66 protein-coding genes, 1 tRNA gene and 1 pseudogene (1 of these 68 only partly in view) are annotated in these 54,579 nt (G+C 50.4%); 43 read left to right on the forward strand and 25 right to left on the reverse strand.

Annotated elements, in window-relative coordinates; genetic code table 11:
- Positions 1–325 precede the first annotated feature (325 nt).
- Positions 326–398 (forward strand) — tRNA-Thr (locus DNK57_RS02140).
- On the opposite strand, the gene DNK57_RS02145 is transcribed toward DNK57_RS02140, so the two are convergent.
- The 3 genes from DNK57_RS02145 to DNK57_RS02155 are packed head-to-tail and all read right to left on the reverse strand — an operon-like array spanning position 380 to position 3,405.
- A complete protein-coding gene (locus DNK57_RS02145) occupies positions 380–1,597 on the reverse strand; it encodes a threonine/serine exporter family protein (RefSeq protein WP_192961425.1) in 1,218 nt (405 codons plus the stop codon). The genes DNK57_RS02140 and DNK57_RS02145 overlap by 19 nt on opposite strands.
- Positions 1,578–2,723, reverse strand: a complete 1,146-nt coding sequence (gene aroC, locus DNK57_RS02150) for a chorismate synthase (RefSeq protein WP_192961426.1) — start codon at positions 2,721–2,723, stop codon at positions 1,578–1,580. The genes DNK57_RS02145 and aroC overlap by 20 nt, the downstream gene beginning before the upstream one ends.
- Before the next feature lie 22 nt (positions 2,724–2,745).
- On the reverse strand, positions 2,746–3,405 hold the full coding sequence (locus DNK57_RS02155) for a TIGR00266 family protein (RefSeq protein ID WP_192961427.1): 660 nt from the start codon (positions 3,403–3,405) through the stop codon (positions 2,746–2,748).
- A gap of 176 nt (positions 3,406–3,581) precedes the next feature.
- Between DNK57_RS02155 and DNK57_RS02160 the strand changes: the two genes are divergently transcribed.
- The 6 genes from DNK57_RS02160 (at position 3,582) to pheS (ending at position 8,649) form a co-directional block, all read left to right on the forward strand.
- Positions 3,582–4,265, forward strand: coding sequence for an endonuclease III domain-containing protein (locus DNK57_RS02160; protein ID WP_192961428.1), 684 nt, complete (start codon positions 3,582–3,584; stop codon positions 4,263–4,265).
- The gene (locus DNK57_RS09310; protein WP_320056844.1) at positions 4,258–4,962 is read left to right on the forward strand and encodes a 4Fe-4S binding protein; all 705 of its coding nucleotides are present in this window, start codon (positions 4,258–4,260) and stop codon (positions 4,960–4,962) included. Before DNK57_RS02160 ends, DNK57_RS09310 begins: the two co-directional genes overlap by 8 nt.
- The gene (locus DNK57_RS08980) at positions 4,935–5,078 is read left to right on the forward strand and encodes a 4Fe-4S binding protein (protein WP_320056845.1); all 144 of its coding nucleotides are present in this window, start codon (positions 4,935–4,937) and stop codon (positions 5,076–5,078) included. The genes DNK57_RS09310 and DNK57_RS08980 overlap by 28 nt, the downstream gene beginning before the upstream one ends.
- Positions 5,079–5,206: 128 nt before the next feature.
- Positions 5,207–6,175: a porphobilinogen synthase gene (gene hemB / locus DNK57_RS02170; RefSeq protein WP_192961429.1), complete on the forward strand. Its 969-nt coding sequence runs from the start codon at positions 5,207–5,209 to the stop codon at positions 6,173–6,175.
- The gene (locus DNK57_RS02175) at positions 6,176–7,093 is read left to right on the forward strand and encodes a triphosphoribosyl-dephospho-CoA synthase (RefSeq protein WP_192961430.1); all 918 of its coding nucleotides are present in this window, start codon (positions 6,176–6,178) and stop codon (positions 7,091–7,093) included.
- 20 nt (positions 7,094–7,113) lie between these two features.
- On the forward strand, positions 7,114–8,649 hold the full coding sequence (pheS, locus tag DNK57_RS02180; protein WP_192961431.1) for a phenylalanine--tRNA ligase subunit alpha: 1,536 nt from the start codon (positions 7,114–7,116) through the stop codon (positions 8,647–8,649).
- A 33-nt stretch (positions 8,650–8,682) separates the two neighbouring features.
- On the opposite strand, the gene DNK57_RS02185 is transcribed toward pheS, so the two are convergent.
- Together DNK57_RS02185 and DNK57_RS02190 are read right to left on the reverse strand one after the other, a co-directional pair.
- Positions 8,683–9,165 (reverse strand): hypothetical protein, encoded by a 483-nt coding sequence (locus DNK57_RS02185; protein WP_226890984.1) that lies wholly within the window; start codon positions 9,163–9,165, stop codon positions 8,683–8,685.
- Positions 9,166–9,204: 39 nt separating this feature from the next.
- Complete coding sequence (locus DNK57_RS02190) at positions 9,205–9,609, reverse strand: CBS domain-containing protein (RefSeq protein ID WP_192961434.1); 405 nt, start codon at positions 9,607–9,609, stop codon at positions 9,205–9,207.
- A gap of 230 nt (positions 9,610–9,839) precedes the next feature.
- Here DNK57_RS02190 and nikR point away from each other — a divergent pair, with 230 nt between their 5' ends.
- The 9 genes from nikR to DNK57_RS02235 all read left to right on the forward strand — a co-directional run bounded on the left by nikR (position 9,840) and on the right by DNK57_RS02235 (position 17,476).
- Positions 9,840–10,262 carry a nickel-responsive transcriptional regulator NikR gene (nikR, locus tag DNK57_RS02195; protein WP_010876378.1) on the forward strand — a complete coding sequence of 141 codons (423 nt, stop codon included), beginning with the start codon at positions 9,840–9,842 and terminating at the stop codon, positions 10,260–10,262.
- Positions 10,263–10,281: 19 nt separating this feature from the next.
- Positions 10,282–11,037 (forward strand): methyltransferase domain-containing protein, encoded by a 756-nt coding sequence (locus tag DNK57_RS02200; RefSeq protein WP_192961435.1) that lies wholly within the window; start codon positions 10,282–10,284, stop codon positions 11,035–11,037.
- Positions 11,038–11,053: 16 nt separating this feature from the next.
- Entirely contained in the window at positions 11,054–11,560 is a 507-nt protein-coding gene (gene hycI / locus DNK57_RS02205; protein ID WP_192961436.1) for a hydrogenase maturation peptidase HycI, read from the forward strand.
- Between the two features lie 129 nt (positions 11,561–11,689).
- The gene (locus DNK57_RS02210; protein ID WP_192961437.1) at positions 11,690–12,790 is read left to right on the forward strand and encodes an ATP-grasp domain-containing protein; all 1,101 of its coding nucleotides are present in this window, start codon (positions 11,690–11,692) and stop codon (positions 12,788–12,790) included.
- Positions 12,787–13,842, forward strand: coding sequence for an MraY family glycosyltransferase (locus DNK57_RS02215; protein ID WP_192961438.1), 1,056 nt, complete (start codon positions 12,787–12,789; stop codon positions 13,840–13,842). The genes DNK57_RS02210 and DNK57_RS02215 overlap by 4 nt, the downstream gene beginning before the upstream one ends.
- Positions 13,843–13,854: 12 nt before the next feature.
- A complete protein-coding gene (locus DNK57_RS02220) occupies positions 13,855–15,264 on the forward strand; it encodes a Mur ligase family protein (RefSeq protein ID WP_192961439.1) in 1,410 nt (469 codons plus the stop codon).
- A gap of 158 nt (positions 15,265–15,422) precedes the next feature.
- Complete coding sequence (locus tag DNK57_RS02225) at positions 15,423–15,866, forward strand: hypothetical protein (RefSeq protein ID WP_192961440.1); 444 nt, start codon at positions 15,423–15,425, stop codon at positions 15,864–15,866.
- Complete coding sequence (locus DNK57_RS02230; protein WP_192961488.1) at positions 15,866–17,122, forward strand: hypothetical protein; 1,257 nt, start codon at positions 15,866–15,868, stop codon at positions 17,120–17,122. The genes DNK57_RS02225 and DNK57_RS02230 overlap by 1 nt, the downstream gene beginning before the upstream one ends.
- 3 nt (positions 17,123–17,125) lie before the next feature.
- Complete coding sequence (locus DNK57_RS02235) at positions 17,126–17,476, forward strand: DUF356 domain-containing protein (RefSeq protein ID WP_192961441.1); 351 nt, start codon at positions 17,126–17,128, stop codon at positions 17,474–17,476.
- Positions 17,477–17,553: 77 nt separating this feature from the next.
- Here the strand turns inward: DNK57_RS02235 and DNK57_RS02240 are convergent, their stop codons facing one another.
- Positions 17,554–18,021 carry a multiprotein bridging factor aMBF1 gene (locus DNK57_RS02240; protein ID WP_192961442.1) on the reverse strand — a complete coding sequence of 156 codons (468 nt, stop codon included), beginning with the start codon at positions 18,019–18,021 and terminating at the stop codon, positions 17,554–17,556.
- A 106-nt stretch (positions 18,022–18,127) separates the two neighbouring features.
- Between DNK57_RS02240 and DNK57_RS02245 the strand changes: the two genes are divergently transcribed.
- Entirely contained in the window at positions 18,128–19,360 is a 1,233-nt protein-coding gene (locus DNK57_RS02245; protein ID WP_192961443.1) for a proteasome-activating nucleotidase, read from the forward strand.
- 262 nt (positions 19,361–19,622) lie between these two features.
- Here the strand turns inward: DNK57_RS02245 and DNK57_RS02250 are convergent, their stop codons facing one another.
- Positions 19,623–20,342: a UPF0280 family protein gene (locus DNK57_RS02250; protein WP_192961444.1), complete on the reverse strand. Its 720-nt coding sequence runs from the start codon at positions 20,340–20,342 to the stop codon at positions 19,623–19,625.
- Positions 20,343–20,481: 139 nt separating this feature from the next.
- Between DNK57_RS02250 and DNK57_RS02255 the strand changes: the two genes are divergently transcribed.
- The 5 genes from DNK57_RS02255 to cgi121 all read left to right on the forward strand — a co-directional run bounded on the left by DNK57_RS02255 (position 20,482) and on the right by cgi121 (position 25,517).
- A complete protein-coding gene (locus DNK57_RS02255) occupies positions 20,482–21,249 on the forward strand; it encodes a PH domain-containing protein (RefSeq protein ID WP_192961445.1) in 768 nt (255 codons plus the stop codon).
- A complete protein-coding gene (locus DNK57_RS02260) occupies positions 21,242–22,369 on the forward strand; it encodes a geranylgeranyl reductase family protein (RefSeq protein ID WP_192961446.1) in 1,128 nt (375 codons plus the stop codon). The genes DNK57_RS02255 and DNK57_RS02260 overlap by 8 nt, the downstream gene beginning before the upstream one ends.
- Complete coding sequence (locus tag DNK57_RS02265; RefSeq protein ID WP_192961447.1) at positions 22,360–23,370, forward strand: TIGR01177 family methyltransferase; 1,011 nt, start codon at positions 22,360–22,362, stop codon at positions 23,368–23,370. The genes DNK57_RS02260 and DNK57_RS02265 overlap by 10 nt, the downstream gene beginning before the upstream one ends.
- 175 nt (positions 23,371–23,545) lie before the next feature.
- Complete coding sequence (locus DNK57_RS02270) at positions 23,546–25,036, forward strand: 2-isopropylmalate synthase (RefSeq protein WP_192961448.1); 1,491 nt, start codon at positions 23,546–23,548, stop codon at positions 25,034–25,036.
- Between the two features lie 10 nt (positions 25,037–25,046).
- Positions 25,047–25,517, forward strand: a complete 471-nt coding sequence (cgi121, locus tag DNK57_RS02275) for a KEOPS complex subunit Cgi121 (RefSeq protein ID WP_192961449.1) — start codon at positions 25,047–25,049, stop codon at positions 25,515–25,517.
- On the opposite strand, the gene DNK57_RS02280 is transcribed toward cgi121, so the two are convergent.
- The gene (locus DNK57_RS02280) at positions 25,504–26,466 is read right to left on the reverse strand and encodes a DegT/DnrJ/EryC1/StrS family aminotransferase (RefSeq protein ID WP_192961450.1); all 963 of its coding nucleotides are present in this window, start codon (positions 26,464–26,466) and stop codon (positions 25,504–25,506) included. The two genes, cgi121 and DNK57_RS02280, sit on opposite strands and share 14 nt — an antisense overlap.
- 4 nt (positions 26,467–26,470) lie before the next feature.
- On the reverse strand, positions 26,471–27,634 hold the full coding sequence (locus tag DNK57_RS02285; RefSeq protein ID WP_192961451.1) for an Nre family DNA repair protein: 1,164 nt from the start codon (positions 27,632–27,634) through the stop codon (positions 26,471–26,473).
- A 284-nt stretch (positions 27,635–27,918) separates the two neighbouring features.
- On the opposite strand from DNK57_RS02285, the pseudogene DNK57_RS09230 reads away from it, so the two are divergent.
- From DNK57_RS09230 to DNK57_RS02295, 5 genes and pseudogenes are all read left to right on the forward strand, one after another.
- Positions 27,919–28,103, forward strand: a pseudogene (locus tag DNK57_RS09230) (winged helix-turn-helix domain-containing protein); the annotation flags it as partial.
- 45 nt (positions 28,104–28,148) lie between these two features.
- Positions 28,149–28,433, forward strand: coding sequence for a hypothetical protein (locus DNK57_RS09235; RefSeq protein ID WP_264291545.1), 285 nt, complete (start codon positions 28,149–28,151; stop codon positions 28,431–28,433).
- A gap of 66 nt (positions 28,434–28,499) precedes the next feature.
- Entirely contained in the window at positions 28,500–28,658 is a 159-nt protein-coding gene (locus DNK57_RS09360) for a restriction endonuclease (protein ID WP_394354485.1), read from the forward strand.
- Entirely contained in the window at positions 28,588–28,812 is a 225-nt protein-coding gene (locus DNK57_RS08990; protein WP_264291546.1) for a restriction endonuclease, read from the forward strand. The genes DNK57_RS09360 and DNK57_RS08990 overlap by 71 nt, the downstream gene beginning before the upstream one ends.
- 117 nt (positions 28,813–28,929) lie before the next feature.
- Positions 28,930–29,292, forward strand: coding sequence for a hypothetical protein (locus DNK57_RS02295; protein ID WP_192961452.1), 363 nt, complete (start codon positions 28,930–28,932; stop codon positions 29,290–29,292).
- Here DNK57_RS02295 and DNK57_RS02300 read toward each other — a convergent pair whose 3' ends face one another.
- The 4 genes from DNK57_RS02300 to DNK57_RS02315 form a co-directional block, all read right to left on the reverse strand.
- Positions 29,293–29,526: a hypothetical protein gene (locus tag DNK57_RS02300; RefSeq protein WP_226890987.1), complete on the reverse strand. Its 234-nt coding sequence runs from the start codon at positions 29,524–29,526 to the stop codon at positions 29,293–29,295.
- A gap of 19 nt (positions 29,527–29,545) precedes the next feature.
- Positions 29,546–30,001, reverse strand: a complete 456-nt coding sequence (gene msrB / locus DNK57_RS02305) for a peptide-methionine (R)-S-oxide reductase MsrB (RefSeq protein ID WP_192961454.1) — start codon at positions 29,999–30,001, stop codon at positions 29,546–29,548.
- Between the two features lie 174 nt (positions 30,002–30,175).
- Positions 30,176–31,102 (reverse strand): glutamine-hydrolyzing GMP synthase, encoded by a 927-nt coding sequence (gene guaA, locus DNK57_RS02310; protein WP_192961455.1) that lies wholly within the window; start codon positions 31,100–31,102, stop codon positions 30,176–30,178.
- Between the two features lie 98 nt (positions 31,103–31,200).
- Complete coding sequence (locus DNK57_RS02315; protein ID WP_192961456.1) at positions 31,201–31,758, reverse strand: GMP synthase subunit A; 558 nt, start codon at positions 31,756–31,758, stop codon at positions 31,201–31,203.
- 60 nt (positions 31,759–31,818) lie between these two features.
- On the opposite strand from DNK57_RS02315, the gene DNK57_RS02320 reads away from it, so the two are divergent.
- Positions 31,819–31,971 carry a hypothetical protein gene (locus DNK57_RS02320; protein WP_192961457.1) on the forward strand — a complete coding sequence of 51 codons (153 nt, stop codon included), beginning with the start codon at positions 31,819–31,821 and terminating at the stop codon, positions 31,969–31,971.
- A gap of 404 nt (positions 31,972–32,375) precedes the next feature.
- On the opposite strand, the gene trxB is transcribed toward DNK57_RS02320, so the two are convergent.
- The 8 genes from trxB to DNK57_RS02360 all read right to left on the reverse strand — a co-directional run bounded on the left by trxB (position 32,376) and on the right by DNK57_RS02360 (position 41,575).
- Entirely contained in the window at positions 32,376–33,284 is a 909-nt protein-coding gene (trxB, locus tag DNK57_RS02325) for a thioredoxin-disulfide reductase (RefSeq protein WP_192961458.1), read from the reverse strand.
- Between the two features lie 180 nt (positions 33,285–33,464).
- On the reverse strand, positions 33,465–35,324 hold the full coding sequence (gene gatE, locus DNK57_RS02330) for a Glu-tRNA(Gln) amidotransferase subunit GatE (RefSeq protein ID WP_192961459.1): 1,860 nt from the start codon (positions 35,322–35,324) through the stop codon (positions 33,465–33,467).
- Positions 35,325–35,328: 4 nt separating this feature from the next.
- Entirely contained in the window at positions 35,329–36,636 is a 1,308-nt protein-coding gene (gatD, locus tag DNK57_RS02335; RefSeq protein WP_192961460.1) for a Glu-tRNA(Gln) amidotransferase subunit GatD, read from the reverse strand.
- A complete protein-coding gene (locus DNK57_RS02340) occupies positions 36,636–38,108 on the reverse strand; it encodes a 2-oxoacid:acceptor oxidoreductase family protein (RefSeq protein ID WP_192961461.1) in 1,473 nt (490 codons plus the stop codon). The genes gatD and DNK57_RS02340 overlap by 1 nt, the downstream gene beginning before the upstream one ends.
- Positions 38,062–39,120 (reverse strand): 3-methyl-2-oxobutanoate dehydrogenase subunit VorB, encoded by a 1,059-nt coding sequence (gene vorB, locus DNK57_RS02345; protein ID WP_192961462.1) that lies wholly within the window; start codon positions 39,118–39,120, stop codon positions 38,062–38,064. The genes DNK57_RS02340 and vorB overlap by 47 nt, the downstream gene beginning before the upstream one ends.
- Positions 39,101–39,340 (reverse strand): 3-methyl-2-oxobutanoate dehydrogenase subunit VorC, encoded by a 240-nt coding sequence (vorC, locus tag DNK57_RS02350; RefSeq protein ID WP_192961463.1) that lies wholly within the window; start codon positions 39,338–39,340, stop codon positions 39,101–39,103. The genes vorB and vorC overlap by 20 nt, the downstream gene beginning before the upstream one ends.
- Positions 39,337–41,016, reverse strand: a complete 1,680-nt coding sequence (locus DNK57_RS02355; RefSeq protein WP_192961464.1) for an AMP-binding protein — start codon at positions 41,014–41,016, stop codon at positions 39,337–39,339. Before DNK57_RS02355 ends, vorC begins: the two co-directional genes overlap by 4 nt.
- Positions 41,017–41,026: 10 nt before the next feature.
- Positions 41,027–41,575: a helix-turn-helix domain-containing protein gene (locus tag DNK57_RS02360; protein ID WP_192961465.1), complete on the reverse strand. Its 549-nt coding sequence runs from the start codon at positions 41,573–41,575 to the stop codon at positions 41,027–41,029.
- Between the two features lie 134 nt (positions 41,576–41,709).
- Here DNK57_RS02360 and DNK57_RS02365 point away from each other — a divergent pair, with 134 nt between their 5' ends.
- Both DNK57_RS02365 and DNK57_RS02370 read left to right on the forward strand, forming a co-directional pair.
- Positions 41,710–42,192, forward strand: coding sequence for an adenosine-specific kinase (locus DNK57_RS02365; RefSeq protein WP_192961466.1), 483 nt, complete (start codon positions 41,710–41,712; stop codon positions 42,190–42,192).
- 180 nt (positions 42,193–42,372) lie between these two features.
- Entirely contained in the window at positions 42,373–42,699 is a 327-nt protein-coding gene (locus DNK57_RS02370) for a hypothetical protein (RefSeq protein ID WP_192961467.1), read from the forward strand.
- A gap of 41 nt (positions 42,700–42,740) precedes the next feature.
- On the opposite strand, the gene afpA is transcribed toward DNK57_RS02370, so the two are convergent.
- The 4 genes from afpA to DNK57_RS02390 form a co-directional block, all read right to left on the reverse strand.
- Positions 42,741–43,313 (reverse strand): archaeoflavoprotein AfpA, encoded by a 573-nt coding sequence (gene afpA, locus DNK57_RS02375; RefSeq protein ID WP_192961468.1) that lies wholly within the window; start codon positions 43,311–43,313, stop codon positions 42,741–42,743.
- Between the two features lie 211 nt (positions 43,314–43,524).
- Positions 43,525–44,187 (reverse strand): ABC transporter ATP-binding protein, encoded by a 663-nt coding sequence (locus DNK57_RS02380; RefSeq protein ID WP_192961469.1) that lies wholly within the window; start codon positions 44,185–44,187, stop codon positions 43,525–43,527.
- 8 nt (positions 44,188–44,195) lie between these two features.
- Positions 44,196–45,308, reverse strand: coding sequence for an ABC transporter permease (locus tag DNK57_RS02385; RefSeq protein WP_192961470.1), 1,113 nt, complete (start codon positions 45,306–45,308; stop codon positions 44,196–44,198).
- A gap of 208 nt (positions 45,309–45,516) precedes the next feature.
- Positions 45,517–45,915, reverse strand: coding sequence for a hypothetical protein (locus tag DNK57_RS02390; RefSeq protein ID WP_226890989.1), 399 nt, complete (start codon positions 45,913–45,915; stop codon positions 45,517–45,519).
- Between the two features lie 231 nt (positions 45,916–46,146).
- Here DNK57_RS02390 and DNK57_RS02395 point away from each other — a divergent pair, with 231 nt between their 5' ends.
- The 13 genes from DNK57_RS02395 to rpl37A all read left to right on the forward strand — a co-directional run.
- Positions 46,147–46,569, forward strand: coding sequence for an NfeD family protein (locus DNK57_RS02395; protein WP_192961471.1), 423 nt, complete (start codon positions 46,147–46,149; stop codon positions 46,567–46,569).
- A gap of 2 nt (positions 46,570–46,571) precedes the next feature.
- Entirely contained in the window at positions 46,572–47,528 is a 957-nt protein-coding gene (locus tag DNK57_RS02400; RefSeq protein ID WP_192961472.1) for an SPFH domain-containing protein, read from the forward strand.
- A 127-nt stretch (positions 47,529–47,655) separates the two neighbouring features.
- Complete coding sequence (locus DNK57_RS02405) at positions 47,656–47,979, forward strand: carboxymuconolactone decarboxylase family protein (RefSeq protein ID WP_192961473.1); 324 nt, start codon at positions 47,656–47,658, stop codon at positions 47,977–47,979.
- A 172-nt stretch (positions 47,980–48,151) separates the two neighbouring features.
- Positions 48,152–48,697, forward strand: coding sequence for a 50S ribosomal protein L15e (locus DNK57_RS02410; protein WP_192961474.1), 546 nt, complete (start codon positions 48,152–48,154; stop codon positions 48,695–48,697).
- 35 nt (positions 48,698–48,732) lie between these two features.
- Positions 48,733–49,140, forward strand: coding sequence for an RNA-binding protein (locus DNK57_RS02415; protein WP_192961475.1), 408 nt, complete (start codon positions 48,733–48,735; stop codon positions 49,138–49,140).
- 21 nt (positions 49,141–49,161) lie between these two features.
- The gene (gene rnp3, locus DNK57_RS02420) at positions 49,162–49,878 is read left to right on the forward strand and encodes a ribonuclease P protein component 3 (protein ID WP_394354484.1); all 717 of its coding nucleotides are present in this window, start codon (positions 49,162–49,164) and stop codon (positions 49,876–49,878) included.
- A gap of 15 nt (positions 49,879–49,893) precedes the next feature.
- Positions 49,894–50,268, forward strand: a complete 375-nt coding sequence (gene rnp2 / locus DNK57_RS02425) for a ribonuclease P protein component 2 (protein ID WP_192961491.1) — start codon at positions 49,894–49,896, stop codon at positions 50,266–50,268.
- A 63-nt stretch (positions 50,269–50,331) separates the two neighbouring features.
- Positions 50,332–51,078: an archaeal proteasome endopeptidase complex subunit alpha gene (psmA, locus tag DNK57_RS02430; RefSeq protein ID WP_010876325.1), complete on the forward strand. Its 747-nt coding sequence runs from the start codon at positions 50,332–50,334 to the stop codon at positions 51,076–51,078.
- Positions 51,079–51,081: 3 nt separating this feature from the next.
- A complete protein-coding gene (locus tag DNK57_RS02435) occupies positions 51,082–51,780 on the forward strand; it encodes a ribosome assembly factor SBDS (protein WP_192961476.1) in 699 nt (232 codons plus the stop codon).
- A 43-nt stretch (positions 51,781–51,823) separates the two neighbouring features.
- Positions 51,824–52,789, forward strand: a complete 966-nt coding sequence (rrp4, locus tag DNK57_RS02440; RefSeq protein ID WP_192961477.1) for an exosome complex RNA-binding protein Rrp4 — start codon at positions 51,824–51,826, stop codon at positions 52,787–52,789.
- A complete protein-coding gene (gene rrp41 / locus DNK57_RS02445) occupies positions 52,786–53,508 on the forward strand; it encodes an exosome complex exonuclease Rrp41 (RefSeq protein WP_192961478.1) in 723 nt (240 codons plus the stop codon). Before rrp4 ends, rrp41 begins: the two co-directional genes overlap by 4 nt.
- Complete coding sequence (gene rrp42, locus DNK57_RS02450) at positions 53,498–54,313, forward strand: exosome complex protein Rrp42 (protein WP_192961492.1); 816 nt, start codon at positions 53,498–53,500, stop codon at positions 54,311–54,313. Before rrp41 ends, rrp42 begins: the two co-directional genes overlap by 11 nt.
- A gap of 56 nt (positions 54,314–54,369) precedes the next feature.
- Positions 54,370–54,579, forward strand: the 5' portion of a protein-coding gene (gene rpl37A, locus DNK57_RS02455) for a 50S ribosomal protein L37Ae (protein ID WP_192961479.1). Its footprint extends 60 nt past the window's final position; 210 of the gene's 270 nt are visible here — the first part of the coding sequence; it begins with the start codon at positions 54,370–54,372; its stop codon lies beyond the right edge, outside the window.

The raw sequence follows: 54,579 nt of genomic DNA on the forward strand, positions 1-54,579 counted from the left end.
CAACCTATTACTTGATGGAGAAGAGTGGAAAGTTAGGGACAGAACTTTAAAAAGGACTCCTAAAATGGCCCGAAATTAGAAAAAAGCAATGAAATGTTAACGATGATGATTATTTAGTCAGAGATGAACATCTTTTGAAATTATCATGCAGGACAGGGTTCGATCATAATAGGGCTTCAAAGACATATGAACCTTAGAACCAGGACCAGATAGGAGTTTTCAAACATCAAGGCAGGTTCATGATATACATGCTGACCATTAATTATTTAAGGTGTTAGTTTCAATATCATAAAAAAATTACTATTATCTGCTCAAATTATTTCAGGCCCCGGTAGCTTAGGTGGGAGAGCGCGGGATTCGTAATCCCGAGGTCGCGGGTTCAATCCCCGCTCGGGGCTCTTATTTTATCACTGAATGGTTCTGTGAGCAGTGCGCCAACAAGGAGTCCCAGGGCTATTGCAACCACAGTCATTGCAAAGAGTGTTATCTCAGCTATGGATGTCAGATAGTTCCTTCCAAGGAGATTTGCAAGTCCTATGAAACCTATGGATCCAGGTGCAAGGAACCAGAAGGCAGGGTAGAGGGTGACAAAGTGAGGTGTCTTACCTGCAAGCTCAATCCCCCTGGCAACCAGTGTCATTGACAGGGCCCCCAGGAATGCACCCAGGAGTCCTCCTCCAGCCGCATTCCCGAGCTGCTGTCCCATGAGTGCACTGTAGAGCACAAGGAGTATCCATGGAAAGTCACTCCTGTATACAGAGAGGAAGAGGTATATGCCCACCGCAAATATGAAGGCCCCCAGATAGGGACTGTAACTTATGGCGGATATCTTTATGGCTGCAAATTCCTCCTGGGGGAACCTGTTAAGCTGCATACCCATCAGGACACCAAAAAGGAGGAGAAGAAGAACCATGCACCCATATATTACCCTGCTTGACCCTGAAACCAGTTCCCCGCTTGCAAGTTCATAGATGCCTGTTGTTAGCGTCACACCAGGGATAAAGTATATCAGGGGTGGTACAAGGAGTGTGAGGTTACCGCTAACGGCACCGGTATTGATCAGGAAGAAGGCAACACCCGAAACCGTGAAGGATGCCAGTACAGGCATGATGAGGGAGAGCCTTCTCTTACCGTAACCCAACACTATCAGGGAGCCTGCTATAAGGCTGAGGAATGATGAGTAAATTACAAGATCAGGGTCGGGCTGTATAAGAAGTGCTATGCCCAGTGAGAGAATAAGGTAACCCAGAAGGATCCCGTAGCGCCCGAACCTGTGGGAGCCCCTCAGTATGCTCCTGAGCTCACCCAGTGCCTCACCCAATCCTCTCCTCCCGGATGTCAAATCATCGGTGAGTCTGTATATCTCTGTGACCTGGTGAAGGGGCATCATCCCTGGGGACTGGGCTGCAAGGCCCATCCTCGAGACCTCCCCCTCAGCCTTTATTATGATCATGGTTGGGAGGACCGAGACCTCAACCTCGACACCCTGGGAACCGGCGACACTCCTCAGGATTCTCTCGGTATCTGTAACAGAATTTCCTGAGGCTATGAGGGCGCGGCTCAGCTCCTCAAGGAATTCAAGCAGTTCTGCTGTCATTTCTCTGGTCACAGGGATTCTTTAATTCGTTTCCAATGTATGTGGGGTGGATGAAGCCGGCCCTTATCATATGGTCTGCGAGGACCATTGCAACCGCAGCCTCTGCAACCGGCACAACCCGGGGGCAGATGCAGGGATCATGTCTCCCATGGACCTCAATGGTTGTCTCCTCCATCCTTTCAAGGTCAACAGTCTTCTGGGGCACTGATATGGAGGGTGTGGGCTTTACGGCTATCCTTGCAGTTATCGGCATGCCGCTTGATATCCCTCCAAGTATGCCCCCAGAGGTGTTTGTCGTTGTTCTCACCTTACCATCATCATCCAGGTAGAACTCATCGTTTATCTCACTTGCACGGTGTTCTGCAACATCGAATCCCATCCCGATCTCAACACCCTTCACAGACCCGATACCCATGAGGGCCCTTGCTATATCTGCATCGAGTTTACTGAATACCGGCTCTCCGAGTCCAGCAGGCGCACCGAGGGCAACAACCTCAACAACCCCGCCAACGGAGTCTCCCCTGCTGCGGGCATCAAGTATAACCTCTTCCATACGTTCAGCTGCCCTGGGGTCGGCACATCGGACAGGGTTACTCTCAGAGTACTCACCTATCCTTTTAAGGCTTACCCTGTCTGCCCTAACATCACCCACCTGCACCACATGGGCCTTTACTGTCACACCGTAACCGCTGATGAGCTTCTTTGCAACGGCCCCGCCGATTACGTGCCCAATGGTAACCCTTCCACTCCCACGGCCACCGCCACGGTAGTCATAGTGCCTGAACCTCGCCCTCCATGTGTAGTCGCCGTGTCCCGGCCTTGGTGTATTCTCAATGTTACTGTAACTTTTTGAGTCGGCGTCCAGGTTCCTGACGATTCCAGTTATGGGGGTGCCATCTGTTCTTCCCTCGAATATGCCTGAGAGTATCTCGACCCTGTCGGATTCAGCCCTTGGAGTGGTGAGGGCACCTGTCCCGGGCCTCCTCCTGTTAAGTTCCTGCTGTATGTCCTCTTCACTGAGCTCGAGACCCGCGGGGCAGCCGTCGATAACAGCGCCCACTGCAGGGCCGTGGCTTGATCCGAAGGTCGTGACCCTGAACACTTCACCTGTACTGTTCCCGGCCACCGAATCACCACCCGCTATCAGCCTAACTCCTTGAGGGTAGCATGGGTGTTAACCATCCAACGAAGCTATCAATGCTCCGGCTCTGCATGTAAACGGTTCCTGTACCTTCAAATTCTGCAACCAGACCTTCACCACTAAGAAATGTGCTTTTGAGGCCACCAACCTTTCTCACACTGAAATCAAGCCCCTCTGTGAAGGCCACAATGTGGCCTGTGTCCACTATGAACCTCTCATTTACAAGTTCCCTGCTGTAAATCGCGCCGAAACTTGAAAGAAACACCGGTCCTGAGGATCGTATTTTAAGAAGGAACAATCCTTCCCTTGCAAAGAAGGTCTTGAAACCCCCCAGTTTGGTGTCTATCTCCACATCCTCTGGTCCTGCCATGAATGCACCGCTCTGGGCATAGATGGTCTCTGTTGTCTCAAGGACCTCAACATCACCAGGGTAGGCCGGTGCGAGCTGCACATCCCCCTTACCCTGTGCCCTGAAGGTGTTGAGGAAAAGGCTTTCGCCTCCAATGGATCTCTTAAAGGCCCCAAGAAGACCCCCTGTCTCTGTCTGGAGTTCTATGTTTGAGCTCATGCTCACCATTGCACCTGTCTCAGCCTTTATTGCTTCACCGCTTTCAAGCTCGATGTGAGCCATACTAAAACTTGGTCTGTGTAAAATTTCATATCTCATGGATTTACTGTGTACCTTTTAGTTAATATATCATCAGGGTATTGTTGGTTTACTGACTGTGGTGGTTTTTATGTTCTCTTATCATGAGGATGGCGGTTGATGTGGATTCCTTACAATCAGGTGTTTTCAGGCGGGACCTAAATGTTTAACCGTGGTGTTTCATTTATCTATTAAACATGGAAGTGCTCAGCCATATCTACAAGGTCCTCATGGAACTCTACGGGCCCCAGGGATGGTGGCCACTCATTGATAGGGATACAATGACACTCAGGTACCACCCTGGCGATTACACCCCACCATCAGATGATGGGGAGCTCTTTGAGGTCATTGCAGGGTCCATACTGACACAGAACACGTCCTGGGACTCCGCTGCATCTGCACTCATAAACCTTGCGGTGATGGACGCCCTTAAACCCCACAGGATACTCTCCCTGGATGATGCCGAAATTGAAGCGGCCATACGGTGTGCTGGTTTCTACAGACAGAAGGCATCATACCTCCGCGAAATGGCAGGGTTCTTCCTGTCCCTTGAAGGGTCAACACCATCCCGGAAGGAGCTTCTGAGGGTGAGGGGTGTCGGCCCTGAAACCGCGGATTCAGTGCTGCTATATGCCTACAGAAAACCGGAGTTCGTGGTTGATGCATACACCCGGAGGATGCTGGCCTACCTTGGAATCATCGCTGGTGATGAGAGCTACCACAGAATAAAGGAACTCTTTGAAAAATCCATTGAACCCGATTTCAGGGTCTTCCAGGAGTACCATGCCCTTATAGTCAGGCATGGTAAGTCCTACTACAGGGGAAGGGTCCATGGGGAGGGTGATCCCCTAACTGAAAAACTGGGTGATTCATGTGATTGACTTCACAGATATCAGTGTTGCGATCATAAGGAGGACATTCAGGACCCGGTTTAGACTTGCATCCCTCACAGGGAGGTCTTCGATATTCAGAAAACTCGTAAAGAGACTCTTCTTTGAGGGGGATGATATACAGGTCATACCTAGGAACTCTTCCATAGAGATAAACCGCAGTATCCCGGTGCCTGAGAATCTTGTCCTCCCCTCGGAGGTCCTGAGGCGGATGATACTCAGATCCAGGCACATCTTCCTGATGGACTTCTGCATATGCAGGGTCTCATCGGATTGCAGCAGCTACCCCCATGACCTTGGCTGCCTTTTCCTGGGACCCGGCGCCATGAGGATCTCAGAGAAGGTCGGAAGACTCGTATCTGCTGGGGAGGCACTTGAACACATTGAAAGGTGCCAGGAGGCGGGCCTGGTTCACATAATAGGGAGGAACAGGATAGACTCTGTCTGGCTTAACTCGGGGCCCCATGATGAACTCCTTTCGATCTGTAACTGCTGTGAATGCTGCTGCCTCTGGAAGATGACACCACTCCTATCTGAGGACATAGCATCCTCCATAACACCAATGGAGGGAGTGGAACTGAAAAGGGAGGAGGCCTCCTGTGTTCTATGCGGTCGCTGTGAGGATGTATGCTTCACGGGCGCCATAGGGGGGGGAGTGAGGTGGAGCATGACCCCGGAAGATGCCTAATATGTGGAAGGTGTGCTGAGAGCTGTCCTGAAGGTGCCATTAAGATAATGATGGACCCTGAAGCTGTTGAAGATGCCATAAAACGTGTTGAGGTCCTTGTGGATGTTGAGTCATGATTCCCCAACACCAGCCTTCATGGAGGGTCACCGAATTTCTCCTCTGCACGCATGGTTATGTTTTTTACCGGTGAAGATGTAATAAGGAATTATCACAATGGATCCAATAGTTACCTGTGAGTGATAATATGGAGTTTCCCACAAAAAGGATGCGAAGGTTGCGTAAGAGTCCACAGATAAGGAATATCCTTAGAGAAACACGGCTGCACCCATCAGACCTCATATACCCCCTCTTTGTAAGTGAAAAACTTGAGAGGGGTGAGAGGGAAGCAATAGATACAATGCCGGGCCAGTTCAGGTACTCTGTGGATGACGCGGTTTCCGAGGCATCCAGTCTTGAGGATGAGGGACTATCATCTGTAATCATATTTGGAATGCCATCATCCAAGGATGAGCTCGCATCAGCAGCCCATGACCCCCGGGGTGTTGTGCAGAGGACTGTGAGGCGGCTCAAGGAGGAAACAGACCTTGTGGTCATGACCGATGTCTGCCTGTGCCAGTACACCACCCATGGACACTGCGGTGTGGTGGTTGATGGTGAAATCGTCAACGATGAGACCCTGGAGGTCCTTGCAAGGATAGCCCTGTCCCATGCCGAGGCCGGGGCAGACGTGGTCGCCCCATCTGATATGATGGATGGTAGGGTGGCCGCCATAAGGAGGACCCTTGATGATGCCGGGTTTCAGGACACCCTGATAATGTCCTATGCAGTTAAATATGCTTCATCATTCTACGCACCATTCCGGGACGCAGTATCATCGGCCCCTGCCTTCGGTGACAGGAGATCCTATCAGATGGACCCTGCGAACATTGATGAGGCCATCATTGAGGCTGAACTGGACCTCCGGGAGGGTGCTGATATACTCATGGTGAAACCTGCCCTGGCATACCTTGATGTTATAGGAAGGGTCCGGGAAAGGTTCAGGGTGCCCCTCGCAGCATACAACGTCAGCGGCGAATATTCAATGCTGAAGGCAGCCATAAATAGTGGGTACCTGACTGAGGAGGCCATCTATGAATCCATACTGTCAATAAAACGTGCAGGGGCAGACCTTATCATATCACACTTCACTCCTGACCTCCTGGAGGTGATCTAGATGGACCCACTCCATGTTTCCAGGATAGCGGAGATGGCCTCCGTCCTTGAGGTCAGCGGATACCCGAAGCCAGGCAACGTCCACAGGACCCGTGACTTCGATGATATGGTCTACGAGGACTTCCTTGTGAGTGGGATAGTCATAGGTGATACCATGAGACTGGCAGCAGAGAGGGGGAAAGGGCTGAGGGATTCCCTTGACCTTTCAAGCCTCGGACTGGGGAGTCTCATACTCAGGGCGGTTGAGGACACCAGGAGGTGGGTTTCCACCAACACGAACCTGGGCATCATAATGCTGCTCACACCCCTCTCAGCCGCAGCGGGGATGGTTGACACCGGGGATCTCCAGGGACTGAGGGAGCAGGTAAACCGTCTGATACTTCAGACAACACCAGAGGATGCTGTTAACCTCTACAGGGCTATTTCAACTGCAGAGGCCGGTGGAATGGGTGAACATGACACCCTTGACGTTAATGACCCTGCTTCACAGCAGAGGATAATGGATGAGAACATCACCCTCTTTGACACCCTCAAGATGTCAGCTGCCTGGGACCTCATCGCACGGGAGTTAACGTCCAGCATGCCGGTCACATTCAATGTAGGCTTCCCGGTATTTAAGGGAACCGTGGAGGAGCATGGCATGAACCTGGCCGTAGTCCAGACATTCCTGACCATACTTTCAAGATTTCCTGACACACTGATATCCAGGAAGTATGGCGAGGAGATCGCCCTGGAGGTTTCAGAGGAGGCCTCAGATATCGTTGATAGGGGAGGTGTGCTCACCGCTGCAGGCCTCAGGAGGGTTGAGAAATTTGACCGTAAACTCTACAGGATGGGATGGAACCCGGGGACAACCGCGGATCTCACAGCTTCCTCTGTCATGGTTGGATTGCTGGATTATTACTCAGCACTTGTTTGATCTAAGTGGAGGAGAGTTTTATGATGGATCTTGACAGGATCATTGACCAGCTTCACATTTATGAGAAGAAGGTTCTGAAGGCATTCGAAGGCTCAGATAAACCGTTGAAACCTGAGGAAATAGCAGAATCCCAGAAGATCGATATAAAATCCGTCATGAGTGCAGCAGGCGCCCTTGAATCTAGGGGATTCGTGAAGGTTATAAAGGACGAAGAGGAGGTTGTATCCCTCACAGAGGATGGAGAGTCCTGTGCCAGGGAGGGACTTCCCGAGCGCAGACTCATGGAGGCCCTTGAGGGTGAAGAAGGACTTGAAATGTCAGAACTTTCCAGCAGGGCAGGTCTTGATAAGAAAGAGGCCGGTATTGGTATTGGCTGGCTCATGAGGAAGGGATGGGCAAGGATAAGTAATGGTATCGTCTCAGCGGTGAGTCACGGAACACCTGATAGGGGTGCGGATGAGAGGCTGCTGGAACTCTTACTTGAAAGGGGATCTGTGAAGATCAGGGAACTCCCTGATGAACTCAGGAGTGCACTGAAGGACCTGAAGGGAAGGAAGGGAATCGTGGATATAAGGAAAATTAAGAGGCATACCATTGAACTCACCCCCAAGGGCAGGAAACTCCTTGAAAGGGGAATAGAGATAGTTGAGGAGGCAACCCAGGTCACCCATGAACACCTCAAGAGCGGGGCCTGGAGAAAACTCCACTACAGGGGATACAGTATTGATGCAGAGTACCCTCTTGTTTATCCTGGAAAGATGCACCCACTCAGGCGTATAATCGATGAGATAAGGTCAATATTCCTTAAACTTGGATTCACAGAGTCAAGGGGCCCGATCGTTGAGTCTGCCTTCTGGAACTTTGACTGTCTATTCCAGCCGCAGGACCACGCTGCAAGGGAGATGCAGGACACCTTCTATGTTAAAAACCCATCCCTCACAGATCTCCCGGCTGAGGATCTTGTGATGGGTGTGAAGGATGCGCATGAAACCGGTGGCTCAACAGGTTCACAGGGATGGCGGTATGAATGGGACATGGATGTTGCAAGGCAGAGTGTGCTCAGGACCCATACGACCTGTGTATCTGCAAGGTTCCTCAGTGAGAACGAACCACCCCTCAAGATGTTCTCTGTCGGACGTGTTTTCAGGAGGGAGACCATCACCTACAAGCACCTCCCCGAGTTCCATCAGGTTGAGGGGATCGTTGCAGGCGAGGAGGTTAATTTCAGGAACCTCCTGGGCATACTGAGGGAGTTCTACAGGAAACTTGGATTTGAGGTCAGATTCAGGCCGGCATACTTCCCATACACCTACCTCTCAACTGAATGTGAAATCTATCTCCCTGAGAAAAAGAGCTGGATAGAGCTTGGAGGGGCAGGGATGTTCAGGCCAGAGGTCCTCGAGCCTCTGGGAGTTGAAACCCCGGTGGCTGCCTTTGGCCTTGGTATAGAGAGGCTTGCAATGATAAGATTTGATATAAAGGATATAAGGATGCTATACCAGAGCGACCTTGGATGGCTCAGGGGCCTCCCGGTGACCGGAGACCTGAAGTTATAGTCCCCTCTTGAGTGGAGGGACTTTAAAACTTTATTAATCTTCATTACCCTGTGCCATGACAGGGCGGTAGTACTCACCATCATCAAGCTGAACCCTCTCAAGGAGGCCCCTGTTTTCAAGGGAGAGGATGACGTTGTACATCCTCCGGGTCCCAAGTTTAAGAGGACCGTAGAGGAGGTGGCCCTCAAGGAGGTACCGTGGGACTGGAGCCCCACCACCGGTTTCCCTGAGTATCCTGAGGGCCTCTTCTTCAATCTGGTTGAGCTCGGCGACCCTCACATCCTCCTGGGTTTCCATCACCTTTACCTCTTCATCGAGGTTTTCAGCCACTATACGACCATCTTTCCGTGAAATAAGTCCCTTATTCTCAAGGGCTGTGATGGTGTCATGGTATTCATGTTCTGGCAGGTCAAGGTTCCTCTTGAGCATATCCTCAGATACAGGGGCGTTAAGGTCAAGCTGCATGTACCTGATTTCCCTGTAGACCATGTTTTCCTTTCTGGTTATAATCTTCAATGGGGACCTCCAGTTACTTGTGGTCACTAACCCTGGACATCAGGAGGGAACCAGTATCTCGGCTGCAACCAGCCGGCATATATCGGTCTTTGTTATGACTCCAACCGGTTTTCCATCATCCATTACGAGGAGTCCTGATATGTCAGCCCTCAGCATGAGGTTGGCGGCATCCTCTATGTTGTCATCAGCTGAGATGGTTATCACATCATCAACCATGATGTCCCTCACCTTGAGGTCCCTTTCAGGGTGTTCGCTGTCGGGTTTTATGGTTCCGAGAACTCCTATGAGGTCTGTGTAGGATACCACACCCACAGGTTTACCGTTATCTTCAAGTACGAACAGTCTCCTGACTCCGTGTTTGTACATCTTTTCGAAGGCCTCAAGGGGCCTTGTCTCGGGGCTCACAGTTATTATCTCAGGGTTCATGGCTTCTTTAACCTTCATTGAAATCCCTCAAAGTCATACTTCTAATTAATATATCACTGTATCTTTTTATGTTTTGTTATCCACAGGTTAGATACAGGGGGTGCGATGCATTTAAATAGTCGTGTTAATTATTCAGGTAATAACCCGTTGTTTTCTGCAGACAATACTGCAGGCTAAACAAAGTTTAAATATGACTTTAGAATAATAATATAATAAGTTCATATGAAATCACCTGTGGGGTAATAGTTATGATGAGAATAAGCATGTCTCTACCAAAAAAGCTCTTAAATGAATTTGATGAAGTTTTAAGGGATCGTGGATACCAGTCAAGGTCAAAGGGCATAAGGGACGCTCTTAAGGACTACATTGTAAGGTACCAGTGGATGAACGAAATGGAAGGTGAGCGAATCGGTATCATTGCCGTCATCTACGACCACCACTACACAGGGGTCATGGAGGACCTTGCAGACATACAGCACGACTACCGCGAATACATCAATGCTGTTATGCACGTCCACATGACCGAAAGGCACTGCCTTGAGGTTATAGTGGTTAAGGGAGACGTTGCAAAGATAAGGGAACTCACCGAGAAGATGATGAGGCTCAAGGGCGTTGAACACGTGAGGCTCACCAGCACATCAACCGAACAGAAGATAGAACATGAACACTGATCCAGCAATCAGAAACTAAATGAGATTCAGGGTCACACCCTATCACGGAAACCTCCTGGGGGATCATGAACGCCTTGCAGCCTTCCGCGAGGCAATATCCTCCAGGGCAAGGGGCATCACCTATGACCTGGGTGCCGGTAGCGGCATCCTCTCATTCTTCGCATCAAAGCACGCTGATAGAGTAATTGCAATCGAGAGGGATCCTAAGATAGCTGCATGTGCAAGGGAGAACCTCTCATGCCTCGATAACGTCATTGTTGTCAACGAGGACGCCCTCCACCATGAATTCAGTGAGGCCGATACGATTATATGCGAGATGCTTGACACGGCACTTATAGATGAGGAGCAGGTCCCGGTTCTCAGGAGGGCCCTCAGATTCCTCAGGGATGAGGGGACTGTGATACCACAGGCGGTTTTCAATGCAGCAGAACCCGTCAGTGTGAACTGTGAAAACATCATGTATGATGAAAATCTTTCACAGCAATCATCAGGTCCAATGAGGGTCTATGACAGGGTTGAATTCAATGAGGACCTCCATGAGATGTTCAGGGGTTCACTGAGGCTGGAAGCACTGGATAAATTCAACGCCATCAGAATAACATCCTTCACCATGACGGCACCTGAAATCATATGCGGTCCAACACCAATGATAAACCCGCCGCTCATCATACCACTGGGGGAGACCGTTGATAGAGGTGAGGTTGAGATAGAACTCTCCTACAGGATGGGAGGCGGATTTGATTCAGTTGAAGCATCCATAAAGGATTTTATCTAAAATTTGAGTACGGCTGGTGATTTCTATCCATCTGAAGCGGATTCTAAATGATTTCCTCACTGACTGCAGAAGGCTCCTCGTCCTCACAGTTGGAAATGAACTCAGATCTGATGATGGCCTTGGCCCATACCTCGCATCCCTCATCCAGGAGGCGATGGTGAAGAGGGGGCACCTGCTTATCAATGCAGGTACCGTGCCTGAAAACTTCACAGGAAAGATCAGGTCCGAAAATCCAAGCCATATCCTGATTGTGGATGCTGTTGAGATGAGGGAGGACCCGGGAACGGTGAGGTTCATCGAAAGGGACAGCATATCAGATTACAGTATTTCCACCCATGCCATGCCCCTATCATTCCTTTTGAGGTACCTTGAGGATCAGGGTGACTACAGGATAGCCCTCATGGGCGTGCAGCCAGAAAACCTTGAATTTGGAACCGAACTGTCACCGGTGGTTGAAGGGGCTGTCCATGACCTCGCAGGGGTGATAATCGCTGCCCTTGATGGTGTTGAGGGGCGCGAATGATTGCCTGGTTTCACTCAGCCATGTTTTTTCATGTGTCTTTGAATTGTGTATGTCACTTCCCTCCAAGATTAAGTTTTTATAAGACCCCGCCAAAGAGTAAACCAGCCCTTGATTTTTTGAGTGATCATTATGAGGATTCTGTTCATAGGTTCAAGACTCTTCAATGACGTTGCAGAGTATGCGTCAGCAATGGGTGTGACCACCATACTCTCTGAGTCAAACCCGGATGCCCCCAACCTTGAACTCGCCGATTCACACCACATCGTACCCAGGGGCATGGAGGGCCCTCTGGAAATCGCCCTCAGGGAGGACGTTGACGCAGTGGTACCGCTGATAGGTGTCGACGGACCCCTCAGGGATGTGGCCTGGCTCAAGGACAAACTTGAAACTGACCACGGGATTCCGGTGGTTGCATCAGGACCAGAGGCTGCTGAGATATCCACAGATAAATTTAAGACCAAGGAGTTCTTTACCAGGAACCGGATAAGGACACCGGAATACAGTTTAATCGATTCACCGGCTGATGTAACTGAATTTCCGGTGGTTCTAAAGCAGAGGGAGGGACAGGGCGGCTCAGGCGTGATGGTTGCAGCCACCCCCTCTGATGTCCGGGGTTATCTCCGCGCCAGTGACCATGCCCTCATGGAGGATTACATACAGGGCCGTGAGATCTCGGTTGAGGTGCTCAGGTGGAATGGCGAAACCCTCCCCCTGGTGGCCGTTGATAAGGGAGAAACAAGGGTGGATGGACTGCACCCCCTGAAGAAGGTGAAGAGGGCCCCAGCAATTATCAGGGGATTCGATGGAATGGAAGCGCTTGAAAGGGCCTCTGAAATCACTGAACTCCTTGGTGCGGAGGGCAACACCGACGTTGACATGATAGTCTCAGAGGATGGAAAACTCTACGCCATAGAGGTCAACACAAGGCCAAGCGGGACCAGGTACATCTCAGAGGCCGCGACGGGCATAAACCCAATGCACTGCCTGGTGGACATGGCAGCAGGGAACTGGAAACCGGGTAAAATCAGGAGGAAGAACCATTATGCCGTTGAGATACCGGTAGGTAACCCCGGGGACCTTGAGTCCATCATGCCTGAGGGGGCCTCATGGGTGCTCCACGGTCCCAGGAACCATATGCGCCTAACTGTCAGGGCCGGGAATCCTGAAATGATTGACCTGGTCCTTAAAAAACTCGGTGATCTTCGTGTACATAGAGGGCAGGTGATATGATGGAGTCGTTGATGGTTTTCATTATAGGTGCTGCTTCAGCTGCAGTATTCACACTATTTATAAGGAACATTCTCAGGAGTGCAGGTATAGGGGATAAACCAATAGTCACTGAGCACAGCCACAAGGCAGGAACACCTACAATGGGAGGCCTCGGGATGCTACTGGCCCTCCTCCTTGTAACGGTAATCTACCGGAACAACCCCTACCTAATCCTCACCTCACTCATAGTTCTCACAGCAGCCATTGTGGGCCTCCTGGATGACCTCCTGGGCCTCAAGGTGAAGGAGGTTCAGAGGATCATAAGGAACGTATCTGAAAGGCCCCTGGAGGTTGGTCAGCTTGTCCTGAAGCCAGGCGAGGAGGCAAGGGCGGCAACAGACAAGGCAAAGAGGGATGTTGAGGCCCTGCTATCTGAGGGACTTGTTGAGGTGGTCGGTGAGGCCCCAATAAAGAATGAGGTGAGTGAGGGGGAGAAGATAATGGCCCAGCTGATGATAGGTTTATTCCTTGTACTCTCAGGGGCTGTTGCTAAGCTCGGAGGCTTCTACCTGGGCCTTGCAGCCGCACCCATCGTCATAGCAGGTATGGTGGGGGCCATAAATGCAGTTAACCTCATAGATGGGATGGATGGGATGGCGGCAGGCATAATGCTCATAGCATCAGCGTCATGCGCAATTTTCCTCGGCCTGTCAGGCCAGGCCATGCCCTTCCTGGCACTGGCAGGGCTCTGCGCGGGCTTCCTGGTATTCAACAGGCACCCTGCAAGCATATTCATGGGTGACACAGGTTCATTCGCCCTGGGGGCGGGCTATGCGACTGCTGTGATGCTCACGGACACGGTTTACTTCGGCGTCCTTGCAATAGCGGTGCCCGTGGTCTCGGTTATCGTGAGTCTGCTCCACCGTGCAGGGGTTATAAGGCTCCCTGTTGAACCGCTGCACCACACACTCCACTACCGTGGGATGTCCGAGAGGAGGATAGTGCTCATATACTGGCTCATAACACTTGTGGTCTGTCTACTGGGACTCCAGCTCACGGGGAGACTCCTCTGATGGGTGAAGGCCATGTACCTTGATGAAATCGCAGAGCGGGTTTCAGGGAAACTCAGAGGTCCAAACAGAGCATTCAGAGGAATATTCACAACCCTTGGAGCTGCTAAAGCAGGTGACATTGTTATAAGGCACTGGATCGATGAGACTGGCGTCAAAATCGCCTCAGAAAGGGGTGTATCTGCTATCATAACCCAGGATCTCAGGGGGAACTCTGCCAGGGCAGCTGAAGATTACGGGCTCCCTGTTATCCTCGTTGACAGGATTGAAAATGCGAATGCCCTGGCACTTTCATGGACCATTGAGAGATTCGCCCCATCATCAAGGAGGGTTGTGGTCACAGGCACCAATGGCAAGTCCACCACGACCCACATGATCCACCATATAATAAGGACCACCGGTGCTTCATCCTACACAAACACCGATTCAAGGTCAGAGTTCAACACACTCATAGACCCCGTGGTCTCACAGCAGATAGCAGAGGTATCCTCTAATGGGGCACCTGAATTCATGGTCATAGAGGTCTCAGAGGTGCAGGGGTGGCTTGGAAGGGTTATGATGGACCACGCACGCCTCATGACATCGGCCATAGGGCCAGAGGTGGTCGTCATAACCAACGTTGCAATGGACCACATAGGACTTGTTGAGTCGGTGGAAGATGTCTCCAGGGAGGTATCAGGGGCCCTCAGGGCAATTGAATCAGGGGTGGCTGTACTCAATGCCGATGATGAACGTGTGAGGGCCATGGCCCGTGTGAACCCCTCCCTCAGGGTGGTCTTCTATGGTCGGGACTCCCATGTGAGGTATGATGGGGAGGGCATCCACCTTGAAGATGACCTGATAATCCCTGCAGAGGAACTCCCCTTCATGGGTGAGCACTTCATACAGAACACCCTGGCTGCAGTTGCAGCATGCCTGGAGCTTGGATTCTCCCCCGAGGATATAAGGCAGGGTGTTAAAACATACAGACCCCTCAGGAGAAGGTTTACAGTCCTCATGAGGGAGCCTCTAGTCATAGATGACTTCGCCCACAACCCCTCAGGTATCAGGTCCACCGTGAAAAGCGCCGCAGCCAACCTGAGGGGGAGGCTCAGGGTGGTGAATGCCATCCGGGGCTCCCGTGGAGAGGATATAAATGTGATGAATGCAGCTGCCCTTGCAGATTCCCTGGAGGGCCTTGATGCGGAGCTCATAGTAACATCAAGCAGTGACCTTGTCGATGAGCAGAACAGGGTCCTTGAAAATGAGAGGAGGGCATTCCTGGGGGTCCTCGATGAGAGGGGGGTATCCTACATCCACGTGGAGAAACTCAGGGACGCCCTGAGGATGGTGCTTGATGCCGCTGAACCCGATGACACCATCCTCCTCCTCGGAGCCCAGGGAATGGACCCTGCGGCAGGTGTCCTCGATGAAATCATGGACTGAATGTTAGGCATGTTATCACTGATAGGGTGTTCATTTCAGTGGATTGTTAGTTTCGTGCGCTGCACTGATCATGTCCCCGTGGTCAATCTTTATAAAGCTGGAGTCAGAGAACTAACTATTCAGTAACTGTGATGAAACGCAGTTAAAGGTGAACCGTTATGCTCATAAAGATCAGAAGGGATACCCTCGTGATACTCCTGCTGGCATTCATCCTGATCCTCTCAGGCCGTGCGATGACATACCTGGCCTATGCCTCATCAATGGAGGATACAGGTGGAGTTCCAATAGCAGGCGTAATAGTTAAGGGTAACGATATAGTTCCACTGTCATCCATAAAGACAAATGTATATGCGGCAGGTTTCCGGCCAGGAAGCTACATAAAGGGTGATGTCCTTGTAACCTCCAAGAGGAAGGTTCCCCTTTCAGAGGCGATAGAGAATGCCGAGAAGTTTGTTAAGATGACAACAATTCCAGGTACCCGTGTAACACCCATAGCAGCCGCTGACGTGAAGGTTGACACCAGCACAGGAATAGTCACTGTTAACGTTATCGAGGACTTCGCCACGGTTAAAGTTACCAACAGAACAGGGGGAGTGGGTTGATGAAGAGAGCAGGTAAACTGATAACCCTTTTATTCATTTTCAACCTGCTTATAGGGCCAGTGTCAGCCACGATGAACGTTATTGTGATCACTGACCCCACAGGGGCGGATCCCAACGGCGCTGCAGCAGGGAGTATGTCCTTCGCCCAGAACATGTTCCAGTCAACCTTCCTCATGTCCAAGGAGAAGAGGTTCGCTGTCCTCTCAGGTGGTGAGGGAGCATCAACACCGAGGCTCATGGCAATAATGGACGTCATAAATCGACTGGAGAATGGTGCAACAGCTGCCGAGGCAGCATCAGCAGCCAACAGTTACCCTGGAATCAGGGTCATGTGCGGGGGTCCCGGTATAGGCGCAGCTGTTGGTGGTTCCTTCGATGCCTACGTGGTTATAGTGGAGGACGATGGTACCATAACAGTCACACCCTACTCAGGGGGCCTTGCGGTTCTTCCTCCAGGTAAGAGGGGCGCAATAATACACCTCAGGAACACGCATGGAAACCCCAAGTATGGTACAGCAACCCGTGTACGTCAGGAGACCGCGATTAACATAGGTAAGATGATAAGGGACGGCTACTCAGCCACCTACATCGTTGGGAAGGTCTTCGAGGAGGTTGCAAAGGACGCCGGTGAAAAATATGGTGGTGGTGCAGTTAACCTGGCCTCAGGGGTATCCACAGGTGACATGTTCACACCCGAGAACCTAAATGAGACCGGTTACCCAATGGATGAACCCTACGTCAAGGTCTGCGATGAGTGCGGCTGGAGCATAGGGTACCCTGCCGCAGAGAACTACCAGACCTGTCCGGTGGATGGCAGCAAGTTAAGGGTTATCTATGCATATGATGCTCTCAGGGACGCCATAACGGTTACCAACGGGTCTGTATCTGTTTCGGTCTACGGTACAGAGGAGGCAGGTGTTGTCCAGACAACCCAGGAGATTGTGAGGGCATCGGTGAAGAAGAATGGTTACAGTGCAGAGGCGATAGCCAGATCCATAAACAGGGCCATAAAGAACGGGTTCCTTGTGGGGGTCAACTATGTGGAGCCAAAGGACATAAATGTGAAGCCGAGCTCAAGGGCTGTGGGTGTCTACTACACGCCCCTCCCAGATGATAGGACAGCCCCGCCCATGGAGCTACCTGTAAGTTCAGGGCTCCTCGAGATACTCGGTAACATCCAGACAGCAATCGGATTCATCATGGTGCTCCTTGTTCTATTCAGGAGCAGCCTTATAAGTTCATTCAGAAGGGGTTAAAAGGTGTCTCTAATAATTCTAAGGGCAGATAGCAGGGAGAAGATTCTGAACGCCATAGCGGACCTTGAAAGGCACGCCGGCCTCAAGGTCCTTGGAAAACCACGGATTCTCAGTAATGATATTGCAGACAGGATAGCATCATCCATACTGGGGGAACTCCACATGAAGTCCTCTGTGGCAGCAGCAGTTGAGGTGGAGGAGGATGATACCAGAAGCATAATGGCCATCAGAGGGATACACCCCCCTGCACATGTGATTGTGGTTAGCAGTGAATACGATGAATACCAGGACCTCAGGGAGATGTTTGGCGGTCTGAGGATCATGAGGGGCTACTACTCCCATAAGGGTGGTTGAAGAGAAAAAATCGTATGGTCTTTGAAGGAAGCCCTATCCCACATGAAATCTGAAGGGTTTAGAATGAATTTTTAGATTTAACCCCTCTTTATTCTTGCTATGTCTCCTATCGTGGCTCCATGGAACTGGCCGCCATCTGTTTTCTCCAGATCATCGGCCTCAAATTTTTCAAGGAGTTTTATCTTGAGGAGCCTTTCAAGCTTCCTTGCGAGCTTGATGTCCGGTTCCATCCTCTCAGATTCGATCCTGTTTATGACGGACACCTTCTCGTTGATCCTCTCAGCGAGATCCTCCCTTGACCAGTCCCTCTTCTCCCTCTCACTCCGTATGATCCTGCCGTAGTCTTCAACGACCTCGTAAACGGTATCCATGGGTCGCCTGGACCTCTTCGTGGGCCTCCTGAAACTTTTTTTACGGGGTGTTGTGGGTTCTCTGATTATTTTACCGAACTTTGAGCATTCCCTGCATACCTCCATGACTGAACTATCGATTTTTGTCTTTAAAGGCTTTCCAACAATCTTTTTACCGCAAATCTCGCATCTCATGAAGATCCCTTTCTATTTTATACTAGATTTATCCCACCCCAATATTTAAATATTACTAGAAACAAGATAGTATACAACAAAATTTAAATAGGAGTGTTCTAAAATCATGGAAAATAACTCCCAGAATGTATTAAAAAAGATTGAGGACCTCAAAAAAGAAATTAGAATGCTTAAAGAGGAAAACTCCAAGACAAAAAGGAATCTGATGTGGAAAATCAGAAAACTCGAAAAGGACAAACTTTTAATTGAAAATGAGAAGACAAGGCTTGACAGGGAAGTTAAATCCCTTCGTGGCGAAATCGAAAGGTTCAGGACCCCGCCACTGGTCATAGCCACAGTCACAGAGGTTCTTGATGATCACAGGGTCGCAGTTAAGAGCACCACAGGACCCCACTTCGTAATAAATTACTCAAGATTCATAGATAGAAAGCAGCTGGAGCCAGGTGCAAGGGTTGCACTGAACCAGCAGACCTTCAGCATAGTGGATGTGCTTCCATCCGAGAAGGACCCCGTTGTGACGGGCATGGAAGTAGAGGAAAAACCTGATGTCTCCTATGAGCAGATAGGTGGCCTCGAGGAACAGGTACGCGAGGTCAAGGAGACAGTGGAATTACCACTCAAAAAACCTGAACTGTTTGAGAAGATAGGTATAGAGCCACCCAAGGGTGTGCTGCTCTATGGACCACCCGGTACAGGTAAAACCCTCCTTGCAAAGGCCGTCGCCCATGAGACCAATGCAACATTCATAAAGATAGTTGCATCAGAGTTCGTAAGGAAATACATAGGTGAGGGTGCAAGGCTCGTGAGGGGTGTCTTTGAGCTGGCCAAGGAGAAGGCCCCAAGCATAATATTCATAGACGAAATTGACGCCGTGGCAGCCAAGAGGCTTAAGAGTTCAACAAGCGGTGACAGGGAGGTTCAGAGGACACTCATGCAGCTACTCGCAGAGCTTGATGGATTCGAATCAAGGGGTAACGTGGGTATAGTTGCAGCAACCAACAGGCCAGACATACTTGACCCGGCACTCCTCCGTCCAGGAAGGTTCGACAGGTTCATTGAGGTGCCTCTACCAAATGAGGATGGTAGAAGGGAGATACTCAAGATACACACCTCAGGAATGGCCCTTGCAGAGGAGGTCGATATTGAACTCCTTTCAAGGATAACGGATGGGGCATCAGGCGCAGACCTCAAGGCAATATGTACCGAGGCCGGTATGTTTGCAATCAGGGAGGAGCGTGATGAGGTCACAATGGCTGACTTCATGGATGCCGTTGATAAGATAATGGGTGTTGAGAAGGAAGAGGAATACAAACAGGAAACCGGCGTGATGTTCGGTTAATAATGATTATGGCCTGTGATGAACCCTATGAGCTCTGAGAAGTGATGATTGATGGGCGATCTGAGGCTGTAATCTTATAAACCTCTTTTCATATCAGATTGACCTTCCATTCCGATAAGACTGTCTCTTACATCTTATTTAGATCTATCATTAGATCAATATCTCTATTTTTAGTGGCTGCTTCTTTTATATCCCATTCATGTTAGAATTACCTAAGTTAGCTGCTTCTTCTTATACCATTTACTGCAGGTCTTACCCTTTATTAGACCTCATCCCAGAGGTCACCAAGAACGGCCCTTCTATCTGTCATTACAAGTCGGGGTATTCTGCCGACGGTACCTGCATGTTCACCCACCACGACCATAACGCCCCTGAAATGCTCCCTGAAGTCATCGGCCCTTTCAAGGGCGTTCTCCACGGCTGATCTATCATCGGGGCCATCTGCACTGTTCGCTATTGAGGTCGCTAGGGCATCTGCTGTGCTTGCCTCAGATGCAAAGACCGTCACAGAATCAGCCCGCCCGAAGCTTATGGAGTGCCCCACGGTACCCGAGGACGTGCAGATACCCCTGGGGCCGCCAGGCTTCAGAAGAAAACCCACAGTCCCTGAGAGGGATGATGAGCCAGCATAGAGGCCCACAGTGATCTTGCGGTTGTTAACAAGGGCTATGTCCCCGCCGTTGTCGATTATACTGCACCGTGAACCCTTACCCATCAGGTGCATCAGTGAGAGCTGGGATATGGTCCCTGCAACAGCAGCCATGGGTCCAACCTCAGCCCTCCTCGAAGCCCGGGACATCATCCTGATGATGAGGGGACCCTCAGACACAAAAACGGGTTCAAGTGATGTTAGGAACTCAGGATTTCTCTGGATATAATCAATGAGCTTCATCCTCTCCCCCAGGATGAATCCAGAGAGTCCGTGGTTCTTTATTTCTGTCCTGAGATTTATGCGGGTCTCACCGATGACCATCCTTTCCATGATTCCACACCAGCTCCAAGATACATTGAATGAAAGATCAAAGGGCATATCCAACCATTAGATATAAAAACCTATACAACAGATTAATTCCTATTGTAGTTAACTTCTTTTAACAAGTATATGTCAGTTTTGTGATAACATGTTTGGCAGGGACAGGTTACATCCAGGTGAGAGGATTTTATATGAGACAAGGCCAAGGTTCATCCTCAACTCAAAATCGACCATAATAAAGGCCCTGTCAGCCATGATAATAGCATACCTATTCCAGGGGATAGTCGAGGGAGCCGGGGCCCTTGACAGTATCCTGATTGCAAATTATGGTGTCACAGTAGCCGGGAAGGTAGCATGGCTACTGACAGCAGTCATAATCATAATCCTTCTCTCCATCCTCTGGGATGTGATCTCCTGGAAGAACAGGCGCTACATAATCACCGACCAGAGGGTGATGGTTGAGGAGGGGGTTCTTAGAAAGAGGAGGTACTACATAAACCACAGAAAGATAGTGGACGTGTCATTCTCACAGAGCATAACAGAGAGACTCCTTGACTCTGCAGATGTGGAGATCCACGGGGGCCACGAGGGCACAAACATAATACTGAGGGATGCACCGTCCCCCTCAAGGATAGAGTACCATATCAGCAGGTTCACAGAGAGGGGATATGATGATGCAGAGGATATCCTCAGGGAACTCTCATCCCGCAGAGGCAGGGAGCCAGGATTTGCAGACCCTGAATTCTGGGACACCCCCCCTGATGAGGAGGAATGCAGTAACCACATCGAGGCACCTGATAAGGAATCCCCGTCATCGGGCAGCGGATCCCTTCCAGAGGGGGAGTGTGATGAATCCATAATGGAGAGGCACTCAAGGAAGTTTAAGAGGTACAGAAGGGAGGGCAGGGATGAGTGATTACGATGTTCTCATAATGGGGGCCGGCCCTGCCGGTTCAACACTTGCAAGGCTCACAGCAAGTAAAGGATTCAGCGTAGGACTCCTTGAGAGGAAAAGGATAATAGGCCTGCCACTTCAGTGTGCAGGGCTCGTATCACACAGGATAAGGGAGGTTAACGTACTCCCCGATGAGGTTATACTTAACAGTGTGAGGGGAGCTGTTCTACATTCACCATCAGGCATAACCCTCCGGGTTTCAAAGGCAGAGCCAGAGGCCCATGTAATTGACAGAACAGCCTATGACCAGCACCTGGCGGAACTTGCAATGGAAGCCGGCGCAGAATTGATGAATGGAACTGCGGTGAGGGATTTCAATACAAAAACAGGTCATGTCAGGGTAAATGGTGATGAACTCATTGCTGATGTTCTGGTTGATTCCAGGGGACACTCCGCCGCACCCCGAAGGTACCCTGCGAGGCAGTACCTTGTGAGGTTCAGGGGCACTGAAATGGACACGGACTTCGTGGACCTGAAGGTTGACTCCAGACTCTCCCCGGGGTTTCTGTGGAGGATACCGGTAGATGAAGAGACAGCCAGGGTGGGTGTATTCGGACCCCAGCAGAACCTGAAGGAATTCCTCAAGGGCTTCCTATCAGACCTTGGCAGTGACTTTGAGGTCATTGAATCTCACCATGGCTTCATCCCCAGACCCGACCTGGATGTGAGACTCGTGAGGGGAAGATGCATCCTACTCGGAGATGCCGCCGGGCAGGTTAAACCCACAACCGGGGGAGGCATAGTTCTGGCATCCAGGACTGCATGGGTGGCAGCAGAGGCCATCCAGGGGGCCCTTGAGGGGGTTACAGACCTCAAAGAGTATCAGGAGGGCTGCAGGAAGCTCTACATGTCAGAGATGAAGAACCAGATGAGGGTTCAGAGGACCTTCAGACTACTCTCAGATGATGACCTTGACCATATATTCCGTAAGATGAAGGATTACGGTGCGGAGGAGATAATATCAGAATATGGGGACATGGACAGACAGACACCCCTCATCATGGAGTTTCTGAAGAGGGGACTCCTGTTCAGGATAATACCATCCATCCTCACATCGAAGGTGGCGGGAATATGGAAATGATGGTGTTACTCTCACAGGAGCACCCGGAACTCCCCAAGGCAGAACTCAGGTCTGTTCTAAGGTCAGAGGGGATAGATTTCAGTGTCATTGAATCTGGAAGTGGATATGAGGTCATAGATGCCCCTACTGGTACATGGAAGATCCTTAAAAAAAGGCTAGCCTATGCCCATGAGATTTCACAGGTCATAGGCTATGCAAGGGCCGAGGACCTGGAGGTTGCTGCAGCGGAAATTGACTGGGGAAGATACGTAAGGGGCAGCTTTGCAGTGAGGATAAAAAAGCTGAGTGGTGATGTGGATTCCAGGACCCTCGAGAGGACCCTCGGAGCGATCATAAGGGAGGATACTGGACTGAAGGTTGACCTTGAGAAACCCTGGACCATCATAAGACCGGTACTCATTGATGACAGGTTCATCCTCACAAGGAGCCTCGCATTCATCAGCAAGGAACACTTCAACGAGGCCAGACCCCACAAGAGGCCCTTCTTCTACCCGGGTTCAATGAGCCCCAAACTCGCAAGGTGCATGGTCAACCTCTCAGGGGTGAAGGCGGGTGACAGGCTCCTTGACCCGTTCTGTGGTACAGGTGGGATACTCATAGAGGCGGGCCTCATGGGTGTGAGGGTCATGGGTGCTGATATAGACTGGAGAATGGTTGAGGGTACCCGTGAGAACCTTCAGCATTACGGTATAACCGACTTTGAGGTCATAAGGTCCGATGCGAGGGATCTAAGGCTTGATGAGAAGGTCAACGCCATAGTAACCGATCCACCCTACGGTATATCAGCTTCAACTGCAGGTGAAAGGAGTGAGAAGCTTTACAGGGAATTCCTTGACTCCGCACACTCAAACCTTGCAGGGGATGGGATAATCTGCATGGCAGCACCCCACTACCTCGACCTTGAGGGCCTCATTGATGAAAGATTCAGAATAAGGGAGAAGTACTCAATGAGGATGCACAGGAGCCTCACGAGGGTCATAAGGGTGATTGAGATTGTTTAGTGCCCCGAAGTTATCTAAGCTGGTGTTGCTTGCACCTCCAGGTGGGGTCCTTCAAATTCAGGGAATCTGAAGCCCACCCACATTCATTCTGTACATGGATGTACACTTAACCATATATATCATTTAAAACCAAACTCTAGATAACTATTTTCTGAACACCTTGAAGGGGATTAAATTGCAGGTTAGAGTACTTGATACCACACTGAGGGATGGAGAACAGACACCAGGGGTTTCACTCACCCCTGAGGAAAAACTGAGAATAGCACTCAAAATCGATGCACTCGGCGCGGACATCATCGAGGCGGGCTCAGCAATCACATCCGAGGGTGAAAGGGAAGGTATCAGGAAAATCACATCTGAGGGTTTGAGGGCGGAGATCTGCAGCTTTGCAAGGGCTGTGCGGGAGGACATAGACGCTGCAGTCTCATGTGACGTTGACAGTGTGCACCTTGTGGTCCCAACATCTGACCTGCACCTTGAACACAAGCTCAGGAAGACGAGGGAGGAGGTCCTCGACCAGGCGGTGGACTCTACAGAGTATGCGGTGGACCATGGGATCCTGGTTGAACTCTCAGCAGAGGATTCAACAAGAAGTGACATGGAATTCCTCAGGACCATATTCAGGGAGGGGATAGATGCCGGTGCAGAGAGGATATGTGCCTGTGACACCGTCGGCATACTCACACCAGAACGTTCCTATGAGTTCTACAGGGAGCTATCAGATCTCGGGGCGCCACTGAGTGTCCACTGCCACAACGACTTCGGCCTGGCAGTTGCAAACTCCCTCGCAGGTTTAAGGGCCGGGGCATCGGAGGTCCATGCAACAATAAACGGTATAGGTGAAAGGGCAGGGAACGCAGCCCTTGAGGAGGTCGTGGTGGCCCTTAAATCCCTCTATGATGTGGACACGGGTATCAACATAGAGATGCTCTATGAGACATCAAGGATGGTTGCAAGGATGACCGGAGTTTACCTCCAGCCAAACAAGGCCATAGTGGGAGAGAATGCCTTCGCCCATGAATCAGGGATACACGCCGATGGCGTCCTCAAGAAGGCTGAGACCTATGAGCCAATAACACCTGAGATGGTTGGCCACAGGAGAAGGTTCGTTATGGGCAAACACATAGGCACCCATGCCCTCAGGAAGAGACTTGATGAACTCGGGATGAAGGTCTCCGATGATAAACTCATGGAGATATTCAGGAGGGTCAAGACCCTTGGGGATATGGGTAAATGCGTTACCGACGTGGATCTCCAGGCAATAGCCGAGGATGTTCTGGGGGTCATGGAGGATAAGGTTGTTGACCTCCAGGAGGTCACCATCGTCTCGGGTAACAGGGTGACACCCACAGCATCCGTCAAGCTAAGGGTCGATGACAGGGAGGTACTTGAGGCAGGTACCGGTGTTGGTCCCGTGGACGCAGCGATAGTTGCCATAAAGAAGAGCCTCCAGGACTTTGCAGACATAACCCTTGAGGAGTACCACGTGGATGCCATCACGGGGGGTACAGATGCCCTCATAGACGTTGTCATAAAACTCAGACACGGGGACAGAATGATAAGTGCAAGGAGCACACAGCCGGATATCATAATGGCCAGTGTAGAGGCATTCATCAGCGGTGTTAACAGGCTTCTGGCCAATCAAAAGTCTGAAGGGACTCATTGATGGTGCTAATATGGATATAGAGGTTATAGGATACCGTGGAGTTGTCAGGGACCTCAGGGGACTCCTTGAGGATATAAAGGGCTTTCCATGCACGGTTCAGCTCATGGATGCCAGGGCAGTTGCAGGCAGGGAACATGCCATCCATGGAGCAATACATGCACTGAAGGCCTTTGAGAGGGGTCAGAATATCTCCATTGACATGGGGATCGAGATATGCCTCCGCATTGCAGGTATGAGGCAGATAAGCAGGGCCCTGGAACTCCTGGGTATCATGGAGGGCGAAATGGAGATATGCGCGGTCCTTGTTGACTGCGAGGATGAGGAGGTTAAATTTCTGGATTCAATTTTTGAGAGGGATGAGGGGGTCCTTGAACCGGATGAGAAGCACCTGAGGAGTATCTACGGCCTCGGCAGGGAGGCTGAAACAGTGGGTGTCGTGGATGCCCTCATCGAGAGGACCACAATGCTCACCGTGGCCTAGTTGCACCCATGGTCGATGAGATTAACTCGGCCATCTCCTCAAGGTTTTCATAGGTCAGGCAATCCACATCAAGGTTTTTAACCTCAACTGCAACTGCACTCTCAAGGACCCGGTCATAGGATGGGCACCGCGTGAATATACTCCTCCCCCCGGCATCTATGACCCTCCTGAGGCGACTCACATCACCCTGGGGGTCACCGGATGGTATTATGACATTTATACCCCTCCTTTCAGGGTGCAGGGCTCCTTCAAGGTTCTCCTTGAGGTAACTGCAGGCCCTGAGGGTCTCTGTGAGGTTTCTCTCAGCTGCCTCCATCTCAAGGGCCACAGCAGCCCTCACATAGGGGTCAGCTTTGAGGGCGGATAGGAGCATGTCCTGCTGCACGATTTCCGGGATTGAAGTTGATATGAAGCCCCCGCCACCTGCGTTCACGGTTTTAGGGGCCCCTGTGGATGCTATTATGATGTCACTGATTTTTCCATTGCACAGTCTCCCCAGGGGGTCTGAGACGCTCCCTGAGGCGTCCTCAACCAGGAGGGCCCCATGGGATCTGCAGACATCTGAAAGTTCCCTGATGGGCTGTTCTGCTGTGTAGCCTGCGAAGCTTGTTACAAGGAGTGCCCTGGCACCTGTCTCATCCAGCCTGGCGTCCAGGACATCAGGGTCCAGGAGCCCCCTGTCTGTCTCTACGCTGAGGACCTCCCTCCCTGTTATTTCAGGTATCCTCCTGAATCCCCTCCAGCCGCCCTGGTCTGGTACCAGGAAGGGTCCCTCAAGGCGGTGGGAGAGGAGGAGTATGGCAGCATTTCCACTGTTGAGTAGCCTGGCGTACCTGTGCCCTGTCACCTCCCTAATCCGGGCCTCGGGGTCATGTACTTCCCCGTAGAGTGCAGCGCGGCAAACTGCCCTCCTTGTCTCTGCAGATGGTTCTCTGAATTTCAGCTTCATACTATCACCTGAAGAATGAGTCCAGGGTTGTCTGCCGGGATGTTTCAAGTTCCTTCAGGAGGCTGCTCCTCTCCCTGAAGGCCTCAAGTCCAAGTTCAAGTGCACCATCAATGAATTTTAGTGCACCCCTCAGGTCATTGAATACTTTGGGCTTCGTTTTCATGGCATTTTTCACGTTCTCCCTGACGTTGAATACTCCCAGGGGCACGTAGCCAGGGTACGCCTCCCTAAGGATGATTGCCCCCGCCTGTTTCTCCTCCCTGTCAAGGGCCTCAAGGACAGCCATCTTGGCGCTGTAGTAGCAGCCACCGACCCTCGAATATTCCCTCTTACCCTTACCTCCCTCATGGTCTGAGAATATCATGGCACGGCCATCCCCCTTCATGAAGGCCTCCATCCATTCATACTGCCACTCTGAGGGTGTCAGGAGTATCAGGTAATGGTTTTTGAGGCTCTCAAACTCATGGACCCTGAAGGTGTCTATGGTCTCATATTCAAGGACCCTGCGGAGGAAGTGATCGGCCAGGGTGCTGTCACAGGCCGTTATGGACCACCTCGTCGGTACAAGCTTTCTCCTCCTCCCATCTCCAAGGGCGCCAACCGAGAGGGCCTTCTGCACCGCCGAGAAGGGTGTGCCCCTCCGGTGTAGCTCTACTATGGCCTCCCGTGCCCTGAGGTCAGTGTCATAGTAGACCCTCTCAAGTTCACGGTCCCATTTCACGTTGTCTATCTCAAAGTTTTCGAGCACTGCGCTGGGACCGTGGGGTGTCTGTTCCTCGCTGAAGAAGAGCCCCTGTGGTTTCCTTCTGAACTGGGCCTCGCTCTCAATGGCCCCGGAGGAGAGGGATATCTCCTGGAGCTTTTCAACGAGCTGATTGTCCAGGTCGCGGACACCCACCAGCTGTTTGCCCCTTACAAGGTTGAGGCGGTAGTCTATGATCTCCTCCTGGGTCTTCCTCTCAGGTATCCACCGTTCAGGGGAGTCAAATATTTCAACCTCTTCCTGCACTGGCGCTATCATGGGGCCCGCATAGACCTTCGGGTAGTTCCAGCTACCTATGAAGACAGATGGGGGTGTTGCTCCCTCCAGTTCCTCCCCTATGCTTATTGATTTCATTTTGAGGTCCCTTGTGAGTCTCTGGAGGAAGGCGTACTTTGACCTTATCATAACTAATGTTCTGTTGGATCCTTATTATATGAGTTGTAGAGATCCATCAGATATTTATAATCTGACACCCCTGAATCAACCTCAGGTGCAGGAAAACCAGACAAAGCACATATCCATCTTATGCAACTAAAGAATACTGTTTCTAAAAAACTGTGATCTGTGGATGGCTGTGCCTTAATAGGGAGGAATATTCTTTCTAAAAAACGAAAATTATTAACCATCAATGATCTATATTAAATGATGTTCAGGTGATTAATATGGCCATACCGAATTATAAGGAGGTAATGTTACCCCTCCTAAAACTTGTAGCGGATGGAAAGGAGCATTATATTAAAGAAGTTTATGATGAGCTTGCCGAACAATTTCAGTTGACTGATGAGGAGAAGAGGAGACTTATACCCAGCGGGAAGAACAGATTCTTTGATAATCGTGTGACTGGGCACGCACAACCCTAAAAAAGGCCGGCCTGATGGAGTCCCCACGAAGGGGCTATATAAGGATAACCTCTAAAGGTTTGAGGTTTTTAGAGAGGAAGCCCATTGAACTTGAAGATGGTTTTCTGGAACAGTACCCTGATTTTGCTGCTTTTATTGGCGGTAAAGAAGAACCGGCAGGAAAAATTTCAAGGGCGCAATGGAATAATAATTCAGGTGGAGATCTCACTCCAGAAGAATCACTGGAATACAGTTACCAGACCTTAAGGAATGAGCTGGCCAGGGATTTGCTTGAAAAGATCATGTCATGCTCCCCGGAATTCTTCGAAAAACTGTTTGTGGACCTCCTGCTGAAAATGGGCTAAGGCGGCTCAAGGAGGGATGCAGGCAAAGCCATAGGAAAAATTGGAGAAGGTGGAATAGACGGCATCATAAAGGAGGACAAACTGGGCCTGGACACCATCTATATCCAGGCAAAGAGATGGCAGGACACCGTATCTCGACCCGAAATACAGAAATTTGCAGGCGCCCTGCAGGGCCCGGAAATCCTGGAAGGGAGTCTTTATCACAACATCCAAATTTTCAGATAAAGCCAGGGAATACGCATCAAGCATCAGTAACAGGATAGTCCTCATTGACGGCGAGGAACTGGCCCAGCTGATGATCGACCACGACGTCGGCGTATCAAGGGTCACATCCTACGAGATCAAAAAGATAGACACAGATTACTTCTCAGAGGAATAAAAGGCTTTGCAGAATCACCTCATGATATAAATAAGGCTTATCCACCACCCCATTAAAAGTTAATTTCAGTCATTGGATGTTTGAATCTGAAGGGATTAAATTAATGGAGGATCTTCAATGTACTCAAAGAGGATGCAGAGGCATGTCCAGAGAATAGGGTACAATGTAAACAGGTTCCAGGGCAACCTTCTACTCCTGAAGGGTGGCAGGGACCCCCAGGAACTCAGGAGGGAATTCATGGATATAGAGCGTTCTCTCAACGAAGTCTTCAGGGACATATCAGGTGAAGTCCCGGATCCTGGCCTTGGGGATATTCACAGTTTAATAGTTAAGGCCGCTGGAACCTACCTTGGGGCAATAAGGGAGTTCATGAGATTCTATGATGATTGGGATGATGATCACTTCGTTCACTCTGGCCTCATGATAAACGAGGCCAACGAGTTACTGAACAGGGCTGCTGCAATGTTTAACGGTCCCTGATCAGTCCTCACCACTGATGAAGTGGATGTAGATGAACTCCACGAGGCGTCCATAGATCCATGGGACCAGAATGAACATTGATACACCGGCGATCCCTGTAAGGAGGCCGATGAGCCATTCAGGATAAAAAATGGGCCTCCATCTCCCGATGATGTATGTCAGTGTGTTTATTAGCCCTGTTGCAACCGCCATTATGAGTCCGGCCACCCAGTACCTTCCAAAGTCCTCAGCCATTCCAGCACCTTCCTGCATTTCAGCTTATCTGATCCCTGGGGATGAACTTCAGTGCCGCTGAGTTCATGCAGTACCTCTTACCTGTGGGCCTGGGGCCGTCATCGAATACATGGCCGAGGTGGGCGTCGCACCTTGCACAGAGGACCTCACAGCGTACCATGCCGAGACTGCGGTCCTCCCTCAGTTTGATGTTGTGTTCGGATACCACATCATAGAAGCTCGGCCACCCTGTCCCTGAATCGAATTTGGTCTCTGAGTCAAAGAGGTCTGTGCCACAGCATATGCAGCGGTATATGCCGTCCTCGTGGAGGTCATGGTATCTGCCTGTGAATGGGGGCTCTGTTCCTGCTTGCCTTGCAACACGGAAGGCCTCCGGGTCAAGTATCTCCCGCCACTCATCATCTGAGAGTTCGATCCTCTCAACCATCTCAACACGATTTTTTGCAACAGAGAATATTGGGATCCTTTCTTTCATACATCAGATTATGTGATTCATAGATTATTTAGTTAATCAAGGATTCACTTTCATAATTTACATCTCGGAATGGGAGCTGATGATTTTTTTCAGGCATCTTAAGAAAAAAAGGTTTTTGTTTTTCTGTGCTCTGATATTCAGAAAAAAAAGATTTTGTGGCTTTTCACTATTTTTTCAGGCAAATTCAATGGTGCTTGGAGGCTTATCACTTACAGAAAGAGCCACATGGGTTACCTCAGGTATCTCGGCGGTTATACGCTTTGATATCCTCTTTATGAGATCCCATGGGAGTTCAGGGACACTTGCTGTCATGGCGTCAAGGGATTCCACCATCCTTATAACCACGAGGTATCCGAAGTCCCTCACGTCCCCCTTAACCCCTGTGACCATGGTGTCAGTCAGTACAGCGAAGTACTGCCAGAGACTCTCATGGAGGCCGCTATCAACAACCTCCTCCTCGACTATGGCGTTGGCCCTGCGGCATATCTCAATCTTCTCCCGGGTTATCTCTCCGACTATCCTCACTGCAAGCCCTGGACCAGGGAAGGGTTGCCTCTGGATCATCTCACGTGGAAGGCCCAGTTCAAGGCCAATTTCACGCACCTCATCCTTGTAGAGCTCCCTTATGGGTTCAACTATCTCAAGTACAAGTCCGTGTGGGAGTGCAACGTTATGGTGGGACTTTATCTGGCCCTCACTCTCAATCCAGTCGGGGGCTATTGTACCCTGCACCAGGTACCTTGCACCTATCTCCTCGGCGACCCTCTCAAAGACCTCAATGAAGACCCTTCCAATTATCTTACGCTTCTCCTCAGGGTCTGTGACACCCTCAAGTTCCTTCAGGAACTCATCTGAGGCGTCGATGTAGCGGAAGTTCAGGCGTTCACTGAAGGTTTTCTTGACGTACTCTGCTTCCCCCTCCCTTAGGAGGCCGTGGTCAACAAATACCGCTGTCAGGTTGTCCCCTATGGCCTTACCTGCAAGAACAGAGGCCACGGAACTGTCAACTCCTCCTGATAGTGCTATTATGGCCTTTTCATCACCAACGGTACTTCTTATCTCTTCAACTGCTTCTTCAATAAAATCAGATGGATTCAGCATAAGTATCACCGGATAAAAATGATTGATTTAATATCTTGCGGGACATGTATTTAATGTTAAGGATGGTGGCTTTTGGCTGGAAGTTACCCGAGGGTACATCATGGGGACCTGCAGACCTCATGGAAGTTCTCGAAGACCCTGTGCCCATCCCTTGTATGGTGAACCTCAGGGTGGAACTGTATACCATACACCGGTTTATCATGGTGTTTCATGGCCTCCACTTCACATATGCTTGACGTTGCCAGGACATCGAATTCATCTGGCAGCTTCTTAACCTCGTCCTTGTGGGAGGCCCATACGCTCATCCTTGGCCCCAGTCCCCTGAATATGTCGTCCTCGTCGAGTATTTCGAGTTCGATCTGGGCGTAGCTCTCTGCCTCTGCCGTCGCAACCTCTCCACCGTAGGCCTTTGCTATCAGCTGGTGGCCCAGGCATATGCCGAGGATGGGTATTTCGAGGTTCTGTATGTACTCCACACAGTTACCGGACCTCTCGAGTGAGGGTCCACCACCCAGTATGAGGCCATCAGGGTCCCGTGAGATGATATCATCAAGGGGTGTGGTGTTGGGTACAAGCTCGGAGGGTATCTGGAGATACCTGAGCGTCCTGTGTATCCTGTGATTGTACTGGCCGTGATTGTTGATGATGAGTATCATAAACATTCTCCTCTTCTGATTCTGAAAACCTATTTATATTTCACTGGATAATTAAATATTATGGAGGCCGTGGATATAATTTACATTCTGGTTGCACTTGTCCTTGCAGTTGTTGCTTTCTATGTTCTGGTATGGCTGCTACCGGTGATAGTGGTCCTTATAATTGCATACATCATATACATCTTCCTCAGGGGAGGGAGTGTTTGCGGTTGATGCGCGTATCCAGAATAGTTTACTGGTGTTGGTGGGTGCTGTGTGACACCACATAAAAAGAATACATAAAAAGGAATGAGAGATTATTTTTTGGCAGTATTTTATCAGTAGCTCTGTATTTCACCATAAAAAGGAATGAGAGATTATTTTTTGGCAGTATTTTATCAGTAGCTCTGTATTTCACCATAAAAAGGAATGAGAGATTATTTTTTGGCAGTATTTTATCAGTAGCTCTGTATTTCACCATAAAAAGGAATGAGAGATTATTTTTTGGCAGTATTTTATCAGTAGCTCTGTATTTCACCATAAAAAGGAATGAGAGATTATTTTTTGGCAGTATTTTATCAGTAGCTCTGTATTTCACCATAAAAAGGAATGAGAGATTATTTTTTGGCAGTATTTTATCAGTAGCTCTGTATTTCACGGTAGGCGTAGGTTGCTGCTATGGCACCCTCTGCACATGCGGTCACCCACTGGTTCAGACCACCTGTTATATCTCCCGCGGCATACACGAGGGGCACGTTTGTTCTCTGCCACTTATCTGTTATGATGTAGCCTCCATCATCCACCTTAACACCGAGGTCAACTGCAAGCTGGTTGAGGGGTTCTTCGCCTATTGATATGAACACCCCGTCAACCTTGACGGTCTCTTCCTGGCCGGTTTCACGGTTGTGGATGACGACCTCCTCAACCCTATCATCACCCCTTATCTCCCTGACCACAGAGTTCCAGATCACAGGGATACCCATCTCACGAAGCCTGTCCTGGAGGTACCTATCGGCCCTAAGTTCATCCCTCCTGTGGACGATACTCACATCACAGCCTATGTTCTTGAGGAAAACGGCCTCCTGGGCTGCACTGTTACCACCGCCAACCATGAGGACCCTTCTACCCTTGTACAGTGGACCGTCACAGGTTGCACAGTATGATACACCCTTCCCGAGGAGGTCATTCTCTCCCGGCACTCCAAGCTGCCTGTGCCTGCTTCCAGTTGCGAAGATTATTGCGGAGGCGGTGTAGGTGTCCCTTGATGTCTTGACGGTGAACACATCACCTTTCTCTATCTCCTTAACCTCCTCCATTTCCCTCAGCTCTGCAACAGCGGTGGCCTGTTTCTTCATCCTTGTAACCAGGCTCATACCTGCGATCATCTCAAATCCAGGGTAGTTCTCCATCATGGGCACCTCGAGGCCCAGTCCACCGGCCGGGCCCTTATCCAGCATCAGCACGCTGCTTCCCTGCCTTCCACCATAGATGCCGGCTGTGAGCCCGGCAGGGCCAGCCCCTATAACTATTATATCATAATCGGTCATCATACCACCTTAATGAGTATCTTGGTCGTCAATGGAGATAAAGATTTCACTTACACTCAAATTAATATTTCACAGGATGGAGCAGTTAATATTAAAAAAAGATTCTGAAAGTAGCAGTTCCCACAAAGGGGGGGGAGTTTTTCAGGGTCCGTCGACTATTTTCCATAGAGATGGACTTTTTTAGAGCCTTTCCTGGATTTTCTCCCTGAGGATCCTGTTTACAACCTTACCATCAGCCCTTCCCCGGAGCCTGCCCATGGCCTTCCCCATAAGGGGACCCATTGCACCCATACCCCTCTCAGATATCATATCGAGGTTACCCTCAACGATGTCCTGGATTATGGCCTGGATCTCATCCTCTGAAAGGAGGAGGAGGTTGAGCTTAGCGGCAGCATCCTCTGCTGCAAGGCCTTCATCAGCCATGCAGGCCACTATGTCCCGGAGGGCATCCCTGGAGATCTTACCATCCTCAAGGAGTTTAATGGCATCTCTAAGTTCATCAAGGCCCAGGCCATCCACATCATGGCCCTCCCTCCTGAGCTCCCTCAGGGTGTAGGCCAGGAGTGAGGCTATCACGGTTACATCGACCCTGAACTCTACGAGAGCCTCGAATTCATCCACAAGGTTACGCTTAACCAGCTGTGATGCCAGGTCCTCACTCAAACCGTACTCCCTCATTATCCTCTCCTTCTTCTCTGATGGAAGCTCAGGCAGGTTCCTCCTGATGTCCTCGATGAGATCCTCCTCTATCCTGAAGAGGGGTATGTCTGTTTCAAGGTACATCCTGCTTGAGGTCGGCAGTGGCCTCAGGTACTGTGTGTTACCGTCTGGCAGGGCCTTCCTTGTCTCCTCAGGGACGCCCTGGATGGCCATCTCCGCACGCCTTATAACCTCCCTGAGGGCCTTCTCTGCGGTGTCCCTGTCATGGGCAACCATGACAACCGCATCACCTGGTGAGGCACCAGCGGCCTCCCTGAGGCCCTGAACCTCGTCCTCTGTTATACCGTAGGCAGGGAGTTCATCGGTGTGGAATATGCCGCTCACACCCCTCTTTTTAGCATAATCGGCCATCTCGGTGCCTAGGCGCCTTCCCGGCTGGATTTCAACCCCTATGAGACCGTCAAAGCCCCTCAGTTTAACTGCGAGTACAGACTCCGCTGAGGAGATTATCCTTGATTCTGTATCTGTGAATACGTCTGATACATCGAATATTTCATCCTCAACCATGGCGCCCCTCTCCTGGAGGGTGTTCCTTATCTCAACCAGGCTGAGCTGCCTCCTGACCTCCCTCTCAACTATCTCGGGTATGAGGTCAAGGTCCTGGACCCCCTTCACCTCCACCCTGGCGCCATCACGTATGGATATGTTGAGGTCCTGCCTTATGGTTCCAAGGCCCCTCTTGACCCTGGTGCTCCTCAGGATCTGCCCTATCTGGTAGGCGACCTCCCTCAGCTGCTGGGGGTCACTAATTGAGGGGTCGGTGGTTATCTCAACGAGGGGTATGCCGAGCCGGTCCAGTCTGAAGACCACGCCGTCACCTGTCTCCCTGATCCTCCTTGCGGCGTCCTCCTCAAGGCAGAGGTTCTCTATTTTGACTGTCCCCTGGGGGGTTTCGAGGTGCCCGTCGGTTGCAACGAGTCCTGTCCTCTGGAATCCGCCGGTGTTACTCCCATCGATCACCTGCTTCCTCATGGTGTGGAACTCATCAACGACCCTCATGTTAAGGAGGAGTGCGATGGTAACTGCGATTTCAAGTGCCTCCGGGTTCAGGGGGTGTGGGGGCTCCTCATCCGCCTCAACGAGGCATGTTTCCTCGAAGTAGTTCTCGTAGTGGAAGTGGAGCCTCCTCATGGCCTCCTCAAAGGCTGCTCTGTCGAATTTCCCGAGCTCGCTCTGGGTTGGCCTGAGGTTCCTTACAATATCATGGTCGGGTTCAGAATCGGTGAGTTCTGTTCTGCAGGGACAGAAGAGCTTACTCTCTGTATCAAGCTGCTGGTGTATCTCAAGGCCCATCCTGAGTCCTATTTTCTCCCAGTCCATTTTATCATCCCCTGAAGTATGCTATCGATGTCCTCTCATTGATCTCCCCTGCAATGTTCTCCCTCATCATCTCACCTGCTGTCTCAGGGTCATCTGTCTGTCCGAGGACCCAGCACATCTTCACATAGGCGACCTCGGGCAGCATGTCGTCGCAGGGTATTACACCTGCCTGCAGCAGTCTTCGCCCTGTACTGTAGACGTTCATGTTCACCCTCCCATTGAGGCACTGGGACGTCATTGCCACAGGCACTCCAATATCACGGGCCTCCCTGAGGGCGGGTATGAGGGTGTCGGGGCAGTGGCCGAGGCCTGTTCCCTCAATGACGATGCCCCTGTAGCCCTCGTTGAGGTGCCATTTTATGATCTCAGGGGTTATCCCTGGGTAGCTTTTTATGAAGGCCACCTTCTCCTCTACGCTTTCACTCAGTTCCAGTTCATCTGAACCCCTTTCCCTGTAGTTCTCCTGGAGTATTTTAAGGCCATCCGGTGTCACCTTTGCAAGGGGGAGGGCGTTTATGCTTCTGAAGGTGTCCCTCCTTGAGGTGTGCATCTTCCTCACCTTCACACCCCTGTGGAGGTGGCAGCTGAGGTCATCCATGGTCGCATGCATGCAGACTGTGACCTCTGCGATTTCTGAGGCCGCTGCCCTCACAGAGCACTGTATGTTGAGGTTTGCATCTGAGGAGGGTCTGTCTGAGCTTCTCTGGGCGCCGGTGAACACCACAGGTACCGGGGTCCTGAGCATGAAGCTGAGGGCGGCTGAGGTGTAGTGCATGGTGTCTGTTCCATGGGCCACCACCACTCCATCAGCACCATCCTTTATCTCACTGTAGACTGCCCTGGCTGTCTCGACCCAGTATTCGGGTTTCATGTTCTCGCTGAGTATGTTGAAAACTGCACGCCCCCTTATATTTGCAATGTCCAGGAGTTCAGGGTTTGCACGTAGAAGGTCATCTGCTGTGAATGCAGGGTGAACGGCCCCTGTGCGGTAATCTATTATGGATGCGACGGTACCGCCTGTTGATATTATCGACACATCAGGTAATTCCGGGTCCTCAGAGACTTCAACTGGCGGGAGCTCTATCTTTGGCTTGGATCCCTTCTCAATGAGCTCTATCCGGGCATCACTGATTTCAACTCCAATGTTGTACCCGTTTTCCAGTTTCAGGACTATGTGTCTGTCGTCTGCATCATCTGCACGGTCAAGGACCATGCCATCATAGGTGACGTCTGGCTTCTCAACCCTCACCATGTCCCCCACATTTATGGAGGCTGATTCCAGGAACTTCCTTGCTTTTCCCTGGTAGGACATTAGAACTCCTCCTCAATGTTTTCTCTTGCCCACTCTGCACCTGCCTCAAGGATCCTCAGGTTCAGGTCTATGATCTTTTCCTTACCAGAGAAGGTGAATTTTATGGCCTCCCTGAAGGATTCCTCATCAAGGCCTGTGAGTCCGAGGGCCATCATAACCCCCAGCATGACGGTGTTGGCGGCCCTTCCAGTTCCATGTTTCCTTGCTATCTCTAGGGCCGGCACACCGATGGCCCTCACATCTCCTCCACTGTAACTGGCTGTTGTGGAGTCATAGAGTATGATACCTCCACCGGCCACTTTCCCTGCGAATTCATCGAGTGATGGCTGGTTAAGGGCCACCAGGATGTCCGGGGTGTCCACTGCAGGTGAACCAACCCTTTCACCGGATATAACAACGCCGCAGCTTGAGGTACCACCCCTCTGCTCGGGTCCATAGGCAGGGTACCATGATGTGTGTCTGCCCTCGCTGCAGGCCGCCTGGGCCAGTGTCAGTCCCATGCTCAGGACGCCCTGGCCACCGAAACCTGCAATCTTCACACTGACCTCGGGGAATTCAGGGTCATCAACAGGGTCAGGCACCGAGTCCTCCCTGATCTGGAATATCCTGTCAAGGCTCTCCCTTGAAAAGTCACTCTCTGACCTTATCAGAGGCTCTGCTTCGGCTGACCGGTCCCTGAAGTTCTTCACAGGGAATTCTCTCTCCATCTCCTCCTTCAGGAATCTCTCCGCACCTTCGGCGTCCTGTCTGAGGTTTGTGGGACATGGGGATAGCACCTCAACGAATGCGTATCCCTTACCATCCCTCTGAATCTCCAGGGCCCTCTTAATGGCCCTTCTAGCCCTCCTTATCCTCTTCGGATCTGCCAGTGACACGCGTTCTATGAATACAGGGGCCTGCAGGTTGTCCAGGAGTTCGCACATGTGGAGTGGATAGCCTGCGTACCTGGGGTCCCTTCCGGTGGGGCAGGTGACAGTCACCTCACCGACAAGGGTCGTTGGCGCCATCTGACCCCCTGTCATACCGTAGACGGTGTTGTTGACGAAGAATACCGCCAGTTTCTCCCCACGATTGGCTGCCTGTATGGTCTCATTGAGGCCTATGGATGCGAGGTCCCCGTCTCCCTGGTAGAGTATGACAACCGCGTCATCCTCTGCACGTGATATCCCTGTTCCAACGGCGGGGGCACGTCCGTGGGCCACCTGGACGTTTCCACAGTCAAAGTAGTAGTAGGCGAATACGGCGCAGCCCACGGGACTTATCATAACAGCCCTTTCCTGTATTCCGAGTTCATCTATGGCTTCACCTATCAGCTTGTGCAATATACCGTGCCCGCAGCCTGCACAGTAGTGTGTCGCTGTGGGTGCGCTTCCACCCTTCCTCTCAAATACCTCGTGGAGTGAATCCGGCTTTCTGATCACCTTCTTAGTCACTGAAATCCCCCGCAACTTCTCTGATCTTCTCAAGAACATCCCTCAGTTCTATAAGGTTTCCACCCATCCTGCTGACGAGTTCAATGTCCCTGCAGCCTGAGGCCATCCTTATATCCTCCATCATCTGTCCGCTGCTCATCTCTACTGATATGAACCTGCAGCCTTCATCTGCAAGTTCACGGATCCTGTCTGATGGGAAGGGGAACAGTGTTATGGGTCTGAGGAGCCCAACCTTTATGTCATCTGCCCTGGCAGCTTCAACTGCGCTCCTGGCCACCCTGCTGCTTATGCCATAGGCCACAAGGACGATATCTGCATCATCCACCAGGTACTCCTCATACCTCACCTCATTCTCCTCTATCCTGGCGTACTTCTCCTGGAGGTAGAAGTTGAACTCCTCAAGCTCATCGAAGTCCAGGAATATGGAGGTCACAAGGTTCTTCATGGTCTCCCTGTTACCGCAGACAGCCCATGATGTGTCTGGCCTGTGCTCAACCGCCTCCTCGGGGAAGCGCAGTGGCTCGGCCATCTGACCGAGGACTGCATCTGTGAGGACAATCACGGGGTTCCTGTATTTATCTGCCAGTTCAAAGGCCTCCATTGTCAGGTCGCACATCTCCTGGACACTGCTGGGCGCCAGGACTATGTTCCGGTAGTTTCCGTGGCCCCCACCCTTCACAAGCTGGTTGTAGTCTCCCTGTTCCGGCCCGATATTTCCGAGGCCTGGACCGGCCCTCATAACATCCACTATTACTGCAGGTAGCTCTGCACCTGCGAGGAATGAGATCCCCTCCTGTTTCAGACTTATGCCAGGCCCTGATGATGCTGTCATGACCCTGTGCCCTGCTGCGGCTGCACCGTATACCATGTTTATTGCAGCCTCCTCTGACTCTGCCTGCACGAATTTCCTTCCTACCATTGGGAAGTACCTTGAGGCCTCATGGAGTATCTCACTTGCAGGTGTTATGGGGTAGCCGAAGTAGCAGTCGCAGCCAGCGTACATGGCCCCTATTATCACTGCTGTGTTTCCCTTAACCATCTGTGTTGCCATCTTCACACCTCTCTATGTGGACCTCAATGGCATTTATCTCGGGGCAGGTGTAGTAGCAGTTCCCGCATCCATTGCATCCCTCGCCCCGGTACTCAACGTAGTGGTAGCCCCTCTCATTGATTTCGCTGCTCATGTAGAGGACATTCCTGGGGCATGCGATTATGCAGCGTTCGCATGCCTTGCACTCCAGGCTGTTTATCACTGGATATGCCTTCTTCATTGGTTTTCACCGTCTCCTTCAAGGTCATGTTCACGGATCTCAACACGCCTTATCTTACCGCTTATGGTCTTGGGCAGTTCATCAACGAATTCAACTATCCTGGGGTACTTGTAGGGGGCGGTCACACGCTTAACATGGTCCTGGATCTCCTTTTTCAGTTCCTCTGATGGCTCATAGCCCCTGGCAAGGACGATGGTGGCCTTCACCACCTGTCCCCTTATGGGGTCGGGGTACCCTGTGACTGCACACTCAAGGACCGATGGGTGGGATATGATGGCACTTTCAACCTCGAAGGGCCCTATACGGTAACCTGAACTCTTTATGATGTCATCGGTTCTCCCAACGAACCACATGTAGCCATCCTCATCCATCCAGGCAGTGTCCCCGGTGTGGTAGTATCCGTCGTGCCACACCTCTGAGGTCTTCTCAGGGTTCCGGTAGTATCCGTTGAAGAGACCGATGGGTTTGCCCTCAGCGGTTCTTATGACTATCTCACCCTCCTCACCGACGTCCACGGGGTCACCGTTCCGGTCCACCAGTTCAACATGGTAGCCAGGGGATGGCTTGCCCATTGATCCTGGTTTTGGTTCCATCCAGGGGAAGTTTGCTATGCACACAACGCATTCTGTCTGCCCGAATCCCTCCATCAGCTGGAGGCCGGTGTGTTCCCTGAACCTCTCGAAGACCTCAGGGTTCAGGGGTTCCCCTGCTGTAACCGCGTATTCGATTCCTGAAAGATCATATCTTGAGAGGTCCTCCTTTATGAGGAATCTGTAGATGGTTGGGGGCGCGCAGAATGTGGTTATATCGTATTTTTCAAGCTTCTCCAGCATCTTCTCAGGGTCAAAGCGGTCGTAGTCATAGACGAAGACAGCGCTTCCAGCTATCCACTGGCCGTAGATCTGGCCCCACATGGCCTTTGCCCAGCCGGTGTCTGCAACCGTGTAGTGGAGGCCATCCTCCCTCACGTTCTGCCAGTACTTGGCTGTTATTATATGGCCCAGGGGGTAGGTGTGGTCGTGTTCTATCATCTTGGGCATCCCTGTTGTACCTGATGAGAAATAGACTATCAGGGTGTCATCTCCACCTGCACAGTCCTCTGGCCTTTCAAAGTCTGCTGAAACTTTCCTCAGTTCTTTCCTGAGGTTTATCCATCCATCCCTGTCAGTGTCACCCACCAGTACCTTCTTTGTATCTGAGCCCAGTTCAGCTATGGCCCCATCGAATACTTCAGGGACACCGTCCTCTGCTATGCATACAACCATCTTTATGTCAGCCTCCCTTATACGGTAGACGATGTCCTTCTCCTTGAGCATGTGGGTGGCAGGAATTGCTATGGCCCCTATCCTGTGGAGTCCCAGGAGGGCGTACCAGAAGTCGTACCTTGCCTTGAGGGTCAGCATGACGGTGTCGCCCTTTTTTATACCCTCCCCTGTGAAGAAACTGGCGGCCCTTCTGGATAGTTCCTGGAGTTCACCGAAGGTTATCCTCCTCTCCTCTCCATGGTCGTTACACCAGACCAGGGCAACCTTATCGGGTTCAATCTCAGCGTATCGGTCAACCACATCGTATGCGAAGTTGAAGTTTTCAGGGACCCTTATCCTGAAGTTGTCACGGAAATCCTCATATGAATCAAATTCAACACGGTTTACGAATTCATTGATGAGAGCAGTCATCGGTACACCTCTACATTATTATTGCCAGGAACCTGGCCTCTTTACCGTCCAGGGCCTCCATGGCGTGTTCATAGGATGAGTCAAAGAATATGGAGTCCCCCTCATTGAGTATTATCTCATTTTCGTGTATGTAGAACTTTATGCGCCCCTCGAGGACGTAGTTGAATTCCTGTCCAGGGTGGCTGTTGGTTTTTGGTTTCTCCTTTCTGGGTTCTACTGTGACTATGAAGGGTTCGGCCTTCTTGTGTATGAACTTCTCTGCCAGGTTCTCATAGCGGTACTGTTTTCTCCTTTCAACCTCCACGCCCTTACCCTTCCTGGTTACCGTGAAGATGTGCATCCTGGTCTCCTCGCCAGTGAGGAGCAGGCCCATGTCAACACCGAGTTTATGGGCTATCTCGAAGAGTATGCTTGCGGGGATATCATCCTCTCCTGTCTCATATCGGCGGTATGTTTCAACGTCAATTTTGAGGTAATCGGCCATCTCTTCTTCTGTGATTTCTGAGAGTTCCCGGAGTTCCCTTACACGGGAACCTATCTCTTTGCTTTTCTCTTTCATGATTACACCTCATCAGCATCAGGAAAAATTAATAATGATTATTAATGATAAATGTCTCTTCCTTAATAAACTTTCCCATCTTAAATGTTTAAGTTCCACATAATTAAATATGTATCTAGAGGAGGGTGTTTCCAATGGAGTTAAAGAAGGTTAAGATAGAGTCCCGGGAGGACATAAACATCATACTGGGACAGAGCCACTTCATAAAGACGGTCGAGGACATCTATGAGGCGATTGTGAACACGGTCCCCCAGGCGAAATTTGGGATCGCCTTTGCCGAGGCATCAGGGGACTGCCTGGTGAGGCATGCGGGAAATGATGAGGAGCTCGAGGAACTGGCTGCAGAGGCCATGCTTGAGATTGCAGCCGGACACTCCTTCATAGTGTTCCTGAGGGATGCATTCCCCATAAACGTCCTCCAGCGCATAAAGGACGTCCCGGAGGTTGTCAACATCTACTGTGCAACAGCGAATCCGGTTGAGGTTATCATAGCAGAGACCGATCAGGGAAGGGGAATCATGGGAGTCATTGATGGTAACAGCCCAGGTGAGATAGAGGGTGATGAGGATATAGCTGCAAGGAAGAAGTTCCTCCGTGTTATAGGTTACAAGTTTTAGTGGAATCTTCACATTTATTTTTGAAGCTGGAGGCTTCATCTTTCAGTCTCTCTTTCCCTGCAACATCACTGGCGGGACACTGATGGATCCATGTGCAGGGGCACCCCGTGACATGTTCCATGTTCACGGCACACCAAATATATTAAACAGAACAGCCAATATTATTATGGTGGTTGTATAATGTCCGACAAAGTTGTTTTTGTTAAGGAGAGCGGGAACAAGAACAGAGGGGAGAACGTCCTTGAAATAAACCAGAACCGGGTGAGGATGAAGGAAAAACAGAAGGGCACACTGTCAATAACATTTGAAAGTCCAGATAAGGGGGACATAGACGCTGCCATGGCCTTCTTTGAGTCAATGACGGATATGGAACCACTCACAATGAACATTGCAGATACAGGTGAGATAAGGGCCTACTTCAAGGGTACAGCACCCTTCAGTCAGAAGGAAGAGGAGGGTATGACGGTCTACACCTACGGTGTGACCATCCAGGAACTGCAGGAATAGCTTCCCCCCTAATTTTATTATTATTTTCAGCTACCATGACCCTACTGGTCCTTGGGGTACGTCCACTCCTCGAATATCTTGTATATCCTCTGGGGGTCACTGAAGACATCTGTCTTATCCATCTTTGATATCCTCTTCACGTGCTCAACGTCCTCCTTTGTTATCTGAAGTTCCAGTTTTTTACCGTTGGGGAGTGTTGTTACGACCTTCCCCTCACTGTAATCAGATGGCATGATGTAGACAGGTACTGAGGCCTTCTGCGCCATTATAACGGCGTTGGTCACAAGTGTATCTCCTATTCTCAGGGAGATCTTGGCGGTGCTGTTGGATGTGCACGGTGCAACAAGTATGAAGTCATACTTTCCCAGCTGCACCTGACCTGCAAGGAATGGTGAATTGGCGTTTATCTCAACCCATTTCCTGTCAAAGCTTGTCTCCAGGTCCCTGTAGAGTCCATAGTATTTCACAACCTGGTCCCCGGCCTTCGAAATGAAGACGTCTATTTTAACACGGTCCCCGTATATCTTCTTAACATCCTTCATTATGGCGTAGGTTTCCGTCAGTTTCTCCCCGGCCCCGGTTATGCACCAGGCCACCCTGAGTTTCTCTGTCATGGACAGTATTATGTTGGAGGTTATTAATCAAAATTTGGGTGCTGGTGTGATCAACTATTCAGCAGGAGGTTATGGTGGCAGTAGTTCTTATGGGGGTAATACTGCAGTTAAGGGCTGGATAACGATAAAGAGAGAAGGGAAAGGTTATTTAATTAAGTGGGGTTAATGGGCATTCAAAGATGAGGGGTCCTGAGTTACGGCTGGCCGGTATTCAATACCCGTCGTCCACAATGACGCCATCCAGTATCCTGATGGTCCTTGAGGCCATGGCAGCCACATCTGGTTCATGGGTCACAACGACCAGGGTCACCCCCTCGTCCTCCTGGAGCTCCCTCAGCTTCCTGAGTATTCTTCTGCCGGTCCTTGAGTCAAGGGACCCGGTTGGCTCATCTGCAAGGATTATGGACGGATCATTGGCTAGGGCACGTGCAATGGCAACCCTCTGGCGCTCACCACCAGATAGCTCGGTGGGTTTCCGGTCAGCCTTATCAGCGAGATCAACATATTCAAGGAGCTCCATGGCACGCTCCTCCATGTTCTCATGTTTCACCGCGAACATGGGTATCTCCACGTTCTCAAGGGCCGTCAGGTTGGGTATGAGGTTGTGCAGCTGGAACACAAAACCTATCTCCTCGGCCCTCAGCCGGCTAAGATCCCTCTCCTCTGAGAGGTCCCTCCCGGCGACACGGATCGTGCCGGAGTCAGGAACGTCAAGGGCACCTATCATGTTAAGGAGGGTTGATTTACCGGAACCTGATGGCCCCATTATTGATATGAATTCTCCAGCATCAACATCAAGGTTGACTCCGTTGAGGGCCCTTATCCTCCCACTGTCAAAGCTTTTCCTGAGGTCCCTGACTTCTATGGCCTTCATATGATCACCTACTCGTACCTCAGGGCCTCTGTAGGGGCAAGCCTTGACGCCCGGTAGGCAGGGTAAAGCCCTCCCAGTATACCTACGGTGAATGCCACTGCAAAGGCCCTCATGAAGATTTCAGGGGTGTAGACAGGTTCTATGAATCCCTTCATCCCCAGGGCCAGGAGGACCTGTATCGCCGCGACTCCCAGCACTGAGCCGACAGCACCTGCCATGGCGGTGAGTACCACAGATTCTCCTAGGATCATGGCGAGTATCCTCCTGTCCCTCCAGCCAACGGCCTTCAGAACTCCGATCTCCCTTGTCCTTTCAAAAACTGACATTATCATGGTATTTATGACCCCTATACCACCTATTATTATGGCCAGGAGTGAAATGGCCCAGGTAGCAGTGTCAATGGTCTGAAGTCCCTGGTCAACACTCTGGAGGTCCTCCAGGGAGGCTATGGTTGTGAGGTCACTGTACCTCTTCTCGATTCTATCGGTGACATCCTCCACCCTTGAATTCCGGGTCATCTTCACGTATATCATGGTGACCTTGCCCTCCTTATCCTCGATCTTCTGGAGTTTCCTGAGTGAGATGAATGCTCCTGAGTCCTGCTGCATATCTCCTGACTCGAATATGCCCACTATCCTGTAGTCACGGTTCTTTATCCTTATGGTGTCACCAACGCCCTTCCCATGGTTCTCGGATGCGACCTTCCCCATTATGACCTCATCTGCATCCGGGTCCCGGAGTGTTCTCCCCTCTGTTATCTTTATCTGACTCATATTGATCTTAGCCGGGTCTATACCTATTAATACGAAGTATGGATTGTCATCCAGTGGCTGGACCGCCATGAGGATCCCCACAGCGTCCTCCACGCCGCTCACATTCCGGACCCTGTCAACGTATTCCTCATCTATCTTGCTGAGGAACATGTCCGAGACATTGGACTCCACTATGGTGAAGTCAGCGCCTCCTGCCTTCAATGTGTTCTCTGTGGACGTTTTCAAACCCTCCGTTATAACTCCAAGGGTTACTATGGTTGCAATCCCTATTGCAATACCTGTGATTGCAAGGAGACTCCTTGCACGGCTTCTGAATGGATTCTTCAGGACTAGTGTTATGAACCTCATGGATGATTATATGATGGAGGTTCCTATTATAGATTGACTTCTTATAGAGCTTTAGTGAAATGGAGCAGAAAGAGTGGCGGTTGGCATTTTAACTGGATTTTCATCCCACTTAGAAAGGGAAGCTGAAAGACTGGAAAGGAGAATACTTAGATTCTAATGGTGGATCTGAGGTTAAAAAATAATTTAATGGGAAAAAATGAAGGGAATTTCAGGACATTTTACCGGCTTTGAGGACCTCAAATGCGTCAAGGTCAACTGAACCAATGGTGCTGTAGCATTCAGGTTCAGGCATATTCTTGAGGTCCTCCTGGCTTATGTACTTCATCCTGTCAAGACCCCTGACAAAGTACCTGAACTGTGAGCCAAGCCTCTCCCTGAGCCTGTAGCCCTTTCCGGTGTTTATGAACAGCCTGCGGTTCACCTCATATTCACCGGTGAGTTCATTTATTTTTCTCATCAGCTTTTTCGTGGGGTATCTGTAGGTCCCTTCCTCCATGGCCATTACTATGTCCAGGGGGACACCTAGTTCCTCTGCAAGTTCCCTCTGGGTCTTCCCGGTGTGAACCCTGTAACCCAGAACCAGAAATTTGAATTCATCTTCAATCATGGGATCTCCACCTCCTTGAGGTAGAATATGGACAAAAGCCATATAAATATTTTTATAGAAAAAATTATTATAAAAAACGCAATAAACCAGATATTAATATTAATAAATAGATAAATTATATTACAAATTACTATATCCATGGTATCGACACATATATGGTAATAACTGAGGGGACACATAAAGCAAATAATATAAACACTCAGTGAATTATTATGAGATGTGGTGGGTTTAATGGGACCTGAGTCATGGATAATAATAGCAGCCATATGCCTCATAGGTGAGATGCTCACAACGGGCTTCTTCCTACTATGGTTTGCCTTCGGAGCACTGGCAGCAGCGGCCCTCGGCTACCTTGGCTTTGACACTACAGCGCAGTTCATAACATTCGTCGCTGTTTCAGCTGTCCTCCTTGGAGTTTCAAGGCCATTCGCAGCACGCATAACCGGCGAACCATCAAAAAAGGCAGTATCCGATAGACTGATAGGGAGAAAGGGAGTTGTGATGGAGGCAATCAGCCCCAAGAACTCTGGCCTGGTGAAGGTTGATGGCGAAACATGGAGGGCCAAATCAGCCACAGTGCTTGATGCGGGTGAGGATGTAATTGTGAAGTCCATTGAGGGCGTTAAACTCGTAGTTGAAAAACTGGAGGAATAGAAATGATACTTGAACTGATAATAGTACTGGTACTCCTTGTACTGGCATTCAAGAGCCTCAAGATACTAAGACCCTACGAGAAGGGTGTTGTCGAGAGGCTTGGTAAATACCAGAGGACCGTGGAGAGCGGACTCGTGGTCATAATACCCTTCATAGAGGCCATAAAGAAGGTCGACATGAGGGAACAGGTGGTTGATGTCCCCCCACAGGAGGTCATAACCAAGGACAACACGGTTGTGGTGGTGGACTGCGTCATATTCTATGAGGTGGTTGATCCATTCAATGCAGTCTACAACGTAGTTGACTTCTACCAGGCCATAACCAAACTTGCCCAGACCAACCTCAGAAACATAATAGGTGACCTTGAACTCGACCAGACCCTCACATCAAGGGAGATGATAAACACCCAGCTACGTGAGGTGCTTGACGAGGCCACAGACAAGTGGGGAACCAGGGTCGTCCGTGTGGAGATACAGCGCATAGAACCGCCGGGTGACATCGTTGAGGCCATGTCAAAGCAGATGAAGGCTGAACGTATGAAGAGGGCGGCCATCCTTGAGGCAGAGGGATACAAGCAGTCAGAGATAAAGAGGGCTGAGGGTGATAAGCAGGCAGCCATCCTTGAGGCAGAGGGTAAGGCAGAGGCCATAAAGAAGGTCGCAGATGCCAACAAGTACCGCGAGATAGCAATAGCAGAGGGACAGGCCAAGGCCATACTATCAGTTTTCAGGGCCATGCATGAGGGTGACCCCACAAATGATATAATAGCACTCAAGTACCTTGAGGCCCTTGAGAAGGTTGCCGATGGAAGAGCAACAAAGATACTGCTCCCGGTGGAGGCCACAGGCATCCTTGGATCCATTGCAGGAATCTCAGAGATGCTCTCAGATCCAGAAGACAAGGGAAGCTCAGAGGACAAAAAGGAATCACAGCAGGTTGAAAAATCTGAAAAACAGTGATTCCTTCATATCTTTTTTGTAAAACAGTGGTTCATACTTTAAAGGCCTTCTCTTTAAGGGACCCCACTCTTGACCCATGTTACTTATAAATATCACCTTGAACATAGTTAAAATGGAGGTGCTAAATATGAAAGAGGATGTTTTCTATGGGAAGGGCATGGTGCACGTGAAGGAGGACTACCCTGACATCTATGAGGCGGTTGTTAAACTGAATGAGGCCGCCTACACAGGTAAGGTCCTTGATTACAGGACACAGAAGCTCATAGCCCTCGGGATAACAGCATCAAACTCCGATGACCGTGCAGTTAAAAAACAGATACAGAGTGCAATAAACGAGTTCGGAGTCACAAAGGATGAGATAGTTGATGTCCTGCGTGTTGTTCTCCTCACATCAGGCAATCCACCCTTCGTCAAGGCCATGAGAATACTCTACGAGGTTCTTGGGGACTGAAACAACACCTTTAATTTTTCCATTACAGATACCTTCTCAGACGTTCATCGAAGCAGATCACAGTAAACTTTTTAAGTGATCACAGCAGATGTAGTAGCACCTAAACCGCTATTTTTCTGGGATACGTTCCCATGGATGTGGCGTAAAGCCGAACAGAATAGAGGTGTAAATGATGTACAGATACGTTAAAGATGCATGGAAGAATCCAAAGGACTCCTATGTAAGGGAGCTAATGTGGGAGAGGGCTCCTAAGTGGAGAAGGGATCCCGTAATTAAGAGAATAGAAAGACCAACCAGAATAGACCGTGCAAGGGCACTGGGTTACAGGGCAAAACCTGGATACATAATTGTAAGGACACGTGTAAGGCGTGGAAGCCAGAGGAAAACCCGGTTCAAGGCAGGTAGAAGGCCCAAGAGGATGGGTGTAAAGAAGATAACCACCGCAAAGAGTATCAAGAGGATCGCAGAGGAGAGGGTTGCAAGGAAATACCCCAACATGGAGGTCCTCAACTCCTACTGGGTCTGGGAGGATGGAAAGTACAAGTTCTATGAGGTCATCCTCGTGGATCCAAACCACCCTGCCATAAAGAATGACCCCAAGATAAACTGGATCTGTGAAAAACAGCACAGGGGACGCGTCTTCAGGGGCCTCACAAGTGAAGGCAAAAAGAACAGGGGCCTCAGGAACAGGGGTAAAGGGGCTGAGAAGGTAAGGTAAAGGCCCCATTCAACTTTTTTTAGAGTTAGAGGGACATGATACACAACATCTCCTACCGCCTCATGGTATACGGTACAGAGGACGAGGAAAAGGTCCTCGAGGCCCTCAGAAACGTAATCCCGGGGGCCACACCCGAAAGGGAGAAAGCCGAGGGATACCATGGAAACCCCATCACGGTCCTCAGGGGAAGGCTGGACCGCAGAAGGGCCCTCAGAGAATTCATGGATGAATTCAGAGAGGTCTTCAGGGGCCGCATGGACGAACTTGAGGACAGGTTCGACGAGAACGGTAACCTTTTCCTTCGGCTGGACAAGCAGAAGGCCCTTGAGGGGGTCTGGGAACCCGTGAGGCACGGTGATGCAATCCACCTGAAGATCAAGGTGGAGGCCTACCCCGCAAAGAGGGAAGTTGCGGTCGAGAACATCAGGAAGATACTTGAATGACTGATTCTCCAAAGGATTCTGATGAAATTCTTTGATTTCCACATACAGGGCAGGGACCATGATTCCAGTCTGAGACTCCTCCTTGAGGCATCACGCCTCGGCTACCATGGCGGAGTTCTGGTATACCCCTCTGAGAGATACTCTGACCTCAAGTCAGACTTCGAATCCCTCAGGGAGAACCCTGAACTCCAGGACTTCGAGATAGCCTGTGGTGTAATGATAAGGGCATCTGACCCCCGTGATATGAGGAGATCAGTGAACAGATTCAGGAAAAAGGCTGACGTGATCTATGTCTCAGGGGGTAACCTGAAGGTTAACAGGGCAGCATGTGAGAGTCGCAGGGTCGACATCCTGTCAGCACCCTACACTTCAAGGAGGGACCCTGGCATCAACCATGTACTTTCAAGGGAGGCTGCAAGAAACGGTGTGGCCATTGAACTCCCCCTTGCGGACGTCATCGGGTCATGGCTCAAGGTCCGTGCGAGGGTCCTTGAACATTTCAGGGAGATCCTGAAACTCCAGAGAAAGTTCGGTTTTCCACTGGTCCTCACCAGCAGGGCTTCCACAATCTATGACCTGAGGGCCCCGCGTGATATCATTAACCTCGCCGAATGCTTCGGTATGAAGGCCCAAGAGGCAGAGAAATCCCTCACTTCCACCCCCGCATCAATACTCGAGGACTCAGGGAACCGTCAGCTAATGATCGCAGATGGAGTTAGACTACTCCCTGAGAGTTAAGGTGAGCCTATGAGAATGAAAATACTTCCACCCACCCTGAGGGTCCCCAGGAGGTACATAGCCTTTGAGGTGATCAGTGAGAGGGAACTCTCAAGGGAGGAACTTGTCTCACTCATCTGGGACAGCTGCCTCAAGTTACATGGGGAATGTGAAACATCAAATTTTCGTTTATGGCTCATGAAGCTCTGGAGGTTCGATTTTCCAGACGCAGTCAGGATGAGGGGCATACTCCAGTGCCAGAGGGGATATGAGAGGAGAGTTATGATGGCCCTCACATGCGCCCACCACTACGGCGGTGTGAGGGTCGCCATCCACATCCTCGGCCTTTCAGGGACGATACGATCTGCAACACAAAAGTTTATTAAACCTTCCAAGAAAGATAAATACTGATTAATCTTTATCACATGACACATGATTACATAAATTATCCATCAATAAAGAGAGGTTAGAAAAATGCAACCACTTCAGAGCGCAGGATATGATAGGGCCATCACAGTATTCAGCCCGGATGGCAGACTATTCCAGGTGGAATATGCAAGGGAAGCCGTTAAAAGAGGAACCACTTCCCTTGGAGTGAAATCAAAGGAAGGAATAGTTCTTGTTGTGGACAAGAGACCCACAAGCAAGCTGGTTGAACCGAAATCCATAGAAAAGATATTCCAGATAGATGAACACATCGGGGCTGCAACATCCGGACTGGTGGCGGATGCACGTGCAATAATTGAGAAGGCAAGGCTTGAGGCCCAGATAAACAGGATAACCTACAACGAACCAATAAGGGTTGAAAGCCTGGCCAAGAAGATATGTGACATGAAACAGATGTACACCCAGCATGGAGGTGTCAGGCCCTTCGGAACGGCTCTCATAATTGGTGGTGTCAATGGCAGAGGTTGCAGACTCTTCGAAACAGACCCCAGCGGTGCCCTCATAGAGTACAAGGCCACGGCTATAGGGGCTGGAAGGCCCGCAGCAATGGAGGAATTTGAGAAGAAGTACAGCGACGACATGAACCTCAATCAGGCCATAGAACTGGCACTCGACGCGGTTTATGAGGCCACCGAGGGTAAAACAACACCTGAAAGTGTTGAGATAGCTGTTATAGAAGCCGCAGATAAGAAATACAGAAGGCTTCCTGATGATGAGATCAGGGATCATGTCGAGGAGCTCCTGATCAGGAAGGAAAAGGAGGAAGAGGAGTAAAAAATGGTCAGCCTTGAAGATGCAGTTATCGCCCGGCTTGAATCCCATGGTGAGCGATTCGAGGTCCTTGTGGACCCTGATCTGGCAGCAGAGTTCCGCAGGGAAGACTCTGATGTAAGTGTTGAGGATGTACTAGCGGTTCAGGAGGTTTTCAGGGACGCCAGGAAGGGTGATAAGGCATCTGAGGAGGCCATGAGGAAGGTCTTTGAAACAGCGGATCCACTTGATGTAACACAAATAATACTCAGAAGGGGGACAATACAGCTCACTGCAGACCAGAGAAGGCAGATGATAGAGGATAAACGCCTGAAGATCATCAACAAAATTGCACGTGAGGCTATAAACCCCCAGAACGGACTTCCTCACCCTCCAAAGAGGATTGAAAAGGCCATGGAGGAAGCCAGGGTTCATATTGATCCATTCAAGACCGTTGACGAACAGATCAACATAGTCCTGAAGGCCATCAGAACCAAGATTCCAATTAAATTTGAGAAGGTCAGGGTGGCCATCCGTATACCCGGGGAAAAGGCAGGGTCAGCCTACGGTGTAATATCAAATTTTGGTAAGATAACCAACGAGGAATGGCAGAGTGACGGATCATGGATAGCCGTGGTTGAAATACCTGGAGGTCTTCAGGATAGCTTCTATCAGAAGCTCAGTGAACTCACAGGCGGTAACGTTGAAACCAGGCTAATAAAATAAATCCTCCTCTCCTTTTAGCCTTCAAAAAACAGGGAGGCATAATGTGCTACTTGTAAATGAAAAGGACCTGGTTGTTCCAGGTCAGGTTCTGGCAGAGAACGAATACTACCCTGGAAGGGGAACCTTCAAAGAGGATAACCGGATATGTTCATCCTTCGTGGGACTCGTTTCTGTTAGAAACAAGAAGATAAACGTGATACCACTTCAGAGTAAGTACATCCCCAAGAGGGGGGATGTGGTCATCGGGGAGATCACAGACATAAGGTTCTCAATGTGGGGACTTGACATAAACTCACCCTACACAGGTCTCTTACCAGCCTCTGAGGTCTTTGGCAAGGATAAAAGGGAACTCGAAAGTGTCTTCGATATAGGGGACGTTCTGCTTTTAAGGGTTGTGGATGTGGATGAGGTTAAGAAGGTGAAGCTTGGCCTCAAGGGCCGCGGCCTTGGAAAGTTCAGGGACGGTATCCTTGTTTACATAACACCCACAAAGGTCCCAAGGCTGATAGGCAAGAGGGGATCAATGATAAACATGGTCAAGGAGAAGACCAAATGCGATATCGTTGTGGGACAGAACGGTGTTGTCTGGATAAAGGGTGAAGCCGGCATGGAGAGGATAGCTGAGAAGGTAATCCTGATGATAGACCGTGAGGCCCACACCTCAGGACTCACTGACCGTGTGAGGGAACTCCTAGACAGACTTACAGGAGTTGAACCTGATATTCAGGTTGAGGAGTCTGAAGGGACAGAAAAACCTGAAATCCCTGAGTCTGAGGATTTTGAGGAAGGATCTGATGAGTCTGAGGATGTGGTGGTGTCTCCGGAGTCTGAGGATTTTGAGGAAGGATCTGATGAGTCTGAGGACCTTGAAGTGGAACCTGAGAATGTGAAAGTGGATTCTCCGGGGTCTGAAAGCATGGAAGAAGGAACAGACACCCCCGACGCTGAAGAGGGTGATGGAGAAGCCGGGGATGCAGAAGTTAAGGATGAGAATAATTCCGAGAGGTGATTACTATCATCACACAGGATCAGTTGAAGACCTCCCCCAGTGTCAGGGAGGATGGAAGGGCATTTGATGAACTCAGGCCCTTAAAAATTGAGGCAGGAATACTTGAAAGGGCAGATGGTTCATCCTATCTTGAATTTGGCGGTAACAAAATACTGGTGGCTGTATACGGACCAAGGGAGGCTCAGATAAGAAAGTTACAGAGACCTGACAGGGCCGTTATAAGGTGCAGGTACAATATGGCACCATTCTCAGTTGAGGAGCGAAAGAGACCTGGCCCTGACAGGCGTTCTGTTGAGATCTCCAAGATAACTGCAGAGGCCCTCAGACCGGCACTGATACTTGAAAAGTTTCCCAGGTCAGTCATCGATGTGTTCATAGAGGTACTCGAGGCTGAGGGGGGTACAAGGTGCGCAGGTATAACTGCGGCTTCGGTTGCCCTTGCAGATGCAGGCATACCCATGAGGGACATGGTTGTTGCCTGTGCAGCAGGTAAGGTTGGTGATCAGGTGGTCCTTGACCTCTCCGAGGAGGAGGACAAGGAGGGTCAGGCAGATGTGCCGGTGGCGATACTCCCGAGGACACGTGAAATCACACTGCTGCAGAGTGATGGGAACCTCAGACCCGAGGAATTTGAAAGGGCACTTGACCTTGCAGTGGACGGATGTCTCCGGATACATGAGGTGCAGAAGGAGGCCCTCAGAAAGAGGTATGGTGAATAAAATGGATATAATACCTGAAATTACAAGAAAGAGTATAACGGACCTTATAAATAATAAGGAACGTATTGATGGAAGGTCACTCCATGAGTTCAGGGACATATCCATCGAAACGGGGGTGATATCCAAGGCTGAGGGTTCCTCAAGGGTGAAACTTGGAAACACCCAGATAATTGTGGGTGTGAAGCCCCAGATAGGTGAACCCTTCCCTGACACGCCTGAGATGGGTGTTATACTCACCAACTCAGAGCTACTTCCAATGGCATCACCGACCTTTGAGCCAGGACCCCCCGATGAGAGGTCAGTGGAGCTTTCAAGGGTCGTGGACAGATGCATAAGGGAGAGCCGGATGATAGACCTTGAGAAGCTCTGCATCATAGAGGGCAGCAAGGTCTGGATGCTCTTCCTGGACCTCCACATCATAGACTACGATGGCAACCTCTTCGATGCAGCGGTCCTTGCAACCGTGGCAGCCCTGCTGGATACAAGGATACCTGCAGCAGAGGTTGAGGATGGTGAGGTTGTTATCAACAGGGAGAAGATGCAGCCACTCCCTGTTAACAGGAAGGCCCTCATGTGCACCTTCGCCAAGATAGGAAACGAGATGGTCCTTGACCCATCCCTTGAGGAAGAGGATATACTCACCGCAAGGATATCCATAGGCGTGACTGAGGAGGGCTCCATATGCGCCATGCAGAAGGGTGGTGAGGGGCCCCTTACAAGGGATGATGTCCTTAAGGCAGTCTCCATTGCAGTGGAGAAGGTGCCCCAGCTCATTGAGTACCTTGACGAGTCAATGACTCCCTAAATCTTAAATACTGACCAGACAATATCTATAACATCATATTTACTGGAGTGATATAAATGGCAAGAACAAAGAAAGTAGGTATCACAGGACGTTTCGGTCCACGTTACGGTCGTAAAGCTAAAAGAGCTGTTAAAAAGATTGAAGAAGAGATGAAGAGGAAGCACATATGCCCGAGCTGTGACCGTCCCGGTGTTAAGAGGGAGAGCAGGGGCATATGGAAGTGCAGGAAATGCGGTGCTGTGTTCACAGGCGGAGCATACCTCCCG

This window comes from Methanothermobacter thermautotrophicus (genome assembly GCF_014889545.1).
Classification (GTDB): domain Archaea; phylum Methanobacteriota; class Methanobacteria; order Methanobacteriales; family Methanothermobacteraceae; genus Methanothermobacter; species Methanothermobacter thermautotrophicus_A.

Excerpts from the sequence above, each read along its gene's own strand:
- DNK57_RS02300 (WP_226890987.1), bottom strand. The coding sequence starts at position 29,526 with ATGGCTGAGGACTTTGGAAGGTACTGGGTGGCCGGACTCATAATGGCG.
- rnp2 (WP_192961491.1), top strand. The coding sequence starts at position 49,894 with ATGAAAATACTTCCACCCACCCTGAGGGTCCCCAGGAGGTACATAGCC.
- DNK57_RS02220 (WP_192961439.1), top strand. The coding sequence starts at position 13,855 with ATGTACCTTGATGAAATCGCAGAGCGGGTTTCAGGGAAACTCAGAGGT.
- gatD (WP_192961460.1), bottom strand. The coding sequence starts at position 36,636 with ATGTCCTACCAGGGAAAAGCAAGGAAGTTCCTGGAATCAGCCTCCATA.
- gatE (WP_192961459.1), bottom strand. The coding sequence starts at position 35,324 with ATGGACTGGGAGAAAATAGGACTCAGGATGGGCCTTGAGATACACCAG.
- DNK57_RS02210 (WP_192961437.1), top strand. The coding sequence starts at position 11,690 with ATGAGGATTCTGTTCATAGGTTCAAGACTCTTCAATGACGTTGCAGAG.
- DNK57_RS02360 (WP_192961465.1), bottom strand. The coding sequence starts at position 41,575 with ATGAAAGAGAAAAGCAAAGAGATAGGTTCCCGTGTAAGGGAACTCCGG.
- msrB (WP_192961454.1), bottom strand. The coding sequence starts at position 30,001 with ATGAAAGAAAGGATCCCAATATTCTCTGTTGCAAAAAATCGTGTTGAG.
- DNK57_RS02175 (WP_192961430.1), top strand. The coding sequence starts at position 6,176 with ATGGACCCACTCCATGTTTCCAGGATAGCGGAGATGGCCTCCGTCCTT.
- DNK57_RS02260 (WP_192961446.1), top strand. The coding sequence starts at position 21,242 with ATGAGTGATTACGATGTTCTCATAATGGGGGCCGGCCCTGCCGGTTCA.
- hemB (WP_192961429.1), top strand. The coding sequence starts at position 5,207 with ATGGAGTTTCCCACAAAAAGGATGCGAAGGTTGCGTAAGAGTCCACAG.
- nikR (WP_010876378.1), top strand. The coding sequence starts at position 9,840 with ATGATGAGAATAAGCATGTCTCTACCAAAAAAGCTCTTAAATGAATTT.
- DNK57_RS02240 (WP_192961442.1), bottom strand. The coding sequence starts at position 18,021 with ATGAGATGCGAGATTTGCGGTAAAAAGATTGTTGGAAAGCCTTTAAAG.
- DNK57_RS02230 (WP_192961488.1), top strand. The coding sequence starts at position 15,866 with ATGAAGAGAGCAGGTAAACTGATAACCCTTTTATTCATTTTCAACCTG.
- DNK57_RS02415 (WP_192961475.1), top strand. The coding sequence starts at position 48,733 with ATGATACACAACATCTCCTACCGCCTCATGGTATACGGTACAGAGGAC.
- DNK57_RS02250 (WP_192961444.1), bottom strand. The coding sequence starts at position 20,342 with ATGGAAAGGATGGTCATCGGTGAGACCCGCATAAATCTCAGGACAGAA.
- DNK57_RS02190 (WP_192961434.1), bottom strand. The coding sequence starts at position 9,609 with ATGAAGGTTAAAGAAGCCATGAACCCTGAGATAATAACTGTGAGCCCC.
- psmA (WP_010876325.1), top strand. The coding sequence starts at position 50,332 with ATGCAACCACTTCAGAGCGCAGGATATGATAGGGCCATCACAGTATTC.
- DNK57_RS02245 (WP_192961443.1), top strand. The coding sequence starts at position 18,128 with ATGGAAAATAACTCCCAGAATGTATTAAAAAAGATTGAGGACCTCAAA.
- DNK57_RS02160 (WP_192961428.1), top strand. The coding sequence starts at position 3,582 with ATGGAAGTGCTCAGCCATATCTACAAGGTCCTCATGGAACTCTACGGG.
- vorB (WP_192961462.1), bottom strand. The coding sequence starts at position 39,120 with ATGGCAACACAGATGGTTAAGGGAAACACAGCAGTGATAATAGGGGCC.
- pheS (WP_192961431.1), top strand. The coding sequence starts at position 7,114 with ATGATGGATCTTGACAGGATCATTGACCAGCTTCACATTTATGAGAAG.
- DNK57_RS02395 (WP_192961471.1), top strand. The coding sequence starts at position 46,147 with ATGGGACCTGAGTCATGGATAATAATAGCAGCCATATGCCTCATAGGT.
- DNK57_RS02405 (WP_192961473.1), top strand. The coding sequence starts at position 47,656 with ATGAAAGAGGATGTTTTCTATGGGAAGGGCATGGTGCACGTGAAGGAG.
- DNK57_RS02340 (WP_192961461.1), bottom strand. The coding sequence starts at position 38,108 with ATGTTCTTGAGAAGATCAGAGAAGTTGCGGGGGATTTCAGTGACTAAG.
- DNK57_RS02320 (WP_192961457.1), top strand. The coding sequence starts at position 31,819 with ATGGAGGCCGTGGATATAATTTACATTCTGGTTGCACTTGTCCTTGCA.
- DNK57_RS02225 (WP_192961440.1), top strand. The coding sequence starts at position 15,423 with ATGCTCATAAAGATCAGAAGGGATACCCTCGTGATACTCCTGCTGGCA.
- DNK57_RS02365 (WP_192961466.1), top strand. The coding sequence starts at position 41,710 with ATGGAGTTAAAGAAGGTTAAGATAGAGTCCCGGGAGGACATAAACATC.
- guaA (WP_192961455.1), bottom strand. The coding sequence starts at position 31,102 with ATGCTGAATCCATCTGATTTTATTGAAGAAGCAGTTGAAGAGATAAGA.
- rnp3 (WP_394354484.1), top strand. The coding sequence starts at position 49,162 with ATGAAATTCTTTGATTTCCACATACAGGGCAGGGACCATGATTCCAGT.
- DNK57_RS02255 (WP_192961445.1), top strand. The coding sequence starts at position 20,482 with ATGTTTGGCAGGGACAGGTTACATCCAGGTGAGAGGATTTTATATGAG.
- vorC (WP_192961463.1), bottom strand. The coding sequence starts at position 39,340 with ATGAAGAAGGCATATCCAGTGATAAACAGCCTGGAGTGCAAGGCATGC.
- DNK57_RS02410 (WP_192961474.1), top strand. The coding sequence starts at position 48,152 with ATGTACAGATACGTTAAAGATGCATGGAAGAATCCAAAGGACTCCTAT.
- DNK57_RS02280 (WP_192961450.1), bottom strand. The coding sequence starts at position 26,466 with ATGAAGCTGAAATTCAGAGAACCATCTGCAGAGACAAGGAGGGCAGTT.
- DNK57_RS02145 (WP_192961425.1), bottom strand. The coding sequence starts at position 1,597 with ATGACAGCAGAACTGCTTGAATTCCTTGAGGAGCTGAGCCGCGCCCTC.
- DNK57_RS02285 (WP_192961451.1), bottom strand. The coding sequence starts at position 27,634 with ATGATAAGGTCAAAGTACGCCTTCCTCCAGAGACTCACAAGGGACCTC.
- DNK57_RS02370 (WP_192961467.1), top strand. The coding sequence starts at position 42,373 with ATGTCCGACAAAGTTGTTTTTGTTAAGGAGAGCGGGAACAAGAACAGA.
- DNK57_RS02215 (WP_192961438.1), top strand. The coding sequence starts at position 12,787 with ATGATGGAGTCGTTGATGGTTTTCATTATAGGTGCTGCTTCAGCTGCA.
- DNK57_RS02155 (WP_192961427.1), bottom strand. The coding sequence starts at position 3,405 with ATGAGATATGAAATTTTACACAGACCAAGTTTTAGTATGGCTCACATC.
- DNK57_RS02200 (WP_192961435.1), top strand. The coding sequence starts at position 10,282 with ATGAGATTCAGGGTCACACCCTATCACGGAAACCTCCTGGGGGATCAT.
- afpA (WP_192961468.1), bottom strand. The coding sequence starts at position 43,313 with ATGACAGAGAAACTCAGGGTGGCCTGGTGCATAACCGGGGCCGGGGAG.
- DNK57_RS02435 (WP_192961476.1), top strand. The coding sequence starts at position 51,082 with ATGGTCAGCCTTGAAGATGCAGTTATCGCCCGGCTTGAATCCCATGGT.
- DNK57_RS02400 (WP_192961472.1), top strand. The coding sequence starts at position 46,572 with ATGATACTTGAACTGATAATAGTACTGGTACTCCTTGTACTGGCATTC.
- DNK57_RS02355 (WP_192961464.1), bottom strand. The coding sequence starts at position 41,016 with ATGACTGCTCTCATCAATGAATTCGTAAACCGTGTTGAATTTGATTCA.
- DNK57_RS02385 (WP_192961470.1), bottom strand. The coding sequence starts at position 45,308 with ATGAGGTTCATAACACTAGTCCTGAAGAATCCATTCAGAAGCCGTGCA.
- DNK57_RS02380 (WP_192961469.1), bottom strand. The coding sequence starts at position 44,187 with ATGAAGGCCATAGAAGTCAGGGACCTCAGGAAAAGCTTTGACAGTGGG.
- DNK57_RS02390 (WP_226890989.1), bottom strand. The coding sequence starts at position 45,915 with ATGATTGAAGATGAATTCAAATTTCTGGTTCTGGGTTACAGGGTTCAC.
- rrp42 (WP_192961492.1), top strand. The coding sequence starts at position 53,498 with ATGGTGAATAAAATGGATATAATACCTGAAATTACAAGAAAGAGTATA.
- DNK57_RS02295 (WP_192961452.1), top strand. The coding sequence starts at position 28,930 with ATGTACTCAAAGAGGATGCAGAGGCATGTCCAGAGAATAGGGTACAAT.
- DNK57_RS02265 (WP_192961447.1), top strand. The coding sequence starts at position 22,360 with ATGGAAATGATGGTGTTACTCTCACAGGAGCACCCGGAACTCCCCAAG.
- trxB (WP_192961458.1), bottom strand. The coding sequence starts at position 33,284 with ATGACCGATTATGATATAATAGTTATAGGGGCTGGCCCTGCCGGGCTC.
- DNK57_RS02315 (WP_192961456.1), bottom strand. The coding sequence starts at position 31,758 with ATGATACTCATCATCAACAATCACGGCCAGTACAATCACAGGATACAC.
- cgi121 (WP_192961449.1), top strand. The coding sequence starts at position 25,047 with ATGGATATAGAGGTTATAGGATACCGTGGAGTTGTCAGGGACCTCAGG.